Here is a 55397-nt window from a genome sequence, read left to right as displayed (position 1 = left end):
GCCTACGGCCTGGTCCAGGCGCTCCCCGGCTCCAAGATGGCCTCGGCCGGCTCCGACTGGAAGACCAACGCCGCCACCCAGATCAAGTGGGGCGTGGACTACATGAAGGACCGCTACGGCAGCCCCTGTGGCGCGTGGAACTTCTGGCAGGCCAACAACTGGTACTGATCAGTACCGACACTCATCGACACTGGTACTGATCAGAACTGGCACTGATCGGCGCTCGTGCTTGATCAGCAGCCGGCACGGCTTTCCCAGCTGAAGGCGGCGGCCCCCGATCCCCGGGCCGCCGCCTTCGCCGTACCCGCCGCCGAGCGGTGCGGCGCCGGCGGCCGTCTCCTGGGGCACTACCCGCCGGGGCAGTGCCCGAAGAGACAATTCCGCCCGGACTCGGCGCGCCCGTAGCTTCGTCGCGACAGCGAGAAAGAACCGCGTATCCACCACGCATCGCGCGACGAGGAGAGAACCACCGTGCGCAACGGCATCACCGCATCCGCCATAGCCACAGCCGCCGCCATAGCCCTGCTGGGCGGCACCGGCCAGGCCTTCGCCGACGGCCAGACCGCCGCCGAGTCCGCCAAGCCCACCGCGCCCGCGAAGCTGACGGTGGACACCTACAAGAAGTGGCTGAAGAAGGCGCCGGGCGAGGAGGCCGCGGACACACTCCACGGGTTCAACAAGCTGTCCGCGGCCCAGCAGAAGAAGTTCGTCGGCTACCTGCAGGACCCGAAGGTGCTCAAGGCGTTCGCCGTCGCGCACGACGGCAGAATCCCCAGCCTCGCCTATGGGAAGACCGTCACCTACAAGAAGGACGTCACCTTCACCATCCGGACGTCCGCCGGGGCTCCCAGCGTCAACGACCGTAAGACCATCACCCTGAACACCTGGTCGGAACAGCGCATCTTCAACGTCTCGGTCACCAGGATGCGGACCGTGTTGACCTACGAGACCAAAGGCAACCGGATCACTGGCGAGGGCCGGAAGATCAAGAACTACGGCACCAACTTCAACGCCGCCTTCGCCCTCAAGTCCTCCAAGCCGCGCACCGAGCTCAAGGCCAACGCGCTCGACGGTGTGACCAACTGGACCGCCACCCCCAAGTACAGGAGCGCCGGCACCAAGCCCATCAAGAAGCTCCAGGTCGTCACCGGCAAGGGCGCCCGCACCTACCACTCTCAGATCGGCAACGGCTCGCGCTGACACCCGCCACGGCACAGCTGAGGGCGGCGGTCCCATACCCCGGGACCGCCGCCTTCGCCATCAGCCGGCCCGGAGCGGCGAGCCACCTGAGCCCTAGCCTGCTCGCTCCGTTCCTCCCGATGCTCACGTCGGTCGGTTGCTACGTCACCGCGTGCAGGACGCCGTTCAGGCTGCTGACGTAGACCACTCCGTCGGCGACGGCCGACGTCGAGTACACGGAGCTGCCCGTGCGGTATTTCCACCGCTTCTTGCCGGTACCGGCGTCCACGGCGGACAAGTCGCCGATCCCGTCAGGCGAGCGCCCCAGGTACACCCGGCCCATTCCGCCCGCACCCAGCCGCGCCCCGATCCGGTACCGCCCGACCTGCTCCGGATCCCCCGCTTCCAGCGCCTCGAACGCCTCCACCGCAACCCCCTGACTGCCCCATGCCCCGGGCCCTGAGGAGTTCCCACACCGTCCCCGACTCTGCCCGTCCCCCGCACCACCGTCAGCCACTGCCGTCACCCCGGCACTCGAACCACACGGTCTCGCCACCGGCGGGCCGGGGGCCCCACCCCCCACTTGACCGCCACCCCGTCGAGCAGCACGAGGCCGCGCCCACCGACCGACCGGCGTCAAGCCGTGCCGTACGAGGGACAGTTGACCCGACTCGTCGCCGACCTCCACGCGCACCCCGGCCGCCGCCCTCAGCAACAGCAGCGTGCAGCGCCGGTCGGGACGTGCCGTACGACGTCGGTCAGAAGCTCGGTCACGCCCAGTTCCACGGCGTCCGTCAGCTCCGCCATCTCCTGCGCTGCCGCGAGGCAACGGGCCTCACACAGAAGCAATCGGGGGACATCCTCGGCTATACCGCGTCGCTGTTGGGCAGATCGAGACCTCCTGCGTCACCTGGACGGCCACACCTGGAGCAGATACCGCTCGGTGATGGGCTCGTCCTCGTCCTGGACGCCGTCGGGGTCGGCATCGCGCCCCCTGGCGTGCAGGCGGAGCCCGTACGTGCCGGGGCCGGCATGCGCGAGGTTGATGTCGCCGCGCTCGCCCATGAGGGCGCTGTCGCGGAAGTCGCCGCGTGGTGAGACGAGTTCGGTGGTGGCGATGTCGTCCCAGGTGCCGGGGTCGTGCCCGGGGTCCTTGTCGACGAGGAGTGCCGAGAGCAGGACGGAACCGGAGTTGATGCCGGTCAGGACGCAGGCGACGTCCTCGGCGGTGCCGAGGAGGCCGTCGCCGTCGTAGGCGCGGTCGAGGGCATATTCGGCGCGCTTCGCCGGGATGTCGGTGAAGTCGCCCTCGGGCGCCAGATAGAACTGGCCCTCGTCCACGCGGACCGGCCAGGGGCCCACAAGTCGGGGCATGGTCGTCGCCTACCTCTTTCCGTGCATCCAGGTCTGGACGAGGTAGTCCTCGCCGTGCGGCGTACGGCGGGCGTGGACACGGACGCCGTACTGGCGGGGGCCGTGGAAGGCGACGTCCTCGTCGTCCTTCGTGGGGCCGTCGGCGGTGCACAGCACGAGGCTTCCGGTGGTGGAGCGGACGGTGGCCTCGGCGATCTCGTCCCACGGCAGCGGGTCGGGCCGGGGGTCGCGGTCGGCGGGGTGCAGGGTGACCGTGACGGTGCCGGAGACGGTGCCGGTGGAGATCAGGGCCCAGTCGCGCGCGGTCGACAGGAAGCCGCCCGGCTGCGGCGGGGTCTCGGCGTCGGGGTCGCGCAGCGAGAACGTGCCGTCGGTGACCTTCACGGTGAGCGGGCCCACCCAGTCGTCCAGCGACCACTCGGCGCCGCGCTCGGCCATCGCCGCGAGCCGGACGCGCAGTTCGTGGCCGACCGTGTCCGTCGCCTTGTGCACCACCTCGGGGGCAGCCGCGGCCGGCCAGATGTGGAACTCGTACCGCTCGGCCGTCGGCTTGGACCGGCGGCGCAGGGCCGCGCCCGGCTGGGAGTCGCGGCCCTTGGCGTGCAGGCGGAGGCGGTAGGTTCCGGGGCCCTGATGGGCGATGTTGAGGTCCAGGGCGTGTTCGTAGGAGCTGATACGGGCGTAACCGGTGGTGGACACGAAGGTGGTGTCCACCACCTCGTCCCAGTCGTCCCCACCAGCTTTCCCGTCGGCGGGTTCCGCGTCGAGGAGGCGGACGTCGAGATGGACGTTGCCCCTTCTGATCCCCGTACGGATCTCACCCGCGTCGTGGGTGACCGCGACGATCCCGTTGACCGCCTCGCCGAGCGGCGGCTCGATCTCGGGACTCTCGTCGGCGCCGGGCTCCGTCGGGTCGATCTCGAATCGGCCGTCCTCGACGAAGAGCACCATGGACCGGGACGCGTCGGTCATCGCGGCCACCCTCCCACTTCGTTTCGTACAGGGCGTACGAGGCTACGTCAGCTACTTGCCCCGTAGCACTGGCTACTTGACCTTCACGAAGAACCCGTCGCCGTCGATGATCCGGTTCTGGCCGTAGAACTGGTTGAGCCGGGTCCCCGCCTTGCTGTTCTGCTTGGCGTTGATCATGCGGTGGCTGCTCAGGCCCTTGGACTCCTGCCCGCCGCCCTCGCGGGTGGACGCCATGGGGTACTCGTCGCAGGACTTGCCCTTGGGCCGCTTGTACGACTTCTTGCAGACGATCGAGCGGTTCTTGTCGATCTTCTTCTTGCCGGTCAGTCGGTGCAGGGGCTTGGACAGGCCCGGCTTGCCCTTGACCTTGCGCTGGGCGTCGTAGACGTGCTGGGCGGCCTCCTTCACCGCGCTGTCCTTGCGGGACAGGGTGAAGCTGGGTAGCCAGGAGGCGTAGACGCAACCGGGCTTGCCCAGGTACGACACGCTGTCGCAGCGGACGCCGCGCATGGTGACCGGGGAGCTGTTGTCCGGGGTCGCGCCGGTCACGCTGATCGTGGCGACGGGGACCGGCTTGTGGGTGACGGTCTTCTTGCCCGGCGAGTGGATCTTCCAGGTCGCGGTGTAGGTCCGGCCCGTCTTCAGGGTGCCCTTGACCGCGGCGGAGGGCTGACAGCGGCGGGCGCCCTTGCCGCACGAGATCTTCGTGTTGATCTTCGCGCCGTTCTTGGCCGCGCCGGTGGCGCTGGTGATCTTGATCTTGAGGGTGCGGGTCCAGTCGTGCGACTTGGAGTTCAGCTTCTCCGACTGGCTCGCGGTGCCGCCCATCGTGCCGCGCACCTTGCCCTTGGTGTCGACGACCGTGAGCACGAAGGGCTCGCTGGTGCTGCCCCGGGTGCGGGTGTAGCTGGTCCTGGCCTTCGCGGCGGTCGCCTCGACCGTGCCGGCGGAGGCGACGGTGCCGAACGCGGCGACCGTACGGAGCTGTTCACCGCTCTGGGAGGCCACCGCCGGGGTGGACTCGGCGGCGAACCCGGTGATGAAGAGGGCCGAGGCCATGGCTATCAGTGGTGCTCTGCGGACTGTTGCAGTCGTGGACACGCAGACGACCGTCCTTCCGTGCCAAGGGGCGGTCGCCGTACAAAACGCCCCTGCGGGAACTGGAGTTCGGTGTTTCGTGCAACGACGTTACGGGTGAGGCCAGTTGGGCGAAATCGACTCTTGGGGCAGTGCCCTTAGGGCCAATGTGTCCGCGAGTTCAGCACACTCGGCCCGACTCCTGATCCGGCAGATACAGGGCCCGTTCCTGCTGGGTGAGGTCGCGGTGGACGGCGCGGCAGGTGTGGTCGATCACCTCGGCGGGGAGAGGCAGGTCGACGTCCCACAGGCGGAGACGGTCGCCCTGGTCGCCGACCGCGAGGGTGCGGCCGTCGGGGCTGAAGGCCAGCCGCGCCCCGCCGCCGGGGAAGGTCGCCCGGGCGTACCGGGTGGCGGTGTCCCACAGCCGTACCGCGCCGCCCCCGGCCGTGGCGAGCGTCCGGCCGTCGGGGCTGAACGCCAGCGTGACCGGGCCCTGGGTGAGACTGACGGTGAGCGTGGCGTCGAGGTCTCCGGTGCCGGTGTCCCACAGCCGTACCGTGCCGTCGGAGTCGGCGGAGGCGAGGGTGCGGCCGTCCGGGCTGAAGGCCATCGACTCCACCTGCCGGAACATCATGGCCGGGTCGTCCCGCGCCCCCTCGGACGTGGCGCCGCCCGCCGGTTCCGTGAGCCTGCGCACGACGCGCCCGGTGGCGGGATCGCGCAGCCGGATCTCCGCCTCCTGCCCGCCGGTGGTGGCGAACACCTCGCCCGTGGGGCTGAACGCCAGCGGCGAGCCCTCCTCGGCCTTGGGGAGTTCCACGCGCGGGCGCCCGGTCCGGGCGTCCCACAGGACGAGGCCGTCGCCCACCGTGACCAGGGTGCGGCCGTCGGGGCTGAACGCCATCCCGTTGACGAACCGCGCGGGCAGAGTGGCCCGCGGCCGGCGGGTGCGGACGTCCCACAGCTCGGCCCCGGCGTCGTCGGTGAGGGCGAGCGTCCTGCCGTCGGGGCTGAAGTGGATCTCCTCGACATGCGTGAGCGCCTCGTCGAGCACGGCGCGCGTGCGGCGGGTGGCCGTGTCCCAGAGCCGCACCGAGCCGGTCTCGTCCCTGGGGTCGTCGGACATCCGGACGCTGCTGGTCGCCATGGTGTCGCCGTCGGGGCTGTAGGCCACCGACCGCAGGTCGCCGCCGGGGACCCGCAGCGTCGCCCGGGGCCGGTCCGTGCCCGCCTTCCACAGCCGGACCGCGACGTCACCGCCGCCGAAGACGTCGGCCTCGTTGCCCGCCGCCAGTTCGCGTCCATCGGGAGCGAACGCCACCGACATGACGGGGCTGGTGTGCCCGGTCAGGGTGGAACGGGCGCGGCCGGTGGCAGGGTCCCAGAGGCGTACCGTGCCGTCGTAGCTGCCGGCGGCCAGGGTTTCGCCGTCGGGGGCGAACGCCATGGACTCGACCCTGCTGCTGGCGCTGGTGAGGGTGGTGCGCCGGCTGCCGTCGGCCACGTCCCACAAATGGACGGTGCCGTCCTCGGTGCCCGTGGCGAGCGTCTTCCCGGCCGCGTCGAAGGCCAGTGAACTGACCACGCCCGTACTGCTTCTGAGGGTGGCGAGCACCTTCCCGGTCCGCAGGTCCCAGAGTTGGGCGGTGCGGTCGCGGGTGCTGGTGGCGAGGGTGCGTCCGTCGGGACTGAACGCCACCGCCATCTCCAGCCCGGTGGGCCCCTTCAGGGTGGCCTCGACCCGGCCGGTGGCCACGTCCAGGACCTGTCCGCTCTCGGCGACGGCGAGCGCGCGGCCGGAGCGGTCGAAGCCGACCGCCGCCATGTTGTCGTCGTCGGGTCTGCGCAGCGCGACCGTGTCCCGTACGCGTCCGGTGTCCAGGTCCCACAGCCGGGCGTCGTCGTTGTGACTCGTGGCGAGGGTCCTGCCGTCCGGGCCGAAGGCCACGGTGCGGACGAGATCGGGGTCGTCCGCGTCCGCGCGGCCCGCGAGCACCTGCCGGGTCCGTCCGGTCCCGGTGTCCCACAGCCGTACCGTGCCGTCGTAGCTGCCGCCGGCGAGGGTCTTCCCGTCGGGGCTGTAGACCAGCGCGGAGACGGTCCCGGCGTGTCCGGTCAGCCGGCGTTCGAGGGGGACGGCCGCGGCGGCGTACAGACTCCGGGTGGCCTCCCTGGTGGGGCTGGTGCGGTACGCCTTGATGGCCAGCAGCGACGCGAGGTCGGTGTCGCTGTCCAGCAGGGCGGCGGACTGTGCGGCCAACTGACGGGAGAGGCCCTCGCGTTGGGCGTCCAGGGCGCTCTGGCGCTGCCAGTAGGCGACGGCGGTCGCGGTCAGGGCGAGGGCGAGGAGGCAGGCCAGGGAGCCGACGAGGACACGCAGCCGGCGGGTGGTGCGGGCCTCGGCACGTTCCTCCTCCTCCAGCGCGCCGAGTCCGGCCGCGAGGAAGGCGGCCTCCTGGTCGGTCAGGTCGTCGGTGTGGCCCGGACCCGCGAAGTACTCCCGCGCCCTGACGAGCCGGCTCCCCCGGTACAGCGCGCCGGCGTCGCGGCCCAGCTCCTCCCAGGAACGGGCGGCCTCGGTCAGTTGCCGGTGGGCGCGCAGCCGGTCCCGGTCCTCCTCGATCCAGCCGCGCAGCCGGGGCCAGGCGGTGATGAGGGCCTCGTGGGCGAGGTCCACGGTGGGGCCGTCGAGGGTGAGGAGGCGGGCCCGGGTGAGCGCCTCCAGGACCCGGGCGACCTCCTCCCGTCCGGTGCCGGTGGTCTCCAGCTCGGCCCGTTCGGCGGGCCGGCGGGTGTCGGGTGTGCCGTCGCCGGGCGAGATGAGCCGCAGCAGCACCCGGCGGGCGGTGGCGGCCTCGCTCGCGGTGAACCCTGCGTGGACGTCCTCGGCGGTCTTGGCGATCGCCCCGTCCAGGCCGCCGGCCGCCTCGTACCCGGCGAGGGTCAGGGTCTTGCCCCGGCGGCGGCGCCAGGTCTCCAGCAGGACGTGCGACAGCAGCGGCAGTCCGCCGGGCGCGTCGGTGATCTCCTCGACCAGCCGGGTGGTCAGCGCCCGTTCCACGGTGAGGCCGGCGGCCGCGGCCGGCTTGACGACGACCTCCCGCAGTTCGGCCGGACTCATGGGCCCCGCCAGCAGGTTGGCGTCGCCGAGCGCCTCGGCCAGCGCCCGGTGCTCGGCGCACCGGCCGTAGAAGTCCGCGCGTACCGCCAGCAGCACCCGCAGTCCGCTCGCCGGTTCGCGAGCGGTGAGCAACAGGTCGATGAAACGGGCGCGTTCGGCGGCGTCGTGGCAGAGGGTGAAGACCTCCTCGAACTGGTCGACGACGACGAGCGTGTCACCGCCGCCGGTGCCGCCGCCGCTCACCTCGCGCAACAGCTCGTGGGTGCGGGCCAGATGGTCGCCGGGGGTCAGGACGCGGATCGCGGACGGGCGCAGGCCCGGCTCCTCGCACTGCCTGAGGACGGGGATCAGACCGGCGCGCAGGAGGGAGGACTTGCCGATGCCGGAGGGGCCGAAGACCGCCGCGAACCGTCGGCGGCGCATCAGGTCCACGAGGTCGGCGGTGAGCCGGTCCCGGCCGAAGAAGAGGCCGCTGTCACCGGTCTCGAACCGGGCGAGGCCCCGGTACGGCGGATCCGCGGCCGTCTCGTCGCCGTCCGGGTCGACGGCGGCGGCCTCCTCGACCGCCTGGTGCCAGCGGGCCTCCCACTCGGCCGGATCACCCCCGCAGGCCCGTACGAAGGCCAGGGCCACCGGCAGGGTGGGCAACTGCTCGCCGCCCGCGGCCTGGGAGAGGGTGGTGATCGAGTAGCCCGCCCGTTCGGCCATCGCCCGGTAGGTGAGGCCACCGGCCTCGGTCCGCAGTTTGCGCAACTCGAACGCGAACCGTTGTACCGGCCCGGCCCCCGGATCGACCGGCACCTCTCGACGACCCGCCACCGCGCTGTTCCCCTCCGACCACGCCCACACCGTCCGCCACCAACGTACGCATCCGGCCGCCCGGGCGGAGAGATCGCGTCCGGCCATTGTTTGGCGGCCGGAACCCCCGTGCCTGACAATGCGCGACCCGGTGAAATCAGTGGTGTGGGCGGTACGGGGGCCGCGCACACCGGGGGAACGGCGGTACGACCGACCGCCGCGGGGGAACAAGGCGGCACGGGGGACCTGCCGCCACGGGGGAACACGGCGGCACGGGGGACCTGTCGCCACGGGGGAAGGCCCTGCTGGCCGCGGGACGACCGGCAGGGCCCTTTTCTCCTCCCCGCCCGTCAGAGCCGCTGGATGATCGTCCCGGTCGCCAGCCCGCCGCCCGCGCACATCGTCACCAACGCGAACTCCTTGTCCGTACGCTCCAGCTCGTGCAGCGCGGTCGTGATGAGCCGCGCTCCGGTCGCGCCCACCGGGTGTCCGAGGGCGATGGCGCCGCCGTTGACGTTCACCTTCGCCAGGTCCTGGTCGAAGACCCGCGCCCAGCTCAACACCACCGACGCGAAGGCCTCGTTGATCTCGACCAGGTCGATGTCCCGCAGCGTCATCCCGGCCTTGCCCAGCACGGCCTTGGTGGCGTCGATCGGTCCGTCGAGGTGGAAGTGGGGATCGGAGCCGACCAGCGCCTGGGCGACGATCCGGGCCCGGGGCCGTAGTTTCAGCGCCCGTGCCATCCGTTTGGACGCCCACATGATCGCCGCCGCGCCGTCGCTGATCTGGGAGGAGTTGCCCGCGGTGTGGACGGCCGTCGGCATGATCGGCTTCAGCCGGGCCAGTGCCTCGGCCGAGGTGTCGCGCAGCCCCTCGTCGTGGTCGACGAGCCGCCACATGCCCTGCCCGGCGCCCTGTTCCGCCTCGGTCGTCGGGACCTGGACGGCGAACGTCTCCTTCTTGAACCGCTCCTCGGCCCACGCGGCGGCGGCCCGCTCCTGGGAGAGCAGGCCCAGCGCGTCGACGTCCTCCCGGGTGAGGCCCCGGTGGCGGGCGATCCGCTCGGCGGCCTCGAACTGGTTGGGCAGATCGACGTTCCACTCGTCGGGAAACGGTTTGCCCGGCCCGTGCTTGGAGCCCGACCCGAGCGGCACCCGGGACATGGCCTCGACCCCGCAGCTGATCCCGACGTCGATGACGCCGGCCGCGACCATGTTGGCCACCATGTGCGAGGCCTGCTGCGAGGAGCCGCACTGACAGTCGACGGTGGTCGCGGCCGTCTCGTACGGCAGGCCCATGGTCAGCCAGGCCGTGCGCGCGGGGTTCATGGACTGTTCGCCGGCGTGGGTCACCGTGCCGCCGACGATCTGCTCGACGCAGTCGGCGGGGATGCCGGTGCGGCCGAGGAGTTCACGGTAGGTCTCGCCCAGGAGATAGGCGGGGTGCAGATTGGCGAGCGCGCCGCCGCGCCTGCCGATGGGGGTGCGTACGGCTTCGACGATCACGGGTTCCGCGGCCATGGGAATCCTCTCGACGGTTACCCGCGCGGCGCGGGGCGTCCCGGCCCGTCCCGCCACGCAGAACTAGTACGCGTTCTAGTTCTCTTGAGCAGTCTGCGGAGAGCCGCTCCGGCACCGCAAGGGGCGTGCGGCAATTGGAAGCCGATTGAGGAGCGCGCACCCCTTGCTTGTTCTGGAACCCGTTACTACCGTCACCGCAATTCCTGCTATCTGATGCTCCGTCAGGAGTTGCCGATGCCCTGTCCAGCGCTGCCCGACGGGTTCGACTTCACCGACCCCGATCTGCTGCACCACCGTGTCCCCCTCCCGGAGTTCGCCGAACTGCGCCGCACGGAACCGGTCCGCTGGATCCCGCAGGCACCCGGCCTCGCGGGCTTCGCGGACGAGGGCTACTGGGCCGTCACCCGGCACGCGGACGTCAAGTACGTCTCCACCCACCCGGAGTTGTTCTCCTCGACGGTCAACACCGCGATCATCCGCTTCAACGAGCACATCGAACGCGACGCCATCGACGCCCAGCGCCTGATCCTGCTGAACATGGACCCGCCGGAGCACACCCGGGTCCGCCAGATCGTGCAGCGCGTGTTCACCCCGCGGGCGATCCGCGCGCTGGAGGACAACCTGCGCCACCGTGCCCTGACCATCGCCCGCCAGGCCGTCGCCCGTTCCGGCTCCTTCGACTTCGTCACCGAGGTCGCCTGCGAACTCCCCCTCCAGGCCATCGCCGAGCTGATCGGCATCCCGCAGGAGGACCGCATCCGGATCTTCGAGTGGTCGAACCGGATGATCTCCTACGACGACCCGGAGTACGCCATCACCGAGGAGGTCGGCCAGCAGTCGGCGATGGAACTCATCGCCTACGCCATGAACATGGCCGCCGACCGCAAGCAGTGCCCGGCGAAGGACATCGTCACCACCCTGGTGGCCGCCGAGGACGAGGGGAACCTCGCCTCCGACGAGTTCGGCTTCTTCGTGCTGATGCTGGCGGTCGCGGGCAACGAGACGACCCGCAACGCCATCACCCACGGCATGCACGCCTTCCTCACCCACCCCGACCAGTGGGAGCTGTACAAACGCGAGCGCCCCGCGACGGCGGCCGAGGAGATCGTCCGCTGGGCGGCCCCGGTCAACGCCTTCCAGCGCACCGCCACCCAGGACGTGGAACTCGGCGGCAAGCTCGTCAAGCAGGGCGACCGCGTCGGCATCTTCTACGCCTCCGCCAACCACGACCCGGAGGTCTTCGACCACCCCGACGCCTTCGACATCACCCGCGACCCCAACCCCCACCTCGGCTTCGGCGGCGGCGGCCCGCACTTCTGCCTCGGCAAGTCCCTCGCGGTGCTGGAGATCGACCTGATCTTCAACGCGATCGCCGACGCGATGCCGGGCCTCAGACTCGCCGGTGAACCCGACCGGCTGCGCTCGGCCTGGATCAACGGGGTCAAGCACCTCCAGGTCACCACCTGACCGCCGCCCCCCGCACTCGGGCCGACGGCCTCCCGGCGCCGTCGGCCCGTCCCCGCACCGCCCGGCCGCGACGAGACACCGGACGGCATCCCGCTGGTCCAGCCACGCGAGAACGGCCGGCGGGCACCCGGTCAGGGCGTCGGCGGGGCCGTCGGCCTGGCTCCCTGCGGATGGACCGTCTCGTGCCGAGCCGGCATCGCCACGCACTCGGCGATCTTCCGGGTGCGCGTCTCGGCGCCCCGCAGGTCGGCCGGCACCTCCCCTTCCGGCGACGGCGCGTAGGCGGCCACCCACCGCCCGTCGACCTCCGCGACGTCCACCGCGGCGCGGCCGCCTCCGCGACGTCCACCGCGGCGCGGCCGGCGGGCAGCATCAGCCCGGCCGCCTCCAACCCCTCGTCGCGCTTGCGGGCCTGCCCGTCGATCCAGCCCCGCAGGTCAGTGCCGCGCCCCGGTGTCCACCGACGTCATCCGTCCCTCCGCCGGGCGGCCGGGGCGAGTTCGTCGGTGGGCCGGGGCCGGTCGCCCGGCTCCCCGTCGCCCTTGCGGGCCGCGTCCGCGCGGGGCCCGGTCAGGAGGTAGGTGAGGCCGAAGCCGGCGCCCACGACGGCCGCCCCGCCGACCGCGTCGAGGACCCAGTGGTTGCCGGTCGCGACGATCGCCAGGACCGTGAAGAAGGGGTGCAGCAGGCCCAGGACCTTCATCCACACCCGGGGGGCGACGATCGCGATCGTGAGCCCGCACCACAGGGACCAGCCGAAGTGCAGGGACGGCATCGCCGCGTACTGGTTGGTGAGTTCGGTCAGCCGGCCGTAGTCCGGCCGGGAGAAGTCCTGGACGCCGTGGATGGTGTCGATGACGCCGAGGCCGGGCATCAGCCGCGGCGGCGCCAGGGGGTAGAAGAAGAAACCGACGAGCGCGAGGACCGTGGTGAAGCCGATGGCCGAGCGCGCCCAGCGGTAGTCGGCGGGCCGGCGCCAGTAGAGCAGGCCGAGGACGGTCAGCGGGACCACGAAGTGGAACGACGTGTAGTAGAAGTCGAAGAAGGCCCGCAGCCAGTCGATCCGGACCACGGCATGGTTGAACCAGTGCTCGACGTCGAGGAAGAGGGCCTTCTCGACGGAGAGGATCTGCCGGGCGTGCTCCTCGGCGGTGCCGCGGCTGCCGGTGGCCTCCAGGCGGGTGCGCTGATAGGCCGCGTACGTGACGCGGATCAGCAGCAGCTCCAGGAACAGGTTCGGCCGGGTGGCCACCCTGCGCAGCATCGGGGCCCAGTTGAAACGGGTCTCCGTCTTCGGGGCGTACTCCGTGGGGACGGGCGCCCGGTAGTACTCCGAGGTACGGGAGAGGAACGGCACGACGAGGGCGGCGGCGAGCGCGGCCAGCAGGACGACGTTGTCACGGACCGGGTGCAGGACGTCCGCGTTCGGGACCATCATCTTCGCCGGCAGGGTCATCACCAGGACGACCGCGACCGGCCACACGTACCGCGAGGACGCCTGGGTGCCGACCCGGCCGACGGCCGTGAGCAGCACCCACAGCAGCTGGTGCTTCCAGGACGTCGGGGAGACGGCGACGACGACACAGCCGGTGATCGCGACGGCGAGCAGCAGCTGTCCGTCGCGGGCGTAGCGCACGGCCCGCCGCATGCCCAGCGCGGCGACGGCGGCGGCCAGCGCGAAGAAGACGACGATCTCCAGTGGGCCTTCGAGTCCCAGCCGGAGCAGCGCGCCGTGCAGGGACTGGTTGGCGAGGTCGTCCGCCCGGCCGCCGAGGCCGACGCCCGCGAGGTGGTGCACCCAGTAGGTGAACGAGTCGTGCGGCATCGAGGCCCAGGCCAGCGCGGTGGCCCCGGCGAACGTGATCCCGGTGCTGACGGCGGCCCGTCCGCGGCCGGTGAACCACAGCAGCGGCACGAACAGCAGCACGGTCGGCTGGAAGGCCGCGGCGAGCCCTATGAAGGCCCCGCTGGTGCGCTCCCCCCGCACCGCGAAGCAGCCCGCGAGGACGAGCAGGACGGGGATGATGCTGGTCTGGCCCAGATAGAGGGTGTTGCGCACCGGCAGCGACAGCATCAGCAGGGTGACGGCGACGGGCGCGGCGAGCAGGGCGGTGCGGCGGGTGACGGGCTGGGGCAGGGCGCGGGCGGCGACCAGGCCGAGGGCGACGACCAAGAGGAGGGTGCCGAAGGTCCAGCCCCAGCCGAGGGCCTGTTCGGCCGTACGGGTGAGGGGCTTGAGGACGAGGCCGCCGAAGGGAGTGCCGGTGAACCGCGTCGAGTCGTACAGCGAGCCGTTCACATGGAGGACGCCGTCGGGCCCGACCCAGGTCTCCAGGTCCGTCAGCCGCTCGCCCTTGGGCGTGTGGAGCACGAGCGCGATCTGACGCACCGCCAGGATGCCGGCGACCAGCCACAGCACCGCGCGCAGGGCCCCCAGCCGCGCCGCCGTCGCACCCGTACCCACGGCACCGCCCGGTCCGCTCCGCTCCGTCGCCACGCGCCGTCGTCCTCCCGCCCCGTCGACCGTCCCCCGAGAAGGCTCGCACTGTCCCGGTGGGGAGACGCGGGCAACCCCGACTTCACCTGAGAGTCGCCCTGATTCTGTCCGGATGACGATAGTCCGCTAAGGGCCGCCGACCCGCTCAAGGGCACGAGGCGGATCACGGAGGGGGATCATGGATGCGCATCACGGGCACGCTGGTGACAGGCCACTGACAAACACCTGGAAGCATGGCTCCGAGCGGTACGGCACGACGGCGGGGCAGGGAAAGGGCACGGGGGATGAAGGGTTTCGTACGGGGGCGCGCGCGTCCGGCGCGAAAGGCGCACCGGACACACGAGGAGCGCGGGGTACGCAGACGGCTCGTGGTGGTCGTACTTGCGCTGCTGGGGCTTCAGTTGGCCTCGCTCGTGGCACCGGCGTACGCCTGCGGCTGCGGCGCCATGGTGCCGGACGACCAGCGGAGCGTGTATGTGAGCCGCGAGCGGTCCGTGGTGCGCTGGGACGGCCGCGAGGAACAGATCGTGATGAGCCTGACGGTCTCCGGCGACACCCGGACGGCCGCGTGGATCATGCCGGTGCCGAACCGGGCGACGGTCGAGCTGGGCGACGCGGCCCTCTTCGACCAGCTCGACGAGGAGACCGCGCCCGCGTACGAGAAGCGGGAGTACTTCTGGCCGCGCTCGGACGACTGGCCGTTCGACATGTTCGAGGGCGACGGCGCGGTGGGCGACGCCGCGCCCGGGGACCCGCGGTCCTCGGTGGACGTCGTCGGCCGTGAGCGGCTCGGCCCGTTCGACGTGGCCCGGCTGACCGCCACCGACTCCGGCGCGCTCGGCGACTGGCTGGACGACAACGGCTTCCGGCTCCCGGACCGCCTGGACACGGCGCTGGAGCCGTACGTCCGGCAGAAGTGGGAGTACGTGGCGATCCGGCTGGCGCCACAGGACGCGGCCGGCGCCGCCCCGCTCTCCGGCACCCTCGACCCGCTCCACCTCACCTTCGCCAGCGACGAGCCGGTCTACCCGATGCGGCTGTCGCGACTGGCCGCCACACCGCAGGCGCTCGGCCTGTACGTGCTCGCCGAGCACCGGATGGAGCCGGGCTCGGCGATCGGCGGGGACGAGCCGGAGGTGACGTTCGCCGGCCGGCTCGGCGCGCCGGCCGGCGCGCTCGGCGACCTGACCGCTGGCGGCACGGACTTCCTCACCGCCGTCGAGCAGGACTTCCCGCGGCCGGAGCGGATCTCCGGCGACCACACGCTGCGGCGGGCCGCGGCCGACGAAACCTATCGAGAGGTCATCCACGTGGACGAGATGTGGACCGTCTGGGGCATCCCCGGCTGGCTGCTGTCGTTCGGCATCGGCATCGCCGTGCTGGCGATCAAGGCGGTGGCCGTCGCGATCGTGCTCAAGCGCAACGCCAAGCGGCAACTGCCGCCCGTACCCCCGCCGGGCGCGTTCGTCCCGCCGGGCGCCTACGCGCCGGGGACCCCGGGCGCCTATCCGCCGGGAGCGCACCTGCCGCCGGGAGCGCCGCTGCCGCCCGGGGCCCAGCCGCCGGCACCCGAGGCCCCGGCCGGCCCCAAGTCCGCACCGAACGGCTGAAACACATCGGTGAACCGCTGACAGAGAGCCCACCCCGCGCCTATATTCTTTAGCGCACCTACTTAGCCGTTCTAAGTAACCAGCCTGACGAAAGGCGCGGGAGGCACTGCTTCATGAGCGAGTCACGGACCTGGGACGACGTCGACGCCTACTTCACCACCCACCTCGCACCGAACGACGAGGCCCTGGCCGCGGCGCTGCGCGACAACGAGGCGGCCGGGCTCCCGGCCATCGACGTCGCCGCGGGCCAGGGCAAGTTCCTCCACCTCCTGGCCCAGATCCAGGGCGCCCGGCGCATCCTGGAGATCGGCACCCTCGGCGGCTACAGCACCATCTGGCTGGCCCGCGCGCTGCCCGCCGACGGCCGGCTGATCTCCCTGGAGTACAGCGCCCGGCACGCGGAGGTCGCGTGCCGCAACATCGCGCGCGCCGGGCTCGACGCCCTCGTCGAGGTACGCGTCGGCCCCGCCCTGGAGTCACTGCCGAAGCTGACCGACGAGAACCCCGAGCCGTTCGACCTGGTCTTCATCGACGCGGACAAGGCCAACAACCCGCACTACGTCGAGTGGGCCCTCAAGCTCACCCGCGCCGGCAGCGTCATCGTCGTCGACAACGTGGTGCGCGGCGGCCGGGTCGCCGACGCCGACAGCACCGAGCCGGACATCCACGGCACCCGGGCCGCCATCGAACTCATCGCCACGCACCCGAGGTTGAACGGCACGGCGATCCAGACCGTGGGCAGCAAGGGGTACGACGGCTTCGCGCTGGCCCGGGTCACCGACTGACCCCGCCGCCGCACCGGCCCCGCCGCCCGGGGCGGGCCCTGTCAGGCCTCGTGGTAGAAGCCCACGTTGACGCTGCGGGGGGCCGTGCGGTCGAGGATGACGAGTTCGCCGGAGCTGCCGTGCGGGAGCTTCGCCGTGCCGCCGTACGGCAGGGGCGAGGGCTGGTGGCCGAGCAGGGTCAGCCGCACCTCGGAGGACGGGTCGGCGTGCGAGCCGCGCAGCCAGGTGACCTGCCAGCTCCCGTCGGGGGCGCACAGGAACTCCAGATGCACACGGGAGACGAAGAGCCAGTCGTCCGGTGTCGCGAGCCGGCACACCGCCCGATCGCGGCCCACCCGGAGCACGCCGCCCGGCTCGCTGGGCGCGTCGGCCATCTGCATGCCGGCCGTCGCCCCGGCGTCCGCCTCGGAGACCGAGGCCATGGTGAGTTCGAGCACGTACCGCTCCTAACGGGTCAAACTCCAATTGTCGCTGCGCACGGCGCGTTTGGCGCGCCGCCGCCGCATGATAAATCGCCGGATCGTCCTGTTGTGCGGGCTCCGGCACAATGGACGCATGACCGAGCGAAAGCCCCCCGGTGTCAGCTTCGAGTCCTTCGTCGACAAACAGATCCGCGACGCCGAGGCGCGCGGCGACTTCACGGCCCTCCCGGGCGCGGGCCGGCCCCTGGAGGGCGACGACACCACGTACGACGAACTGTGGTGGATCAAAAGGAAGATGGCCCGCGAGGGCATGTCCGTCCTGCCCCCGACCCTGGCCCTGCGCAAGGAGGCCGAGGACGCCCTCGCGACGGCCGCCGAGGCCCCTTCCGAACGCGTCGTCCGCAAGATCCTCACCGAGATCAACGCCAAGATCCGCGACATGATGTTCAGGCCCCCGCCGGGACCACCGCTCGGCCTGAAGCCGTACGACGTGGAAGAGATAGTCCGCGAGTGGCGAGAGCACCGGGAGGGACGGCAGCGCCGGGAGGGGTGAGCCGCTGGTCACCACAACGCCCACAGGATGCCGCCGAGGAGGGTCAGGGGGATCAGGACACCGAGCAGCACGCCGAGCAGTGTGCGGGCGCGGGGGTTCGGGCCCTGGTCGGGCGGGGTGTGTTCCACCGCGCAGATGCCCTCGGGGGTCCTCGACCAGGTCGTGCGCGTGGCGCGGTCCGTCGCCGAGACGCGCACCAGGGCGTCGCCGTCGACATCGAGCGCCACCTCGATGTCCGGCGCCCGGCCCTCCGGGGGCACGGTCAGGTCGGTGAGGTTCAGGACGCCGATGAGGGCGTTGTCGGCCACGTTCTCTTCCTCGCCCTCGTAGACCGGGATCCGGACGATCGCTCCGTCCGCCGCGTCCACGTCGCGGACCGGGGTGAACAGCTCCGAGCGCCGCGTCGGAAGGGTGGTGTCCCGCTCGATGAGCCTGTTCATCGCACCGCCCCGGGTGGCGACCCCCAGGGAGTGCGAGGCGGCTTCCAGTACCAGGGCTCCGCTGACGATCCCGGTGAGCACGCCCGCCTGGAGCGCGGCCCCGAACGCGACGCCCTCGCCCGGCTGCGTCACCACGGTGGGGGTGTGGTCGCCGAAGTGGTCCCGGACCAGGGAGATCAGGGCGGGCATCCGGGTCGCCCCTCCGGTCATGACGACCCGGGACACCTCCGACACCGAGATGGCCGCAGCGGCGAACACCTCCGCCAGGGCTGCCCCGCACCGGTCGAGAAGGGGCCGGGTGACGTGCTGGAACTCGTTCCGGCTCAGCCGGTCGTGCAGATGCAGCGGCCCCGCCGCGGACATCGCGACGCAGGGCACCTCGATCGTGGCCTCGGTGGCCGACGACAGTTCGATCTTGGCGTTCTCGGCGGCCTCACACAGTCGGCGCAGGGACGTCGGGTCGGCCGCCGGGTCCATTCCGTGCAGTGCGCGGAAGCGGGCGGCGAGGTGCCGGGCCGTCTCCCTGTCCCAGTCGTCACCGCCGAGCCGGGCGTCACCACGGCTCGCCTTGACCTCGGTGACGCCGTCCCCGGCCTCCACCAGGGAGAAGGCGACTGTTCCACCGCCACAGTGGACGACCAGGACGATCTCGTCGTCGCGGTCGATGCCATCGAACAGGGCGGCCGCCGTGGGCTCGTTGAGCAGGCGCGGCACCGGCAGACCCGCCCGTGCGCCCGCTTCCTTGACGGCCAGGCGGGCGGCGTGCGAGAAGTGGGCCGGCACGGTGACGACGGCACCGGTGACCTCTTCGCCGAGGTACGCCTCCGCGTCCCGCTTGAGCTTGGCGAGGAGCAGCGCGGTGATCCCGCTCGCCCCGCGGGTCCTGCCGCCGTGGACGTAGAGCCGGTCGGTGCCCATGTGCCGCTTGACGCGGGAGACGGTGCCGACGACATTGACGAGGGCCTGCCGCCGGGCCGCCTCGCCGACCAGCGTCGTACCGTCCGCCGTGAACGCCACCACGGACGGTGTGCTGCCGGACCCCTCGGCGTTGGGGACCACGCAGGGTTTCCACTGCCCTCCGGCGCCACCGTCGAGCACGGCGACGACCGCGCCCCTCGTGCCCAGGTCGATCCCCACGATTCGCGCCATGCCGCCCCCTCGAACATTTCACGCAGCTGAGGGGATGTTAGGAGCGCGGGAGCGACCGGGCCGTGGTCCACCGTGGATGCGCCCCCGGAACGCAACCATCCGCCCGGGGTTCCCCCGCGGCGCGCCGTGCCGGCACGCGTGAGACCGCGCCCCGGGGCACGACCCGGGGCGCGGTCTCGGCGTGTGCCGCCGTCGCCGTCAGAGGCGCAGCAGCCGTTCGGTCAGCTCGCGGTAGTCGCGCAGGGCCAGGCGGAGCTGTTCGGTGTCGGTGGCGGTGGCGCGGTCGTCGCCGGTGGTCTCCCACGAGGAGCGGAGGGTGCGGCGCCGCTGGGTCATCGCGTCGTTGAAGCGGGCGGTGACCTCTTCCAGGACGTGATCGGCCTCCTCCACGGCGGACCGGGGCCCGTCGACGAACTCGCCGACCGCGTGCTGCATCCGCAGCGTCAGTTTGTCGCTCTCGTCGTGGGGCAGCAGACGCGACCCGGCCCCGTTGGTGGCCCTGGCCGTGTCCTCGCCGCGGCCCCGGCCGGGCTCGTCACGGACGCCCAGCGTCCGGTGCTCGGTACGGCCGCCGGTGTGGCCCTCGGTGGCGTCGTGGCCGGCCACCAGGGGAGCCCCGGTGCCGCCCGTCGCGTCGCCGGTCGCGTCCGCCGCGCGGGTGCCCGGCGGGTTGCCGCTCGCCCGCGTGCCGTCTCGCCTCGCGTCGGCTTCCCGCGTGTTCCGCGGACCGCGTTCGCGGATGCTCTCGCCCTTCGTCACGTCGTCAGTCATCCCCCTCAACTCCCTTTCGCGTGGCGCCTGGCCGGCGCCCATGGCAGATGGGACCGGTGGCGGCCGTCGGCAGCCGCACCGTCGCGCCCGTCGTGGCGCGCCGAGCCGTCGCGGTGGGCGCGGCCCTGCTGTCCGGCCGAGGCGTCACGGTCTGCCCGCGCGTCCCGGCGGTCCGGTGTCACCAGGTCCTCGAACAGGGCACGGGCCTCGATCATGGCCTCGCGCATGTCCTCGGTGCCGGTGCCGGGGGCGACGCCGTTGCCGTCACCCGCTCGGCCCTGTGCGGTGTCGCCGGCGGTGTGCGCCGCGAGGTGCACCCGGCGGTAGCCGTGCACATGGTGGGCGTGGTGGACGGAGAGCGCCTCCAGCTGGGTCTCGTAGCGGTTCCCGTCCGGGAAGCCGCGGGCCTCGGCCACCTCCGAGAGCAGCCGGTCCGCCTCGGCGACCGCCTCACGGGGCGAGTCGACGAAGCGCTCCTGAGCGGTGGCCCAGCGCGTCTCGTACCGTTCGCGCTCGGCGCTCGGCAGCGGACGCTTCTCCAGCGAGCCGTGCCGCTTCACCCGCTCCGCGAGCTCCCGGGCCGCGGCCCGCTCGTCGCCGTCGTGGCGGGCCACGGTCCGGTCGTACTCGGGTCCGAAACGCCGCTTCAGCGAGCCGCCGCCCCCCGCGCTCCTACGGGCGCGCAGGGTCAGGACGGCGGCCACGACGACCACGACCGCCACGATCACGATCAAAGCGATGATCAATCCTGTGGACATGAATGCCTTCCAGAGTCCTCGGCCCGGGCGTCTCGCCCCGTCGGGCCGTTTCGCACCGGGTTGCCCGAACCGGGTCGTTCAAACGGCAAGCGGCGGCGCGCGAACGCAAGGCGTGGGCGCGCGGCACGACGACCCGAGGCGCGGGGTGCGGGTGTGACGTACGGGACGACGGCGGCGTAAATCGTTTGCGGGCCACCCGCCCCCGCTCCCGACAATGACCGCCATGACCCGTGCGACACCCACCCCGACCTCGACGGCCACGGCCGCCACGACCGCCGCCGCATCCACCGCGGCCCGCTGGTCCGTTGCTGCCGAGCCCCACGACTCCCCCGTGGCCGCGGCCCTCTGGCGGGCGTACTACACGGAGGTCAGCGACCGCTGGTACCAGCTGCACGAAGGGCACACCACGGACCCGGACGAGCTGGAGCGGGAGGTCGCCGCCGACACCGGGGAGTACCTGGCACCGCCGAACGGGGTGCTGCTGGTCGCACGGTACGCGGGCGAGCCGGTCGGCACGGCCGGGGTACGGCTGGCGGACGCCACGACGGCCGAGCTGAAGCGGGTCTTCCTACGGCCGGAGGCCCGGGGCCGGGGCGGCGCCGCGCTGCTGGTGGCGGCGGCCGAGGACGCGGCCCGCGCCCTGGGCGCCGAGCGGATGGTGCTCGACACCCGGGGCGACCTGGTCGAGGCCCGCGCGCTGTACGCACGGCTCGGCTACGTGGAGAGCGCCCCGCACAACGACCAGCCGTACGCGGACCACTGGTTCACGAAGGCACTGACGGGGACGTGGGCGACGTAGGAGGACCGGGCGACGCGGAAGGGCCGGGCGGCCCAGGGGGTGCGGGCGGTGTGCCGGAGCCCCGCCCGACGTTCGGCCGGCGGGTGATCGCCCCCGTGGCGTGCGGGCGTTCCTCGTCGGAGCCGCACAGCTCGGCGTTGAGTTCCTCGACGAGGCGGATCAGGTCGGTGGGGCGGTCGCGGCCCCACCAGTCGCCGAGGAGTTCGGCGAGGGAGTCCTCGCGGGCCTTGGCGAGCCGGTCGGCGGCCTGGTGGCCGGTGTCGGTGAGGACGAGGTCGATGCCGTCGCGACGGGCGAGGCGGCGCTCCTCGGCCTGCCGGGTCGCGGCCATGATCACGTCGAGCGGTACGGTGCTGCGCTCCGCGAGCACGGCGGGCTCGGCCCAGCCGTACCGCCGGATCCGCAGCAGCAGCCAGCTCGTGGCGGGCAGCAGGTCGTACCCGGCCCGTGCGGTGATCTTCCGGTAGATCTCGCGGCGGCCCTCCCGGGACCCCAGCACCGACAGCGCCCGGCACACCTCGTCGTACGACGACCGCTCGACCGGGTTGCTCGCGAGCGTCTCCGTGGCGTCCGGCGCCGTCACGGACGCCCGCAGCCGGTCCTCGCGCAGGAACCAGGCGAGGACGAACCCGAGGAGGGCGACCGGGGCGGCGTAGACGAAGACGTCGGTGATGGAGGAGGCGTACGCGTCGAGGACGGGCGGGCGCAGCGCGGCCGGGAGGTCGGCGATCTCGCGCGGGTCGGCCTTCAGCCCCTCCACCGTGACGCCGGAGGGCAGCGTGGCCCCGTCGAGCGCGTCGGTGAGCTTGTCGCCGAGATGGCCGGCGAAGACCGTACCGAAGACGGCTACGCCGAACGAGGCGCCGATGGACCGGAAGAAGGTCGCGCCGGAGGTGGCGACGCCGAGGTCCTCGTAGGAGACGGCGTTCTGCACGATGAGGACGAGGACCTGCATCACGAGGCCGAGCCCGGCACCGAAGACGAAGAGGTACGCGCTCATCTCACCGTCGCCGCTGTTCGCGTCCAGTTGGTGCAGGAGCAGCAGGCCCAGCGTGGTGACGGCCGTGCCGACGAGCGGGAACACCTTCCAGCGGCCCGTACGGCTGACGATCTGCCCGGAGACCGTCGAGGACAGCAGCAGCCCGAACACCATCGGCAGCATGTGCACGCCGGACATGGTGGGCGACACGCCGCGCACGACCTGTAGGAACGTCGGCAGATAGGTCATCGCGCCGAACATCGCGAAGCCGACGACGAAGCTGATCACGGCGGACAGGGTGAAGGTGCGGACGCCGAACAGCTTGAGCGGGAGGACCGGTTCGGCGGCCCGCCGCTCGGCGGCCACGAACCCGACGACCAGCACCACGGCCAGCACGGACAGGCCGACGATCTGCGGCGAGTTCCAGTCCCAGGTGGTGCCGCCGAGGGAGGCGACCAGGACCAGACAGGTGGCGACGGAGGCGATGAGGAAGGTGCCGAGGTAGTCGATGACATGCCGTTCGGCCCGGCGCGGGATGCGCAGCACGGCGGCGATGACGACCAACGCGACCGCGCCGACGGGCAGGTTGACGTAGAACACCCAACGCCAGCTCAGATGCTCGGTGAACAGCCCGCCCAGCAGCGGCCCGAGCACACTCGTCGCACCGAAGACCGCGCCGAACAGCCCCTGGTAGCGCCCGCGTTCGCGCGGCGGGACGAGGTCCCCGACGATCGCCATCGACAGCACCATGAGTCCGCCGCCGCCGAGGCCCTGCAGCGCGCGGAACCCGATCAACTGGGGCATGTCCTGGGCCGCCCCGCACAGCGCCGACCCGATGAGAAAAATCACGATCGCCGTCTGGAACAGCCGCTTGCGGCCGTACTGGTCGCCCAGCTTCCCCCACAGCGGGGTCGCCGCCGTCGCCGCCAGCATGTACGCCGTGACCACCCACGACAGGTGCTCCAACCCGCCGAGGTCGCTGACGATCGTCGGCAGGGCCGTCGAGACGATCGTCTGGTCCAGGGCGGCCAGCAGCATGCCCAGCAGCAGGGCCCCGATGGAGACCATCACGCCGCCGCCCACCCGCTCCGACGTGGGCACTCCGTGACCACGGGGGCGGGGTGGGGGTGTGGGTCCGGACGGGGTGCCGGCGGGGCCGCCGGGGACGTCCGCGCGGGTGACCCGGCGCGCGGGATCGCGCCCCGGGTCGCGCGCGGGCTCGTTGCCGGTGTCGTGGGTCATGCAGACCTCCTGAGGACCCGAGAGCCTCGTACAGCGCCCTCAGTCTCCTCTCCTTCTTCCTCTTCCTCCATGTCCGTTCCATGGTGGTCGGTGTGACCGGTTATGGCCTGTCGAGGCTTTCCGGAACCCGTGATTCCCGGGGCGCCGGGGAGATTCTGTGTCGACGCTTTGCATAAACTCTGGAGTCTTCGCGGGGAGGACCGACACGTGAGTGAACCGACCAGTCACATATGCCCGGAGTGCTTCACACCCCGGGCCGCGGACGGCACGCCGTCCTGCGCGTGCGGACGCCGCGCCTCCGAGGCCCTGCTCGAAACCCGTACGGCCGAGGCCGCGGCCGCGGAGGACTTCGACCCCCTCCGGATACGCCCTTACGTGGAACTGGGCGAGGACCACGACGCCGCGGGGCCGAACCCCGACCGGACCCCGACGACCGCGATGCCGATGACCACGGCGACGACGGCGACGACGGCGACGACGCCGGTGCCTACGGGGACGACGGCGCCCGGCGAACCGAACCCGCGGCGCTCGCCCATGTCCGGCCCGGCCACCTCGGCGGCGCCCACGACCCGCTTCCCCTCCCCCTCAGCTCCCTCCTCCCCCTCCTCCGTGCCGTCGGCAGGACGTCCCCGGGGGCGGCGGCGCCGCCGTACGGGGCTGATGGTCGCGCTCGCCGGCACGGCCGCCGCCGGAGTGATGGCGGCCGCCGGGTTCGCGAGCGGGCTGTTCTCGTACGAAGCCCCCGAGCGGGACCGGGCGCTGCCGGACGACCTGCGGGCGAGCGTGCCGGACACGTCGCCCGACGGGGAGGCGTCGCCGGTGGAGACACCCGGGGAGGGCGGCGGCGGGGGCGGGGCGCCCGCACCGGCGCCGTCGAGCGGCGGCGGCGCGGGGTCGCCGAGCCCCACGAAGGAGTCGTCGCCCTCTCCGTCACCCTCGGAGCCGTCGGGATCGCCGTCGCCGTCCGTGTCACCGTCCCCCGGGCGGAGCGCGCCGAGCGCGGGCGCCTCCACCGGGTCGTCGGCGGCGGACGCGAACGAGGCGGACGACAGCCGGCTCGTGGTCCCCAAGACGCTCCGGGCCGGCGACGACGACCCCGAGGTGACCGAACTCCAGCTCCGGCTGCGCCAGTTGGGCCTCTACACCGGTGACATCGACCAGAACTTCGACGAGCAGGTCGAGCAGGCCGTCATCGTCTACCAGAACACCCGCGGCATCACGAAGGACAAGGAGGAGCCGGGCGTCTACGGCGTGGTGACCCGCCAGCGCCTGGAGTCCGAGACGAAGGAGCCCTGACCGCCGGGGCCGACCGGCGCCCCCTGCTCCCGAGTGATGCAGGATGAGGCCATGAGCATCGTCAAGATCAATGTCCTCTCGGTTCCGGCCGAGCAGCGCGAGACGTTGGAGAAGCGGTTCGCCTCCCGCGCCGGGGTGGTCGAGAGCTCCGACGGTTTCGAGTGGTTCGAGCTGCTGCGCCCTGTCGACGGCACCGACAACTACCTCGTCTACACCCGCTGGCGTGACGAGGCCGCCTTCCAGGCGTGGATGGAGGGCCCCATGAAGCAGGCCCACCAGGGCGGTGGCGGCGGCGATCGCCCCCGGCCGGCCGCCTCCGACTCCTCCGTCTGGACCTTCGAGGTCCTCCAGCAGACGGGCCCGAAGACCGACTCCTGACCCGCCCCCCGCACACCCCTCCCCCGTACGGCCCCTCCGCACGCACCCCCGCGCGCCCCGGGGCGAAGGCCCCCGCCCGAGCCACGACGGCATCCGGACGGGGGCCCGGTGCTCCCGAGCCGGCGGGGAGGCGGGTCAGGGCCTCTGGTGGGGGAAAACCCACGCGGGTGCCAAGCCCATCGGCGCCCACCCCAAGTACCCACTTTTTTGTGGGTACTTGGCGGCCGGTCGACGTCGGACCATCCTTGTGGTGAGGGAGCGGCCGACGGGGCGCGCGCCACCGAGCAGGGCGGAAGACGAGACGATGACGTGACGGTGAGGCCTACGGCGACGACGTCGCCGACGGTGACGCTCCGGTGAGCGTCTCCAGACGTCGGTGCCCCCAGTCCGACAACGGCCCCAGCGCCTCGGCCAGTTCGCGGCCGAACGGGGTCAACGAGTAGACGGTCTTCAGCGGCAGCACATCGTGCACCTCCCGGTGCACGAGCCCGTCCGTCTCCATCTCGCGCAGCGCCTGCGTCAGCACCTTCTCGGTGAGCCCCGGCAGCAGCCGGCGCAGCTCACCCGGCCGGCGCGGGCCGGACTCCAACCGCCACAGCAGCGACGGCTTCCACTTCCCCTCGATCACGGCGACCGCCGCGGTCACCCCGCACACATTCGTGTCCTGGGCACGCCTGCGCCTCATTCCCGTTCCCCCTCGCCCATCAGTCGTGAATCGACGAACCGACCTATTCTGCACAGGAGTCACCGAGCGATGCCCGCACACACCGAACAGCACACCGCCGCCGCCCCCGACACCGCCGGCGAGGCCCCTTCCGTCACCGTGCTCGGCCTGGGCCCGATGGGCCGGGCCCAGGCCGGCGCCTTCCTGGACGCCGGGCTGCGGACCACGGTCTGGAACCGTACGCCGGGCCGGGACGAGGAGTTGGTGGCGCGCGGCGCGATCGGCGCCGGGTCGGCGGAGGAGGCGGTGGCCGCCAGCCCGCTGACCGTCGTCTGCGTGGTCAACTACGACGCCTCGGACGCGGTGCTGCGCGCTCCGGCGGTCACCGGGGCCCTCAAGGGGCGCACGGTGGTCAATCTGACCGCCGACACCCCGCACCGTGCCCGGGACACCGCCGCGTGGGCGGCCGAGCACGGCGTCGCCTACCTGGACGGGGCGATCATGACGCCGACGCCGGTCATCGGCACCCCGGACGGCGTGTTCCTCTACAGCGGCGACGCGGACCTGTACCGCGCCCACCGGCCCGTCCTGGACGCGCTGGACGGCACCCACACCCACCTGGGCGAGGAGATCGGCCGGGCGGCCGCGTACGACGTGGCGCTGCTCGACCTCTTCTGGACCTCGATCGCCGGTTACACCCATGCCCTGGCGCTGGCCCGGGCGGAGGGTGTCAGCGCTCAGGAGCTGACCCCGTTCGCCCAGGGGATCGCCGCGATCCTGCCGCCGCTCTTCGAGGAGGGCGCGAAGGAGGTCGACAGCGGTCGGCACTCCGGCGAGGGCAATCCGCTGACCTCGGCGTTGTCGACCATGACCCACGTCATCGAGGTCTCCGAGTCCCACGGGATCGACGCGAGCGTCATGCGGTCGGCCGAGGGGTTCGTCCGCCGCGCCATCGCCCAGGGCCACGGCACCGACGGCTTCACCAGGCTGACGGAGGTACTCGACCACCACAGCTGACACGGGGCTCGACCGACCCGCAGGGCGCACTCGGGCACGGGGCTCAGCCGACCCGCAGGGCGCACTCGGGCACGGGGCTCAGCCGACCCGCAGGGCCCACTCGGGCACGGGGCTCAGCCGACCCGCAGGGCCCACTCGGGCACGGGGCTCAGCCGACCCGCAGGGCCCACTCGGGCACGGGGCTCGACCGATCACTAAGCGCACCCCACCACGAGCCTCGACCCACCGGAAAGCTCAACCCACCGTGAGCCGGATCAGACCACCCGCGGCGATCTCGACCCGCACCGTGGTCAGGTCCGGCACCACGACGTCCGGCCCGTGGGGCCGGGCGCGCTCCCCGATGCCCACGACCCGCATCCCCGCGGCGCGCCCCGCCCGGATCCCCGCCTCGGAGTCCTCGAAGACCACGCAGTCCTCGGGCGCGACGCCCAGTTCGGCGGCCCCCTTCAGAAAGCCCTCGGGGTCCGGCTTGCTCGCGCCGACGGACTCGGCGGTGACGCGTACGTCGGGCAGCGCCAGCCCGGCCGCGCCCATCCGTGCCGTGGACAGCGCGACGTCCGCCGAGGTCACGAGGGCGTGCGGGACTTTGCCGGCGACGAGGGAGGCGAGGAACTCGGGCGCGCCGGGTATCGGGACGACGCCGTCCACGTCGGCGGTCTCCTCGGCCAGCATCCGCGCGTTGTCCGCGAGGTTCTGCTCCATGGGCCGGTCCGGCAGCAGGACGGCCATCGTGGCGTACCCCTGGCGGCCGTGGACGACCTTCATGATGTCGGCGCCGTCCAGCCCGTGCCGTTCGGCCCAGCGCCGCCAGACACGTTCGACGGCGGCGTCCGAGTTGACGAGGGTGCCGTCCATGTCCAGCAGGAGGGCGCGGGCGGTCAGAACGGTCGTGGCCGTCATCAGCAGCTCCAGGGCGCGGAGAAGGGGGCCGCGGACGGGGTCGCACCCGGCGAGGCGGCCCGGAGGGAACAAGGCGGCCCCGCCCACCGGTCAGGGAATGCGGGCGGGAGCCACTTTGTTCCCCTACGGTACAAAACAATCCGGGCCCCCGCCACCCCGTCACCCGTACGGTCCACTCATCCCGCCACGGCCTCCCACAGACTCCACACACCGAGCCCCAGCATCAGCACGGCGGCGATCCGCGTGATCAGCGCGAGCGGCACCCGCTTCATCAGCGCCCGGCCGCCGACGATGCCGAGCCCGGCGACGGCCCACAGGGCGAGGACCGCCCCGAGCCCGACGGAGAGCGGGTCGTCGTACCGGGCCGCGAGGTTCGCCGTCATGATCTGGGTGAGGTCACCGAACTCGGCGACCAGGATGAGCATGAAGCCGGCCCCCGAGACCTTCCAGAAGCTCTGGTCCTCGGGCCTGCGGATCTCCTCCTCGCCCTCGTCCTTCTTCATGAGCAGCACCGCCGCGCCGCCCAGGAACAGCACGCCGGTGAGCGCGTGCACGATCTGCTGCGGCAGCAGCGTGAGGACGCTGCCGGCCGCCACCGCGAGCGCGACGTGCACGGCGAACGCGGCGGCGACTCCGGCGAAGACGTAGGAGGCGCGGTAGCGGGTGCCGAGGACGAGACCGGCGAGTGCGGTCTTGTCGGGGAGTTCGGCGAGAAAGACGACGCCGAAGACGAGCGCCGTGACACTGAAGCTGATCAAGGTTCCTCAATCGGTCGGCTGCCCCACCGAGAGAAATCATCCGCTGACGCGACACCTCGGCACGGCAGCACACGGTCGGCCCGTGCCGGGCGGCACGGACGGTGCACTGCTTGCCGAAGGTCTCGCTGGCGCGGTCCCGGTCACGGGACCCGCCTCCGGGCGCCGGCTCAGACGAGCTGAGCAGTATGTCGACGGTCCGGCGAAGAGCTACTCCCCTTCTGCGCGGTCCATGGTACGCCGGGCGCGTCACGGCTCGGGGCGCAGCCCCTGCTCGTCAGGGGCGCGGGGAACTGCGGGGAGAGGCCCCCCGCACCCGCGCCCGCCGACGGATCACGCACCCCACCCCGGAGCGCGTCGGCCACAATCACGACCGCACCCCTTGTCGTGTCATGCCCACGTCATTAACTTCTCACCCGACGCACATCCGCCGGTAACACCGCGGCGCGACCCTTCAATCGCTCACTCCCCAACGCCCCCGGCCCCACAAGGAGTTCACATGCGCAGGTTCTACGCGCGTCGACGAGTCAGCATACTCGCGGCGCTCAGCGGATTGATAGCCTCCGCCGCGCTCTTCAACGCCCCCACCGCCTCCGCCGCGCTCCCCACCCCCATCAGCGCCTCCACCGCCCGCTCCTACCTCGCCACCCTCACCGTGGCGACCGAGGACCGCACCGGCTACGACCGGGACCTGTTCAACCACTGGATCACCATCAGCGGCACCTGCAACACCCGCGAGACGGTCCTCAAGCGCGACGGTACGAACGTCGTCACCGACTCCGCCTGCGCCTCCACCAGCGGGAGCTGGTACTCCCAGTACGACGGCGCCACCTGGACGCTCGCCTCCGACCTGGACATCGACCACCTCGTGCCGCTCGCCGAGGCCTGGGACTCCGGCGCCGACAGCTGGAGCAGCGCCACCCGTCAGGCCTTCGCCAACGACCTCACCCGCCCGCAGCTCATCGCGGTCACCGACAACGTGAACCAGGCGAAGGGCGACCAGGACCCCGCCACCTGGATGCCGTCGCGCACGGCCTACCGCTGCACGTACGTCCGCGCCTGGGTCCAGGTGAAGTACTACTACGACCTCTCGGTCGACTCCGCGGAGAAGAGCGCCCTCACCAGCTACCTGGCGAGCTGCTGACTCTCGCACGCGAAACCGCTCCGGAAGCTCGCCGTTCCCCTCCGTCGTTCCGTACCGTACGGGGCGACGGAGGAGGCGGGTCCGAAGAGGCGCGCCCCCGGAGGTGAACCGGCGGAGAAGGAGTGAGTGATCGCTCATGACGGGGCTGCGTCTGGGACCACTGCTGAGATACGTGGACGGCTCGTCCGCGACCGTCTGGGTCGAGACGGACCGACCGTGCGTCGCCGAGGTGCGCTGCGCCGGCGGCGGACACGGTGAGGCCCGCACCTTCCAGATCGCCGGCCACCACTACGCGCTGGTCCCGGTGACGGGGCTCGCGCCGGGCACGGCCTCGGCGTACGAGGTGCTCCTCGACGGCGCACCCGTGTGGCCCCTCCCCGACTCCCCCCATCCGCCCTCCGAGATCCGCACGCCCGCCGAGGGCGACACCGTCCGGATCGCCTTCGGCTCCTGCCGCTGGGCCGCGCCGCCCGGCGGGGAGCCGGACCCGGTGGGCCCGGACGCCCTCGACACGCTGGCCGCCCGGCTGTCCGCCGAACCGGGCGCGGAGCGCCCCGACGTCCTCCTGCTCCTCGGCGACCAGGTGTACGCCGACGAGACCTCCGACGCCACCCGCCGCTGGCTGGCCGCGCGACGCGACCTCGCGGACCCGCCGGGGAGCCAGGTGGCGGACTACGAGGAGTACACCCACCTCTATGACGAGTCCTGGCTCGACCCCGAGATCCGCTGGCTGCTCTCCACCGTCCCCAGCTGCATGATCTTCGACGACCACGACGTCATCGACGACTGGAACACCAGCGCGTCCTGGCTCGCCGACATGCGGGCCACCCCCTGGTGGCGCGAGCGGATCCTGAGCGGCCTGATGTCGTACTGGGTCTACCAGCACCTCGGCAACCTCTCCCCCGCCGAACTGGCCACCGACCCGGTCCACGCCGCTGTGCGCGCCACCCCGGACGGCACGGACGCGCTGCGCGCCCACGCCGCCGAGGCCGACCGGGACCCGGCCTCGGTCCGCTGGAGTTACCGGCGGGACTTCGGTCGCGTACGGGTGCTGATGCTCGACTCACGCGGGGCGCGGGTCCTCGACGAGGGCAACCGCTCGATGCTGAACCCCGGCGAGGCGCGGTGGCTGCGGGACCAGGCGCTGGACGCGCGCGGCTCCTACGACCATCTGCTGATCGGCACCTCCCTGCCCTGGCTCCTGCCCCACCTCGTGCACGACGCCGAGTCCTGGAGCGCGGCGCTCTGCGGGGGCGAGCGCGGGGACCGCTGGGCCCGGTTCGGGGAGAAGCTGCGCCGGGGCGCCGATCTGGAGCACTGGGCGGCCTTCCCCGACTCCTTCGAGGCCCTGACCCGGCTGATCGCCGAGGCGGGCGGCGGCACCGACGCGCCGGCGACCGTGCTGGTGCTCTCCGGGGACGTGCACCACGCGTACGTCGCCGAACCGTCGTGGCCGGAGGGCGAGCCGGGCGGTGCCGGGGGCCCGGACGCGCGCGTGCTCCAGCTCACCTGCTCCCCCGTGCACAACTCCATCCCGCTCTCCATAAAGCTCGGCTTCCGCTTCGGCTGGAGCGGCACGGGGCGAGCGCTCGGCCGGTGGTTCGGGCGGCACGGCCGGGGCGCGCGGCCGTCCATCGACTGGCGCAGGACGGACGGCCCCTGGTTCGGCAACCACCTCATGACGCTGACCCTGCACGGCCGTTCGGCACGGCTGCGGCTGGACCGCGCACGGGCCCGGCGGGGCGGCAGGGCCCACCTCGAAACGGCGGCGGAGTCCGTACTCACCCGCTAATCCACCCATTGCGCACGGTTGTTGCCCCCGTTGTCCGAGATGCTCGTGAGGCATCCCACACCCGGCGCGTCCGATGAGCCCCAACGCTCCGATCCCGTCGCGTACGACGGCATGATGAGGCGGACCGTCCGCTTGCCGGCGGGCGGTCCGCCGCACCGCGCCCCACGATGCGCCCCACACGCACGGGAGTTACTCCTTTGTCCGAACGGCCAGGGATCAGTGACATCGGCATCGCTCTCGTCGGAGCCGGCCCGCGCGGCACCAGCGTCCTGGAACGCCTCTGCGCCTCCGCGCCCGAACTGCTCCGCCCCGGCACCCGTCTGACCGTCCATGTCGTCGACCCCGCGCCGCCGGGCCCGGGCCGCGTCTGGCGCACCGACCAGTCCCCCCATCTGCTGATGAACACCGTGGCTTCCCAGGTCACGCTCTTCACCGACGACAGCGTGGAGTGCTCGGGCCCGATACGCCGGGGCCCGAGCCTGTACGAGTGGGCGAGCGGCCGGGCGAGCGGTGGGGCGGAGGCGCCGGGCAAGACGGGTGAGCCGGGCCGGTCCCAGGGGCCGGGCGAGTTGGGGCCCGACGACTATCCGACGAGGGCCCAGTACGGCCGCTATCTGGAGTGGGTCTTCGCCGAGGTGGTGCGGGGCGCGCCGCCCGGGATCCGGGTCGAGGTGCACGGCACCCGGGCGGTCCGTCTGGAGGACGCCCCCGACGGCGGCCAGCGGCTCACGCTCGCCACCGGCCGCGTCCTCACCGGCCTCGCCGCCGTGGTCCTCACCCAGGGCCACCTTCCCGCCCTCCCCGACCGGGCCGAGCGGGACCTCACCGAGTACGCCGCCCGCCACGGGCTGCGCCACTTCCCGCCCGCCAACCCGGCCGACCTCGACCTCTCCTCCGTCGCCCCCGGGGAACCCGTGCTGCTGCGCGGTCTCGGACTCAACTTCTTCGACCACATGGCCCTGTTGACGACCGGGCGGGGCGGCTCCTTCGTATACGACGCCGAGAAGGGGGGCCTGCGGTACGAGCCGTCCGGCCGCGAGCCGCGTCTGTACGCCGGCTCCCGGCGAGGCGTCCCGTACCAGGCACGCGGCGACAACGCGAAGGGCCCCTACGGCCGCCACGCCCCGCTCGTCCTGACCCCCGAGGTCATCGCGGCGTTCCGCAAACGCGCGGACTCCGGCGAGGCCCCGGACTTCCTGACGGAGATATGGCCCCTGGTCGCGAAGGAGGTCGAAACGGTCTACTACGAGGGCGTGTTGGCGCGACCGCCCCACCGGTCGGCACCGACTGCGACACCATCGGCCCCGGCACCCGGCCGGTCTCGGGACGGCCGGGGCGAGGCGGGTGGCGGTGCGGTGTACGGGCCGTTCCCCGGGCACTCCTGCGCTCTCTTCGGGGGAACCGCCCCCTTCCGCGACCGTTTCCTCGCCGTACCCCAGGGCTCCCCTCAAGAGGCCGCCCTGCTCGATGAGTTCGGAATCGCGGAGGCGGACCGTTGGTCGTGGGATGGGGTCGCGCGGCCGTACGCGGGGCGGCAGTTCACGGGCGCGGCGGACTGGCGGGACTGGCTGCTGGCGTATCTGCGGGAGGACGCCGCTCAGGCCGCCCTCGGGAACGTCGAGGGCCCGGTGAAGGCCGCGCTGGACGTACTGCGGGACCTGCGCAACGAGTTGCGGCTGATCGTGGACCACGGCGGACTGGCGGGCGCGTCACGCCGGGAGCATCTGGACCGCTGGTACACCCCCCTGAACGCGTTCCTGTCGATCGGCCCGCCGCGCAGCCGTATCGAGGAGATGTCCGCGCTGATCGAGGCGGGCGTACTGACCGTGCTGGGCCCCCGACTGCGGACGCGCCCGGAGGACGGTGCCTGGGTGGCCCACTCGCCCGACGTGCCGGGGTCCGCGGTCCGTGTGACGACCATCGTCGAGGCGCGCCTCCCGGAGCCGGATCTGCGCAGGACGGCCGACGAGTTGCTCGCCGATCTGCTGGCGAAGGGCGGCTGCCGTCCGCACCGGGTGGACGGATACGAGACCGGAGGACTGGACGTCACACCGCGGCCGTATTACCTGATTGACCGTCACAACACTGTGCACGCACGGAGGTTCGCGTTCGGGGTGCCGACGGAGGGTGTGCACTGGGTCACCGCGGCAGGCGCCCGGCCAGGGGTGGATTCGGTCACACTTTCGGATGCGGATGCCGTGGCGCGAGCGGCTCTACGTGCGGCGACACCTGCGAAAGCCCCCCGGGCGCAGGTGAAGAGCTGGCCAGATGTTGAACTTGCAAGCATCGATTAGGGCTGCCTACCGTGGGTGACTCACCGGTAATAACCGTCCCCACCGGTCTCACGAGGACCGGGTGACACTACCGAAGGAGCCCCCCACCATGACCGGACGCCTCAACAGCGCCCAGCCATACGCTCTCGGTCTCTTCCGCATCGTCGTCGGCCTGCTCTTCACCTGCCACGGCGCCATGACCCTCTTCGGCGTCCTGGGCGGCGCGGACGGGCAGGGCGGCACCGTCGCCGCCGGAACCTGGCCCGGCTGGTACGCGGCCGTCATCCAACTCGTCGGCGGCGGCCTGGTACTGATCGGCCTCGGCACCCGCTACGCGGCGTTCGTCGCGTCGGGCTCCATGGCCTACGCGTACTTCAAGGTCCACCAGCCGGAGGCCCTGTGGCCGGTGGAGAACGGCGGCGAGGCCGCGGCGCTCTTCTGCTGGGCCATGTTCCTGCTGATCTTCACCGGCTCCGGCGCGCTCGGCCTCGACCAGCTCTTCGCCAAGCGCCAGGCCGCGTCCGCGAACAGCACCGCCACGAACAAGGCCACCGTGGCGGCCTGACCCACCCCGGCGGCCGGCCCGAGCCCTGCCCCGCTCCCCACGCGCGTCTCCCCCACCGACCTCTGTCGGCGCACCGCGCATCACGAACACGCACCGCGAACCACGAAACGCCCGCTTGAACAACGAACACGGTGTGACGGACACATGAGCCCCTGTGAGCCGTCCGTCATACCCGGGGCGTACGCTGTTCGGCTGTCACGGGTCGCCGTGACGTCGGGGGACAACAGGAGAGTGCTCGGTGCTTGAGAGTCTGGGTTGGCTGGCCGCCGGCCCATGGATCTACGCCGTGGTGGGCGCGTCCATCGTGCTGGACGTGTTCCTCCCGGTCCTCCCGAGCGGTGTCCTGGTGGTCGCGGTGGCCACGGCCGCCGCGGCGGAGACGGCGGCGGGCGCGATGCCCCGCGAGGTCCCCGACATCCTGGTGCTGATGCTCTCGGCGGCGACCGCGTCCGTGCTCGGTGACCTCGTGGCGTACCGGCTGGCCTGGCGCGGCAGCGCCCGACTCGACCGCGCCATCGCCCGCTCCCGCCGGCTGACCACCGCGCAGGAACGTCTCGGCGCCGCGCTCGTACGCGGGGGCGGCCTGCTGGTCGTCGTCGCCCGCTTCGCCCCCGCCGGCCGCTCCGTGGTCTCCCTGGGCGCCGGCGCCGCCCGCCACCGCGCCCGCGACTTCCTCCCCTGGTCCGCCCTGGCCGGCCTCGCCTGGGCCGCGTACAGCGTGGCCCTCGGCTACTTCGGCGCCCAGTGGCTCGGCCCCACCTGGCTCGCGACAGCGGTGTCCCTGGCCGCCCTCTTCGGCGCGGGCGCGGCGGCCGCGTACTTCATGCGCCGCCCGCAGCCCAGCTGACACGGGGGCGATGCCCCGGGGTTCAGGCTCCGGTGCCGTAGCGGGCGAGCATGAGGGCGACGGCTTCGTCCACGATCGCGGCGTCCGTCGGGTTGGGCGGGACGAAGTCGGTCCGTACGAGTTGAGGCCAGAGGAACTGGCCGGAGATCATGCCGAGGAACTGCTCCGCCACCGCGGATGCCGACCGTGACTGCCCGTCGGCCGAGCGGAAGTCGAGTGTGCCGGCCCGCGCTTCGGCCTCCAGGTAGTCGCGGAGCCGGTCGAAGAAGGGCCCGCGGTCCATGGCGAAGCCGGTGCCGACGATGTCGGCGAGCTCCGGCATCTGGGGGAGTTCGGTGATGATGAGGCGGCACAGCGCCGCCGTGTGGGGCCGCGCGACCAGGCAGGCGTAGTCGCGGCCGATGTGGTCCAGGCCGTACCGGGGATCACCGGGCGGGGGCGGTGCGGCCCACTCCACGTCCAGCTGCCACTGTTCGGCGGTGACGGCCGCGAACAGCGCGGCCTTGGAGGGGTACCGCTTGAAGAGGGTGCCCGTCGAGACGCGGGCCTCCCTGGCGATCTGGGCGAGGGAGGTCTTGTCGTATCCCCGGGCGAGGAAGAGGTCACGGGCGGCGCGGATGATCCGCGCGCGGTTCTCCTCTTTGACCTGCGCGTGATACCCGGCCCGGCACGTATCGCCACCGGCTTCCGCTCGGTCCGCCACCGACATACCCACGCCCCTCGCCCGTCCACCCGCCGCGTCCTCGCTCTCAGAGAACGGTCTGGCCTCCGTCCAGGATAAGGTCCTGGCCCACCGCGAAGGCGGAGGCGTCGGAGGCCAGGTACACGACCGCTTCCGCGACCTCCTCGGGCAGACCCATGCGGCCCAGCGGGATGCCGGCGCTGATCCCCTCCAGGACCGCCGCCTGCACCGCGGGGTCCTCGATCCCGAGCTTGGAGTAGAGCGGGGTGTCCACCGGGCCGGGGCTGACCGCGTTGAACCGGATGCCGTGCGACTTGAGCAGGTCCGCGTTCCACGACCGCATCAGGGAGCCGACAGCCGCCTTCGTCGCGGCGTAGGCGTTCGAGTTCCCGTAGCCGCCGTGCGCGCTGCTGGACGCGTTGAGGACGACCGAGGACGGGTTGGCCAGCACGGGCACCAGGGCCTGGGTGAGGAAGAAGACGCTCTTGACGTTGATGTCGAAGAGCCGGTCGAAGCTGTCCTCCGTGTGGTCCTCGAACGGCCGCCAGTCCGAGACGCCGGCGTTCAGGAACACCACGTCCAGCTTTCCGAAGTGCTCACCCACCTGCTTGGCGAGGGCGCGCTGAGCGTCGAGATCGCGTGCGTCGGCCTGCACCACCGGCACCTTGTCCCCGAGGACCTGCCGTGCGTTGTCGATGCTGGCCGGGGTGACGCCCGTGACCAGCACCTCGGCGCCCTCCGCGAGGAAACGCCGCGCGGTCTCCAGACCGATTCCGCTCGTGCCGCCGGTGATGAGGGCGCGCTTGCCCGCAAGACGATCCATGTCACTGTTCCTTGCCGAGTCGTAAGGTAAGTCAATGGACTCACCATGAAGGGAAGGTAGCTCCCGCCCCACCACCATGGCAAGTCGATGCACTTACCTTCTAGCTCGCCCGGCGCGCGGCCCCCCGCACCTCCAGCCCGGCCAGCAACGCGGCCGTCGCCTCCGCGACCGCGTCCACCGCCTGCTCGAAGACCTCGCGGTTGTGAGCGGCGGGCGCACGGAAGCCGGAGACCTTCCGGACGTACTGGAGGGCGGCAGCCCTGATGTCGTCCTCGGTGGCCTCTTCGGGCAGGACAGGCGGTCGAAGCGTCTTGATGCTGCGGCACATGCCCCCAGTCTCCCGCGCACGCCCGCCCGACCCCACCCCCGGAACCCGGCAGGTCACGGCCGCACCCGGGCGCACACCTCCAGCCCCAAGCACCACCTTGGGTAAGGCCAAGTTCCCCCGAGGATTGACTGCCCCCTCCCCTCTTGTGATCATCACCGGGGCCGGGACGACCCACCCGACGGAAACGAGGCGACCATGACGAAAGAACGGCTCACGGTGGCGGTACTGGGCCCGGGCGGCGTGGGCGGACTGCTCGCCGCCCTGCTGGCCCGCGCCGGCAACCGCGTGATCTGCCTGGCCGGCGAGCGCACCGCGGAGACCCTGGAGCGGGCCGGCATCCAGGTCACCAGCGCCCGCTTCGGCGACTTCACCGCCCGCGTCGAGACCGCGACCGAGCTGCGCGAACGGGTCGACGCGGCCCTGATCACGGTCAAGCACACCACCCTGACGGCCTCCCTGGACCGCCTCCCGGCAGCGTCCCTCGGCCCCGACACCCTGGTCGTCCCGTTCCTGAACGGCATCGAGCACCCCGCGCAGCTCCGCGCCCACTACGGCGACGCCGTGCCGGTCACCCCCGCCACCATCCGCGTCGAGTCGACCCGTGTCGCCCCGGGCGTCATCGAACACGGCAGCCCCTTCGCGGAGGTCGACCTCACGGGCGACAAGGTGCCGCAGGAGCACCTCAACTCCCTTGCCGGCGCTCTGGAATGGGCAGGCGTGGGCACCCGCGTCCTGCCGGACGAGACAGCCGTGCTGTGGGCGAAGATGTCGTTCCTGGCCCCGTTCGCCCTGCTGACGACCCGTCACGGACTGCCGCTCGGCGAGATCCGCACCCGCCACCGCGAGGAACTGACCGCTCTCGTCGAGGAGACGGCGGCGGTCAGCACGGCCGCCGGTGCCCCCGTCGATCCGGCCGAGACGCTCCGCCGCTACGACGCCTTCCCGCCCGCCACCAAGTCGTCCATGCAGCGCGACGCCGAGTCCGGCCGCCCCCTCGAACTGGACGCGATCGGCGGCGCGTTGCTCCGTTCGGCCGAACGCCACGGCGTACGCGTACCGGTGGCGACGGAGGTGGTGGCGGAGCTGAGGACGGCGGCGGAGCCGAGGGGCACGGCGGAACCACGGGCGGCCGAGGAACCCCGAACAGCGGAGCACTGAGCCGACGCGGACGCCCCCGCCTCACCCCTCGACCGCCCGCACCCCACCCCCCACCCGCACCGCGTGCCGGGCCACCGTGTCGGCGAAGGCGCGGGCCGGGGGCGACAGCGCGTCCCAGCGCCGTACCGCCCAGCCGACGGTGAGCGGGGGCAGGTCGGGGACCGGGACGAAGCGCAGCCCGGGGTGGCCGGGGCCCGTCCAGCCCGGGAGCGCGGGGACCACGGCGTGGCCGACGCCGAGTTCGGCGAGGAGGATCGCGGTGTCCCAGTCGGCGACCCCGGCCCCGGAGGAGCTGACCGAGATGTCCAACTTCCGGTAGGCGGCGTCGAGATGGGCGTACGAGGTGGAGTTCTCCGGCAGCCCGATCAGCCGCATCCCGTCCAGCTCCCGGCCCTCCACGCTGTCCCGCCCGGCGAGTTCGTCGTCGGCGCGCACGGCGAGCACCCAGGGCAGCTCCGCCACGGCCCGCTGTTCGATGCCCCGGACGGCGGGCCCCAGGGTCAGCCAGGAGAGGTCGAGGTCCCGGGACGGGTCGGCCAGCGCGTCACAGCACCCCGCGCTCGACCGGACGGTCTGGAACTCCAGGCCCACGTCCGGGTACGAGCGCCGGAAGTCGACGATGCCCTGCGCCATGAAGTGCCGCACGGTCGTGCCGCCGGTGGCGACCCGTACGACGCCGCCGTCCCCGCGCACCATCTCGGCCAGCCGGCGCAGCGCGAGGTCGAGCCCGGTGATGCCCTCGGCCGCCGCCTCCTGGAGCAGCCGGCCGGCCCGGGTCGGCACGACGCCACGGGCCTGCCGCTCCACCAGCCCGACACCGACCTCCCGCTCCAGCCGCCGCACATGCTGACTCACCGCCGACTGGGTGCACCCCAGCTCCCGGGCCACCGCGCTGAGACTCCCGGCCCGGCAGACGGCGACGAAGACACGGAGATCGTCAAGGGTCATGAAGGGGACGATATCCAAGGTTCACCTTGGGTATCGATCCACACTCCAAGCAGGCCCTCTACGCCATCCCCCCGTTCGGATGAACCCGGGCCCGGAGCGGCAGAAGGAACTCGCATCCCAAAATCGAACAGGCGTACCATTGCCGTGTGGCTAAGACCTATGACTTCCCAGAGGACCTTCTCGCCGGTCAGGAGGAGCTGCATCAGGTCCGGGCCGAGCTCCTGGCACTGCTGAAGCGGCTGCCCTGGTCGGTCGAGCCCCTGGACGGTTTCAGCGACGACAACGGCTGGCGCAAGGTCGAGCGCCCCGCCTCGCCGGGCTGGACGCCCGACGAGCAGGCCGAGGTCGAGAAGCTCCGCGCGCGCGAGCGGGAACTGGCGGTCTTCGTGAGCTGCCACCGCTTCTGGTCGGAGATGGCCACCGAGGAGAGGGTCGAGGCCCGCACCCATCTGAAGCACGCGCGGGATTCCTGAGGCCCATGGGCCCCGGACACGCGAGGACCCCGGCCGTGATCGGCCGGGGTCCTCGTCTCGGTGGGCATGGACGGTTTCGAACCGCCGACATCCTGCTTGTAAGGCAGGCGCTCTACCCCTGAGCTACACGCCCGAGTACGAGTCGACAGCCTACATTGCCCGAGGGCGTGCCCAGCAAACCCGTATCGGGCCGGCATCGGGCCTGGGTCGGGGGTTAACCCCACCCCTGATCCGGGAGTCGCCCGGATCCCCCTCAACTCCCCTGCTCCGTACGGTCGAAGGACAGCGGCAGACCAGCCCCAGGGGGAGATCGTCATGACACGCACCGCTCGCACGGCTCGTACGGCTCGCAGGTCACGTGCGGGTGCGGTGGGGGTCGCCGGTCTCGCCGTCGTGCTCATGGCGTCCGTCGCCGCGTGCGGGGCGGACGCCGGGGAGGACCGGGATCCGGAACACCGGAGCTTCGCCCTGGAGGGCCGGACGCTCACGGTCGACTCGGACGACTCCGCGCTCGAACTGGTCGCGGCGGACGTGGACGAGGTCGAGGTCACCCGGTGGTTCGAGGGGCGGGTCATGGTCGGCGGGAAGCCCCGGGTGACCTGGGAGATGAAGGACGACCGGCTGGAGCTGCGGCTGAAGTGCGACGGCATCGTCGCCGACTGCGCGGCCAGGCACCGGATCGAGGTCCCGCGCGGGGTCGCGGTCGCCGTGCGGAGCGACGACGGGAGCGTGAGCGCGAAGGGCTTCGCGGAGGCGCTGGAGGTCCGGTCCGCCGACGGTGCCGTGCGGGTCGGCGACACCACCGGGCCGCTGGAGCTGCACACCGACGACGCCTCCGTGCGGGCGCTCGGGGTCGCCTCGCGGAGCGTCAAGGTGAGCACGCAGGACGGTTCGGTCAGGCTCGAACTCGGGGTCGTGCCGGACCTGGTGGAATCGCGCAGTGATGACGGATCGATCAGTATCGGGCTGCCCCGGGACACGTCGTACCGGATCGAGACCGGCAGCGACGACGGTTCCGTGGACGTCTCGGTGCCCCGTGACGCGGGCAGCGCCCATGTGGTGACCGCCCACACCAAGGACGGCTCGGTGACGGTCCGCACCGTCGACTGAAACGGCGGCGCGAACCTCGAACCGCTCGGCCCGTGTTTTCGTCCTTGACCGGTGGGAGAATGGCAGCGGTCAGGGTGGATGACAGCACGGGAGAGGGAAGTGACGGCGACACCTACAGAGCCGTACACACCGAGGGTGCCGAGCGCACCACACCCCCACAGCCGTGCACCACGACCAACCACCGACCCCGCGCCCCCGGCGGGCTCCCCCGGCGCTCGGCGGACCCGGCGGCGGGCGGCGGTGCTGGACCAGGCCGCTCTGCTCGTTCTGCCGCTCGTCGCCGGGCTCGTGCTGCCCGCGGCGTTCGCCGGAGGCGGGACGCGACGGTGGTTCGGCGGGCGGGCCGAGGGGCAGCGGGCGGAGGCGCAGGCGGCGAAGGACGCGGCGGCGGCCGCGTTCTACGAGTTGGACACCGCGCAGCGGGATCTGCGGATCTCCATAGAGACGATCACGGCGGTGGACGACTCCCCCGCCGCCCGCCGCGCGGTCGACGGCTTCGAGGCGCTGGGGCGGCGGATCGACGAGGTCAGCCACCAGTACATCAACGCCGTCGACGCCCACGACCTGGACCGCGACGACCTGGAGGCGTCCGCGGCGTCCCGGGCCCGCGCCGAGCTGACGGCCGCCAAGGACGAGCTGGACCGGGTCAAGCAGGAGCTGGACCGGTTCGCCCAGGGGCTCGGGCCGCTGCTCGGCACGGCCGAGACCCAGCTGGCGCGGCTGGCCCCCGCGGTGGAGCGCGCCCGGCAGGGGCTGCTCGCCGCCTCCGACGCGCTGGACGCCGTACGGGGTTCCGGGCTGAAGGCCGACGATCTGGCCGCCCGTCTCGCGGCCCTCGCCCCCGAGCTGACCAAGCTCAACCAGGGGGCCGGGCAGCACGGCGTACGGGAGACGCTGGAGCGGGCCGACCGCGTCGTGCGCGAGGCGGAGGCGGTGCGCGCCGAGGCCGAGCGGCTACCGGAGAGAGCCGCCGAGATCGACCACCGGCTCGTGTCGCTGCGTACCCGCGCGGAGGCGCTGGGCACCCGGGCCGAGCAGGTGCCAGGGGTGCTGAGCGAGCTGCGGCGGCGGTTCGTGGCGGCCTGCTGGCAGGACCTCCAGCAGGTGCCGGACCAGGCCGCGCGGGACGTCGAGCAGGCCCAGCTGAAGCTGCGCGAGGCGCGGGCCGCGCGGGACGCCCAGCGGTGGCCGGACGCGACCTCGCTGCTGTCGACCGTGCGGGCGCTGCTGAACCACACCGACGAGGCGGTCTCGGCCGCCGGGGACCGGTTGCGGCGGCTGAACGCCGTCCAGAAGGACCCTCAGCAGGAGATCGACCGGACCCGGTTCGCGATCCGGGACGCGCAGCGGCTGGCGATGGCCGGGCGGTCGACTCCGGATCCGCGGCACGCGCGCCCGCTGGACGAGTCCGTGGCACGGCTGGACCGGGCGATCGCCACGCTGGAGGGCCGACACCCCGACTACTGGCACTTCCTGACCGAGACCGAGGCCGTCCGGCAGACGGTGGCACAGGTGGTCGACCAGATCCGCAAGGACCGCGGCGCCGGAGCCTGACCCCTCCCCCGACCCGGTTGCCCGGTGGAGCCCCGCGGCGGATGCTGAAGGGGTACGCAGGCCTCCGCTCACACCGGATGGGAGGCGGACATGGCCACGCACGCCACGCACACGCTGCGTCCGGGCAAGGGTCGGCACGCGGGTTCCCGGCGGCGGATCAGGATCGACGAACACCTGCCCGTCGACCACCGCCTCAGCAGGGTCTACCGGATCGGCGCGGGCCTGATGGGCCTGTTCCTGCTCGTCTTCGGCATCTTCGGGCTCATCGACAAGGTGGGCTGGTTCGACACCCGCGGCGACACGGTCGCGGGGCTGAACACCAACGGCACGCTGAGCGTCCTGTCGATCGCCGTGGGGCTGCTGCTGCTGGTCGGCATGGTGATCGGCGGCAACTTCGCCTCCACGCTCAACATGACGCTGGGCGTCCTGTTCATCCTCAGCGGCTTCGCGAACATGGCCCTGCTGGACACCGACTCCAATTTCCTGGCGTTCCGGATCCAGAACGTCCTGTTCAGCTTCGTCGTCGGCATCCTGCTGATGACGTTCGGGATGTACGGCAGGGTCGGCACCGCGCTGCCGCACGACAGCCCGTACTGGCGGGCGCGCCACCCGGAGGAGTCGGAGCGTGAGACGCGGCTCAGGGCGGCCATGGGCATGGTGAAGCTGGAACGGGCCGACGCCCTCCCCGACGCCGCGGCGGGGACCGGATCGGACTCGGCCGCGGACGACGGGAAGGGCGCCGGCTGAGGCACCGTGAGAGCGGGGCTCAGGTGCGGTACGCGTAGTAGTTCGCGGTCGGGTACGAGGCGATGATGCTCGCGACCGAACGGCGGTAGGTGTCCGCGTCGTGGTACGTCAGGTACGGGACGCCGCTGGAGCTGCGGTAGGTCGTCATCATGGAGTGGTCCTTGGACCCGTCCTTGTTGAAGTCGACCTGGAGCACGTCGCCGACGTCCATCTGGTAGACGTTCGCGAGCGCGGTGGTCCGCTTGGCGGTCTGGGTGAACCAGGACCACTCGTTGACGCCGATCCAGGCGTCGGCGGTGCCGTTGGAGGCGTAGTACCAGGTGTCGTACTCCTCCGGCGTGACCGTGGAGATCTGCTTCCAGCCGCCCGCCAGGAGGCCCTGGCTGAGGTAGTTGGTGCAGTCGCCGCCGGCCGCGTTGTACTTGCGGTACGCCGGGTTGTAGTTCTTCCAGTACGTCTCGGTGTAGGTCGCCATCGCCTTGTAGTTGTAGGCGCCGCCCGTGAGCGTCTTCGGCTTGGCCACCGGGTTGGGCGTGGTGGCCGCCTTCGGCGCCTGGATGACGGCCATCGGCGTACGGCTGAGCTTGGCGTCCGCGGGCGCGGCGACGGGCTCGTTGATGCGCGGGGCACCGCCGTCGGTGGAGCGCATCGCGGTCAGCTGCCAGGTGCCGTTCGCCTGGGCGGTGAAGGTGAGCACGTGGTGCGCGTCGAAGCCCGTGGAGGCGGGCTCGTCGCCACGTATCTTCTGGTACTTCAGGGTCGTGGTCTCGGTGACCTTGACCGTGGCCTTCTTGCCCTTGACCTTGGCGCTGTCGACGGTGACCTTCGTGTCGGCCGAGGTGTACGCCTCGCCGAGCGACGCCAGACGGGACTTGGTGCCCTTCAGCGCGGACAGCTTGCCGTCCTCGGCCTTCTTCTGGCCGGCGGACAGCTTCACGCCTCCGGTGGGCTTCAGCGACTTGCGCGCGGCCTTGCTGCCGAGCAGGACGGCCGTCCGGTCGGTGAGCACGTTGTCCGCCACGCGACCGAAGGCGTCCTTGGTCGCCTTGGTGACCTTGGGCGTCGACGCGGCGGCGCCGGCCGTGGCGACGGGCAGCAGGGCGGAGGCCACGACGGCTGCCGCGAGGGTCGAGCCTGCGAGGCTCAACGTCCTTGATCTCACTGGTTTTCTCCTTGACCCCGGGTTGGTCGTACCCGGGAGCGAATCTTTACATGACCTCCTCAAGCGAAGTGAGGCCGGGGGGAGTAACAAGTGCGCAACATGGGTATCTGTGACGCTATTTCACGACGGTCGCCCAGTCGGCCGGGGCCTGGGCGGGGTCGAGTCCGCGCAGGTTGGCCAGGGTCTCCGGGGACTGGACGTCCATCCAGTCGGCGAGTTCGTCGAAGGACACGCACTTCACGTCCTTCTTCACGCACACGGTCTTGATGACCTCGTCGACGGCGTTCATGTAGATGCCGCCGTTCCACTGCTCGAAGTGGTTGCCTATGAGCAGGGGCGCGCGGCTGCCGTAGTAGACGCGGTTGAAGCCGGCCATGTAGGTGTCGATGGTCTCCTGCTGCCAGGTCGGGTACATGGCCGGATCGCCGTCGGTCTGCCCGTTGGTCTGGTTGTAGAGGAAGTTGAAGTCCATCGACAGGGCCTGGTACTCGTCGTCGTACGGCAGCATCTGCAGCGGGAAGTCCCACACGCCGTTCTTCTTGCCGGGCCACACCTGGAAGGCACCCGGGGAGCTGGCGTCGTAGCGGTAGCCGAAGTCCTTGACGGCCTTCAGGAGGTTGTTCTGGCCCTCCAGGCAGGGGGCGCGGCCGCCCTTGACGGCGTCGACGGTGAAGGGCAGCGGGTCGAGGTCGGTGTCGCCGGTGTTGGTCTTCCAGTTGGCGAGGAAGGAGTTGAACTCCTTGATCTCCTGCTTCCACTCCGCGACGCTCCAGTCGCCGCCGCCCTTCTTCCCGCAGAAGTGGCCGTTGAAGTGGGTGCCTATCTCGTTGCCCTCCTCCCACGCCTTGCCGAGCTCCGCCAGGGTGGTGCGGATGTGTTCGTCGGTGGGGTAGCTGATCGCGGCGGCGCCCCTCTCGTGCTGCGGAGGGTCGTAGAGGTCGCGCTTCTCCTTGGGCAGCAGGTAGATGCCGGTGAGGAAGAACGTCATGTGGGCGCCGTACTTCTTCGCCATCTGCCGGTAGTGCTCGAAGAGGTTGTCGTCGCCCGCCAGCGCGCCGTCCCAGGAGAAGACCACGAACTGCGGCGGCTTCTCGCCCTTCTTCAGCGGCACGGCCTTCAACCGCCCCTTCTGGGGGCCCGTGTACGAGGTGGAGCCGTCACCGATGATCTTCGTCTTGCCGTCCCAGACGGGTTCCTTCTTCGTGGCCCCCTTGTCACCGCTGCCGGCCGACGAGGCGGTCGGCGCGGTGTCGGCCGAACGGTTCAGCACCAGGTAGCCGCCGACCAGGGAGGCCACCACGAGCAGCGCCGCCACCGTCAGGAACTGCGGACGGGTGGTGCGGCGCGGCGGACGCGCCTTGCGACGGCGGCCTTTGTGCGGCTTGCTGCCAGACTTCATGTACGGCTCATTCTGCGAGGGTGGCGGGCGCGGGTGCTCATCGGTGTCAGCCGATCCTCATCGCACTGGACCAGACGTCGAAGGGGACCCCGGCATGGGGTGTTCCGGCGATCCCGTCGAGCCGCAGCGGCTCCAGGCTCTTGGTCAGGTCGATGCGGTAGACGACGACTGCGGTAGACACCTCGTCGGCCGTACCGACGTACCAGGCGGCCTTGTCGTCCTGGGTGGTCCCGCCCTTGGCGGCCACCTCGTAGGAGGCGGCGCCGGGCGAGGTGGGGTGGGCGGTGCGGTAGGCGTCGGTGAGCGCCGAGGTGACCTCGGCGGCCACCTTGCCGCTCATCGCGCGCTTCGGCCTCGGGGTGTTCAGGGCGACCCTGGACCCGTTGTGGGTCATCTTCCGCACGGAGTACGGCTCGGTGTGCTTGCCGAGGGCGGCGAAGGTGCTGTAGCCGCTGGCCATCCGGATCGCGCTGGGAGTGGCGCTGCCCACGGAGAGCGCCGGCACCTGGGCGCCGAAGCTGGAGCGGAGCAGTCCGGCCGCCTCGGCGGTGCCGCGCACCTTGGCCAGCCCGGTGTCCATGCCGAGCTGCATGAAGGGCGTGTTCACCGATCCGGCGAGCGCGTCGTGCAGGGTGATGGGCCCCCAGGACTTCTTGTCGTCGTTGTGGGCGAACACCCGGTCGCCGTCCCGGTCCCAGTAGGGCCCCTCGGGGGTGGTCACGGGCACGGCGTCGTTGCCGTCGTAGATCGTCTGCGGGGTGACAGGTGTAGCCTCGCCGCCGCGTTCCTTGACGACGCCGTGTTCCAGCCCCGCCGCGTAGACGAAGGGGAGGAAGGCCGAGCCGGCCGGGACGGTGGTCGCGTTCGACTCGTTGAAGCCCTGCCTGCGGTGGTCGGGGCCGCCGTAGACGGCGAGGACCCGCCCGTCGGCACCGACCGAGGAGGCCCCGATGTGCGCGGTCCTCGCCTTCTTCGGGCTGTCCTTGCGCACGTCCTTGCGCGCCTCGGTGACGGCCTCGGTCAGCGCGGTCTGCCGGTCCTTGTCGAAGGTCGTGTAGATCTGATAGCCACCCCGGTCGAACTCCTGATCGGTGAGGTTCGCCGCCTTCTTCGCGTACTGGGAGGCCAGCTCCACCAGGTAGTCGCTCTGCTTACCGGTGTCGTACTGGCTCGACTGTTCGATCGGCTCGGGGAACTTCGTGTACGTGGCGCGCTCGGCCTTGGACAGCTTCCCGATGTCGACCATCCGGTCCAGGATCCACTCCCAGCGCTCGACCGCCCGCTCCCGGTTGGCCTTGCTCAGGGTGGGGTCGTAGAGGCCCGCGCCCTTGAGGAGGGAGGCGAGGACGGCGGCCTCGCTGACGTTCAGCCGGCTGACGTCCTTGCCGTAGTACGCCTGGGACGCCCGCTGGATGCCGTAGGTGCCGCGGCCGAACCAGCTGGTGTTGAGGTAGCCCTCCAGGATCTCGTCCTTGCTCATCTGGTTGTCGAGCTTGAGGGCGAGCAGCGCCTCGTCGAACTTGCGACCGAGCGAGCGGTCCTGGGTCAGATAGACGTTCTTGACGTACTGCTGGGTGATCGTCGAGCCGCCCTGGGTGTCCCCCTCGCCGACGGTGCGCACCAGGGCGCGGGTGATGCCGCTCACCGAGATGCCGGGGTCGGAGTAGAAGCTCGCGTTCTCCGCCGCGAGGACCGCCCAGCGCACGTCCTCGGGGACGCCCTTCAGGGGCATCGCCTGGCGCCGCACCCAGCCGGTACGGGCCATGGGGGTGCCGTCGGACCAGAAGTACACGTTGTCCTGCTGGGTGGCGAAGGTGTTGAGGTCCTCCGGTATGTCCGTGGCGGCGTAGGCGACGGACAGGAACATGCCGCTGACGCCCACGGCCAGCCCCGCGGCCCCCAGCGACTGCCGCCAGGACGGCACCCAGCGGCGCCAGTCGGCGCGGCCCGGACGGGGGTATTGCGGACGCATACGGCGGGCGTAGGGAGCGAACGGGGCCAGTCGCGCGCCGGCGACGGCGGTGAACCTGGCCAGAACGGACGGCCTGGGCGCCTTGCGTCTGCCGCGCTTGCCCGCCGTCGACGGCTCCTGCGGGAGGTCGAACGTACCCGGCTCGAGCACCCGCAGCTGCATGGTCTCGTCCGCCGGGGCCGGCGGGAGCTTCAGCTGCATGGTGAGGTCGGACTCCTCCGGCACCCCCTCCTCCTGACCCTTCCCCCGGCTAACCACGGCAGGCCCCCTGGTACGGACGGCCCGAGCGATGCCCAGCAACGATTCGACGGTGCGCGGCAACCTTTCGCTCGCGCACGGCGACTATGCGACCGGGACACGTGGCTCCCGATCGACCAAGGACAGCGGTCACTACTGTCCCCCCTCCCCACTTGGCACCGCTGCGCGGATGGTCACAGCCGCCACACCCGCGGCAGTGAGCCCCCTGTTCCCCTGACCTTCCGGTCTCCACACAGCGACCACAAATTATCAGTCACTTTCACAACTGCTTCTGTCAGTAGCGTGAAAATTTGGCCAGTGTGACCGACCAGGCAAAACGCGGCACGCTTGCCGCCCTCCGGACGCCGGTTAGCCTGACCCCATGCCTCGCTACGAATACCGCTGCCGGACCTGCGGCGACACCTTCGAACTCAGCCGTCCCATGGCCGAGTCCTCCGCCCCCGCGGACTGCCCCGGGGGGCACTCCGACACGGTCAAACTTCTGTCGACGGTAGCGGTCGGAGGTACGGCCGCCGCGTCCGCCCCGGCGCCCAGGGCGGGCGGCGGTGGCGGCGGGTGCTGCGGAGGCGGCTGCTGCGGTTGATCTGCACACTTCGATCAACGGACCCCGCCCCCCGAACGTTCACCCACCCCTCAGGCTCCCTTCAGCTTCGTTCGCCTAGCGTGCGCCCATGACAGCCATGCAAGCGGAGTCGATGAGCGGCGCACCCCTGTGGATCATCGGTCTGATGGATCTGCTGGGGGCGCCGGGCGCGGGCCTCGCCGTCGCGCTGGAGAACCTCTTCCCGCCGATCCCCAGCGAGGTCATCCTCCCCCTCGCCGGCTTCGCCGCGAGCACCGGCCGGATGAACCTCTTCGCCGCCCTGCTGTGGACCACCGCCGGCTCGGTCGTCGGCGCCCTCGCCCTCTACGGCGTCGGCGCCCTCCTGGGCCGCGACCGCACGGTCCGCATCGCCGCGAGGCTCCCCCTGGTCAAGGTCTCGGACATCGAGCGGACGGAGGCCTGGTTCCTCCGGCACGGCACCAAGGCGATCTTCTTCGGCCGCATGATCCCCGTCTTCCGCAGCCTCATCTCGGTCCCGGCCGGCGTGGAACGCATGCCCCTGCCCGTCTTCACGCTCCTCACGACCCTGGGCAGCGCCCTGTGGAACACGGCCTTCGTCCTGGCCGGCTACTTCCTGGGCGCCAACTGGAGCGAGGTCACGACGATCGTCTCGACGTACTCGAAGATCGTCCTGGCAGGCGCGGCCCTGGCGGTCCTGGCATTCGCGCTGGTCCGCTTCCTGAAAAAGAACCGCAGCAGCCAGGGTCAAGGGGCGCGGGGCGCTGACACATGCGGCTTGGCCGCGCGGGCGCGACAAGCCACGACGGACCCGCAGCCCGAAACGCACCGCACCCCCACCCCCTGACGGACCGAGCCGTTCACCCTCGCGGAGCGCCCCGCGAGGCCCGCAAGAACTCCCGAAGAATCCGCTCCCCGGCCAGCACCCCCCGCTCGGGCAGCGCACTCACCCCCGGCCCCAGGAAACCCGCCTCCGCCAGCTCCCCGTGCCCCGGTCGCCAGGACCGATCCGCCGCGAGCAACAGATCCGCGTCGAGCAAGGAATCGCCGGCGGCCAAGGTCAGCTCCACCCCGGTCCGCCGCGCGACCTCCCGCATCGCCGCCGACTTGGTGAGCGGCTTCGGCACGGCGTAGATCTTGCGCCCCTGCAAGGAGACCGTCCACCCGCGGTTCTCGGCCCACACCGCGAGTTCCTTCACCCACTCCTCGGGCAGCAGCTCACGCTCGACGACGAGATAGACGAACAGCTCCTCCGCGACCCGGTGCTTGCGCACCCACAGAGGGTCCGCCGTGGCCTCCAGGTGCTCCCGCACCTCGGCGAGCGGCGCGCACTCCTCGGCGAGCCGGGCCGTCACCCGCTCGTGCCAGGCGAGGTCCGTGACACCGTCCACCAGCAGATGGCCGCCGTTGGCGCAGATCGCGTACGCCGGCTGCGGGCCCGGCAGATTGATCCGCTGGTACTGCTTGCGCGTCCGCGTCGTGGTGGGCACGAAGACCGCCGTGTCGCCCAGCTCGGCGAGCAGCTGCGCCGCGGTCTCCGTCATGTACGACAGGGGTCTGCTCTCGTGCACCTCGACGGTGAGCAGCCGGGGCGCCCGCGCGTCCGGCATGGTCAGCGCGAGCGCGGCGGACGAGTAGATGAGCGTACGGTCGAGATCGCTCGCGACGAGAACCCGGGGGCCCGGCATCAGAGGGCCACCGCCTTGCCGTCGGCGCCGGTGGCGCCCCGCGTGAACTTCGGGTGGATCAACCCCACGCATGTGTACGGCAGCTCGGCCACCTCTTCCACCGGTACCCCTCTCTGTTCGGCGAGCAGACGTACGTGGTCGAGATCCGCGCCCGCCCCGGCCCGCGCGAGGATCTTCCACGGTACCCGGCGCAGCAGCACCCGAGTGGTCTCGCCGACACCGGGCTTGACGAGGTTCACGTCGTGGATCCCGTACTCCTCGCTGATCCGCTCGACGGCCGCCCAGCCCTCCCAGGTGGGGGTGCGGTCGGCGGTGAGCAGCTCCTTGGTGCGGGAGTCGACCGCGTCCACGACGTCGTCGAACCGCTCGGAGACGGCGTCCAGGAAGGCCACCGACACATCGACGCCGGCCAGTTCCCGGTAGAACTTGGCGCCGTGGTAGTCGTCGGGCCCGACGAGGTCGGCGCGCAGCACGGTCCGTGAGATCAGGCCGGAGACGGTGGAGTTGAGGCAGGCGGAGGGGATCAGGAAGTCCTCGCGCGTGCCGTACGTCCGCACGCAGGAACCCGGGTCGGCGAGTACCGCGATCTCGGGGTCGAAGCCGGTGATCCCGTCGGACGCCTCGAACTCCTCGATCGCGGCGGCCAGTTCACGGGTGATCGCGCCCTTGCCGGTCCAGCCGTCGACGAACACGACGTCGGCGGGGTCGTGATGGGCGGCGAGCCAGCGCAGCGCGTTGGCGTCGATGCCGCGGCCCCGCACGATCGACACGGCGTAGTGCGGCACGTCGATCCCGTGCCGGTGCCGTGCCCACCGCCGCATCAGCACGCCGACGGGCGTCCCGGCCCGGGCCAGCGACACGAGGACGGGCCGCGCCGACCGCTCGGCCAGCACGCTCTCGGTGACCACGCCCACGGCGGCGGCGATCCGCTCGGCGGAGGCGTCGAGGGCGCTGTGGAAGAGGGCCTGGTACTGCTCGCTCGGCTGGTACTCGACCGGCAGCGACTCCGCGTAGTGCGCGCCCCCGCTCTGAATGGCCTCCTCGCGCTCCTCGGTGGGCGCCTCCAGCGTCGCGTCCGACAGGTCCTGCAGCAGCCACCCCACCTCGTCGGCCGCGTAGGAGGAGAAACCGGGTCCGCGCAGGGGCTCGGGGAGCATGGATGACCTTTCGGGGCGGTGCGGGGGCGGTGACGCCGGGACGTAGGCCGGGACCACGGCGAGGAGGACGTTCGGTGTGTGGGCGGCGAGGGTGGTCAGCAGGCCGTCCGGGGCGTGGAGCGCGGGGGTGTCCGCGGTCGAGTCGACGACCGTGATCACCGCGTCGAAGGCGTTGCCGGCCACGTTGTAGGCGTAGCGCTCCCCCGGGCCGTCCGCCGGGTCGTCGTGGGCGGGGAAGACGATGCGGCTGCGTATCGCGTAGCCGGGGTCGTCGACGGCGAGGACGGGCGACCGTGTCGTGGTGGAGAACCGTATCTCCGGCCCGTCCGGGGCGACCGACCGCTCCAGCTCCCGCGCGAGCGCCAGCGGGGCGTACATCAGCTCCTCGAAGCCGAGCACGAGCACCCGGCGGACCCCCGGCGGCAGCGCCTCGGCGAGGCGGGCCGCCATGGCGGGCAGCGCGCTCTCCAGCCGCGCGCGGTGCGCGGGGGTGAAGCCGTGCCGCCCCCCGTCGGGCACCCCGGCGGGCCACCCCAGCTCGACCCGCGTGACGCCGGCCGTCGCCGACGCCGACGCCGACGAAGCCGATACCCCGGCCGCACCGACGCCCGCACCCGCACCGGCGCTCACAGAGCCGTACGCGGAACCGGGCGCGCGCCCCGCCGCCGCCCCCTCGTGTTCCGCCACGAGCGCCTGGCCCTTCTCCAGGACCCCCTCCGGCAGCCGCACGGTCCCCTTCGCGGCGGTCACCAGCTCCACCCGCGCCCCGATCTCCCGGGCGAACGCGGCCAGCCGCCCCTGGTCGGCGGTCGAGCGCATGTCGACCAGCGCCACCACGACGTACCGCTCCCGCGGATACCGCTCGTGCAGCGCGCGAATGGTGTTGAGAACCGTGTTCCCGGTGGAGAACTCGTCGTCGACGAGCACCAGCGGGCCCGGCCCCGCGAGCAGTGCCGGGTCCTCCGGCAGCAGCAGGTGCGAGGTCGCGTGGGAGTGGGACTCCTCGAAGCCCCCGGCCTGGGCGACGCCCTCGACGGGGCGCCGGGTGGAGTGGAGGTAGGGCGCCTCGCCCACCCCGTCCGCGACCGAGTGCCCGAGCCCGGTGGCCGTCTCGGCGTACCCGAGGACGACCGCGGCCCGCGCGCCGTCCTCCCCCAGCAGCTCCCGCACCCGGCGGCCCAGCGCGAACCCGTGCCCATGCACGACGGCCGGGGACTGCGGGACGTGCTTGCCGAGGACGTTCGACACCAGCAGATGCGCCCGCTTGGGGTTGCGCCGCAGCGCGAGCCCCAGCAGCCCCGTCAGCTCCTCGTCCCCGACCAGTTCGACCCCGAGCCGCTCACGGACCCAGGCCCCGGACCAGACCTCGCCGGACGCCCCGGTCGTGTCGTTCGCTGTGTTGATCATCGATTCCTTTGTCGGTACGGCGAGTGGGTGGTCAGTCGGGCAGGCCCGCGGCCAACAGGTCCACGAACCCGATGTCCTCGTTGGCGACCCCGAACACCTCGGCGCGCTGCAGAACCCTTTCCGCCCAGGCGCGGTGCGGCTTGACCTCGTTCATCTTGTTGCGGGAGGCCGAGCGCAGGACCCCGCCCCCGTTCCGCTCGGGCCGCACGATGTCCTGGGCGTCGCCGAACTCCTCGTGGCTGACCACGGACAGCGCGTGCACCGGCAGGACGTGCGAGGGATGGATGCAGGTCTTGCCGAGCAGCCCGTTGGCCTGGTCGAGGGAGATCTCGCGCAGCAGACCGTCCAGCGCGTGCTCGATCAGCGACTCGCGCAGCTCCCCGGCCCGGTTCGCCAGGAAGGGGCTGGTGCGCAGCTGTGGCTTGAACATGCGCTCCTGGACCCGGAAGTACTCCCACACCGGCCCGGTCACCGTGAACCCGGTGCCGTCGGCGCGCCCCAGCACGTTCACCACGTCCGCGATCACGGAGGCGACGATCTGGACGTCGTAGGCGGTCATGTCCGGTGCCCGGCGCAGCGCGTAGGAGGAGCAGAAGTCGGTGACGCCGAGGCGCAGCGCGAGGACCCGGTCGCGGTACTTGTCGACGGTGTGGGCGATGCCCTGGAGCGCCTCTACACGCGTCTCCCTGTACATCAGCTCGGGCGACTCGAGGACCGGCATCCCGAAGAGCCGCCGTCCGCTCGCGGCCTCGGCGGCGGTGAGCGCCTCCAGGAAGGCCACGCCCCGTTCCTCGGTGAACTTGGGGAACACGAAACCGGACAGCAGCCGCACGGCCGGGCCGAATCGGCTGACCAGGTCGGGTATCTGCTCGGGGAAGCGGACCCGGATGAAGAGCAGCGGAAGCTCGACGTCCGTCCGGCCGGCGAGGTCGACGAACTGCCGGACGAGGTTCTCCTCGGCGCCCACGACCTCCGCGTCGTCGATGGAGTCCTCCAGGCACAGCACCATGGAGACCACCCCGCGCCCGGCCTGCTTGACGATGTCGTCGGCGAGCCGCTCCCGCGTCGCCGGGCTGTAGAGCGTGGCACCGAGCGCGGCGGCGAGCACCCGGGCCGGGGAGTCGGCGTCGAAGGCCGTCGGCTCGCGGTAGAAGAGACGCTGCCGCAGCTCAGGGGCGATGTGCCCGAAATGACGCATGTGGTTCCCCCGTGGCTGCTCGGCTTCCGGTCACGATCGTGGCCGGTAATAGTACGTACAAATGTGTGACATCAGTTCCCGCCAGGCGTGAAGTTCTGGTAACCCAGCCGTGTCCGGCGCTCAACGATTTCACCGGCGGTTCGCCGCCCCCGCGTTGTCGTGATCAGGACCGAGAGGGCAGGATGACCGCATGACGCACGCGATGCTGAAGGGGTCGAACGTCCCGATCGAAGCCACGGCGGTCCGCGCCGTGCTGCGCTGGGCGCCGGGGCAGGACGCCCCGGACGTCGACGCCTCGGCGCTGCTCCTCGGCCCCGACGGCCGCGTACGGTCCGACGAGGACTTCGTCTTCTACAACCAGCCACGCCACCCGTCGGGCAAGGTCTGGCGGCTCGGCAAAAAGCGTGTGGCCGACGGCCTCACCGACACCATCCAGACCGATCTGAGCGGTGTCGAGTCCGCCGTCGGCCAGATTCTTCTCGTGGCCTCCGCCGACGACGTCTCCGGGGAACCCGTCTCCTTCGGCCGCGTACGGTCCCTGCGCATCCTGCTGTACGACGCCACGGTCGCCGACGCCGAACCGCTGGCGTATTTCGACATCAAGCCGGAGACCGGCGACGAGACCGCCCTGATCTGCGGCGAGCTCTACCGTCGCGGCGGCGGCTGGAAGTTCCGGGCCCTGGGCGAGGGCTACACCAACGGCCTCCAGGGCCTCGCCGTGGACTTCGGCATCTCGGTCGACGAGTCGGAGGCGGCGGCCACGGCGGCCGACGAGGCCGCCACGACCCAGACCCCGGCCCCGGAGGTCTCGGCGCCCCTGCCCCCCGAGCAGCCCCCGACGGGCGTCCCGTCCCAGCCCGCGTACGGCTACCCGCCGGCGGCCCCGACCCAGCAGTCGGGCTACGGCTATCCGCAGCCGCAGCCGACCCCCGCCACCACCAACGGCCCGGCCTACGGCTACCCCCAGCCCACGGCGGCGGCGCTGGACCCGAACTTCCGCCTGCCCCCGCAGGGCCCGCAGTTCATCGGCCGCTGAGCGGCGCCCCGCACGGGGCACGGAGGCGCCGGGAGCCGCGTCAGCGCTGCTCGGTCTTGGTCTTGTACCCCCGGCCCCACTGCAGGCCCCACCCGTACAGCCGGTCGAGCTCCGCCTGGAAGCCGTAGACGAACTTCACCTCGCGGCGGACGGTGATCTCGCCCTTGACGTTCTCGATCATCACGACCGCGCACGACCGGGCCTGCGGGTGCCGCTCGTCGAGGCCTATCTCGATCCGGGGCCCGTTGCTCGGGTAGAGCGTCACGATCGCGTGCGTACGGTCGAAGGCCGGCGTCTGGTCGTAGATGTAGACGAAGACCAGCATCCGCTTGAACTGGTCGCGGTGGTCCAGGTTGATGTACATCGTCTCGCCGGACCCGGAACCGAACCGGTCGTCCCCGCTCAGCCGCATGTACGGCGCTTCGTTGATGTCGCCGAGGAAGCCCCCCAGCGGCTGGACGACCCCCTTGGTGCCGTCGGCCAGCTCGTAGAGGCAGCCGAGGTCGAGGTCGACGTTCACCATGCTCTGGCTGTGCGCCTGCACCTCCTCCGGCTTGAGGGCCTTGAAGGGGTGGCGCAGCACGCTCT

General features: G+C 72.0%; 51 protein-coding genes and 1 tRNA gene (2 of these 52 only partly in view). 23 read left to right on the top strand and 29 right to left on the bottom strand.

Going from position 1 to position 55397, the window contains the following annotated elements; all coding sequences use genetic code 11:
• Both ACZ52C_RS01490 and ACZ52C_RS01485 read left to right on the top strand, forming a co-directional pair.
• On the top strand, positions 1-168 hold the final stretch of the coding sequence (locus tag ACZ52C_RS01490) for an aggregation-promoting factor C-terminal-like domain-containing protein (RefSeq protein WP_469072862.1). 282 nt of this gene lie to the left of the window's left edge; the window shows 168 of its 450 coding nt (coding positions 283-450); its start codon lies beyond the left edge, outside the window; its stop codon occupies positions 166-168.
• A gap of 303 nt (positions 169-471) precedes the next feature.
• Positions 472-1200, top strand: a complete 729-nt coding sequence (locus ACZ52C_RS01485) for a hypothetical protein (RefSeq protein WP_469072861.1) — start codon at positions 472-474, stop codon at positions 1198-1200.
• Positions 1201-1339: 139 nt separating this feature from the next.
• On the opposite strand, the gene ACZ52C_RS01480 is transcribed toward ACZ52C_RS01485, so the two are convergent.
• The 6 genes from ACZ52C_RS01480 to ACZ52C_RS01455 form a co-directional block, all read right to left on the bottom strand.
• A complete protein-coding gene (locus ACZ52C_RS01480; protein WP_469073432.1) occupies positions 1340-1606 on the bottom strand; it encodes an outer membrane protein assembly factor BamB family protein in 267 nt (88 codons plus the stop codon).
• Between the two features lie 479 nt (positions 1607-2085).
• The gene (locus tag ACZ52C_RS01475; RefSeq protein WP_469072860.1) at positions 2086-2553 is read right to left on the bottom strand and encodes a hypothetical protein; all 468 of its coding nucleotides are present in this window, start codon (positions 2551-2553) and stop codon (positions 2086-2088) included.
• A 9-nt stretch (positions 2554-2562) separates the two neighbouring features.
• Positions 2563-3525, bottom strand: coding sequence for a hypothetical protein (locus ACZ52C_RS01470; protein WP_469072859.1), 963 nt, complete (start codon positions 3523-3525; stop codon positions 2563-2565).
• Between the two features lie 72 nt (positions 3526-3597).
• Positions 3598-4626, bottom strand: coding sequence for a NucA/NucB deoxyribonuclease domain-containing protein (locus ACZ52C_RS01465; protein WP_469072858.1), 1029 nt, complete (start codon positions 4624-4626; stop codon positions 3598-3600).
• A gap of 157 nt (positions 4627-4783) precedes the next feature.
• On the bottom strand, positions 4784-8545 hold the full coding sequence (locus tag ACZ52C_RS01460) for an nSTAND1 domain-containing NTPase (protein ID WP_469072857.1): 3762 nt from the start codon (positions 8543-8545) through the stop codon (positions 4784-4786).
• 329 nt (positions 8546-8874) lie between these two features.
• The gene (locus ACZ52C_RS01455) at positions 8875-10044 is read right to left on the bottom strand and encodes a steroid 3-ketoacyl-CoA thiolase (RefSeq protein WP_469072856.1); all 1170 of its coding nucleotides are present in this window, start codon (positions 10042-10044) and stop codon (positions 8875-8877) included.
• A 234-nt stretch (positions 10045-10278) separates the two neighbouring features.
• Between ACZ52C_RS01455 and ACZ52C_RS01450 the strand changes: the two genes are divergently transcribed.
• Positions 10279-11511, top strand: coding sequence for a cytochrome P450 (locus tag ACZ52C_RS01450; RefSeq protein WP_469072855.1), 1233 nt, complete (start codon positions 10279-10281; stop codon positions 11509-11511).
• Between the two features lie 131 nt (positions 11512-11642).
• On the opposite strand, the gene ACZ52C_RS01445 is transcribed toward ACZ52C_RS01450, so the two are convergent.
• Positions 11643-11831: a hypothetical protein gene (locus ACZ52C_RS01445; RefSeq protein WP_469072854.1), complete on the bottom strand. Its 189-nt coding sequence runs from the start codon at positions 11829-11831 to the stop codon at positions 11643-11645.
• Between the two features lie 146 nt (positions 11832-11977).
• Positions 11978-14008, bottom strand: a complete 2031-nt coding sequence (locus ACZ52C_RS01440) for a bifunctional glycosyltransferase 87/phosphatase PAP2 family protein (RefSeq protein WP_469072853.1) — start codon at positions 14006-14008, stop codon at positions 11978-11980.
• A gap of 368 nt (positions 14009-14376) precedes the next feature.
• On the opposite strand from ACZ52C_RS01440, the gene ACZ52C_RS01435 reads away from it, so the two are divergent.
• Both ACZ52C_RS01435 and ACZ52C_RS01430 read left to right on the top strand, forming a co-directional pair.
• Positions 14377-15618: a DUF2330 domain-containing protein gene (locus ACZ52C_RS01435; protein WP_469072852.1), complete on the top strand. Its 1242-nt coding sequence runs from the start codon at positions 14377-14379 to the stop codon at positions 15616-15618.
• Positions 15619-15731: 113 nt separating this feature from the next.
• Positions 15732-16403: an O-methyltransferase gene (locus ACZ52C_RS01430; RefSeq protein WP_469072851.1), complete on the top strand. Its 672-nt coding sequence runs from the start codon at positions 15732-15734 to the stop codon at positions 16401-16403.
• Between the two features lie 41 nt (positions 16404-16444).
• On the opposite strand, the gene ACZ52C_RS01425 is transcribed toward ACZ52C_RS01430, so the two are convergent.
• Positions 16445-16840, bottom strand: coding sequence for an FHA domain-containing protein (locus tag ACZ52C_RS01425; RefSeq protein WP_045557963.1), 396 nt, complete (start codon positions 16838-16840; stop codon positions 16445-16447).
• A 118-nt stretch (positions 16841-16958) separates the two neighbouring features.
• Between ACZ52C_RS01425 and ACZ52C_RS01420 the strand changes: the two genes are divergently transcribed.
• Positions 16959-17378 carry a DnaJ family domain-containing protein gene (locus ACZ52C_RS01420; protein ID WP_469072850.1) on the top strand — a complete coding sequence of 140 codons (420 nt, stop codon included), beginning with the start codon at positions 16959-16961 and terminating at the stop codon, positions 17376-17378.
• Between the two features lie 8 nt (positions 17379-17386).
• Here ACZ52C_RS01420 and ACZ52C_RS01415 read toward each other — a convergent pair whose 3' ends face one another.
• The 3 genes from ACZ52C_RS01415 to ACZ52C_RS01405 form a co-directional block, all read right to left on the bottom strand.
• Positions 17387-18967 carry an Hsp70 family protein gene (locus tag ACZ52C_RS01415; protein ID WP_469072849.1) on the bottom strand — a complete coding sequence of 527 codons (1581 nt, stop codon included), beginning with the start codon at positions 18965-18967 and terminating at the stop codon, positions 17387-17389.
• A 198-nt stretch (positions 18968-19165) separates the two neighbouring features.
• Positions 19166-19738 (bottom strand): hypothetical protein, encoded by a 573-nt coding sequence (locus ACZ52C_RS01410; RefSeq protein ID WP_469072848.1) that lies wholly within the window; start codon positions 19736-19738, stop codon positions 19166-19168.
• A gap of 5 nt (positions 19739-19743) precedes the next feature.
• Complete coding sequence (locus ACZ52C_RS01405) at positions 19744-20496, bottom strand: hypothetical protein (RefSeq protein ID WP_469072847.1); 753 nt, start codon at positions 20494-20496, stop codon at positions 19744-19746.
• A gap of 223 nt (positions 20497-20719) precedes the next feature.
• Here ACZ52C_RS01405 and ACZ52C_RS01400 point away from each other — a divergent pair, with 223 nt between their 5' ends.
• Positions 20720-21295: a GNAT family N-acetyltransferase gene (locus tag ACZ52C_RS01400; RefSeq protein ID WP_469072846.1), complete on the top strand. Its 576-nt coding sequence runs from the start codon at positions 20720-20722 to the stop codon at positions 21293-21295.
• On the opposite strand, the gene ACZ52C_RS01395 is transcribed toward ACZ52C_RS01400, so the two are convergent.
• Entirely contained in the window at positions 21261-23342 is a 2082-nt protein-coding gene (locus tag ACZ52C_RS01395; protein ID WP_469073403.1) for an MDR family MFS transporter, read from the bottom strand. The genes ACZ52C_RS01400 and ACZ52C_RS01395 overlap by 35 nt on opposite strands.
• Before the next feature lie 545 nt (positions 23343-23887).
• Entirely contained in the window at positions 23888-24586 is a 699-nt protein-coding gene (locus ACZ52C_RS01390) for a hypothetical protein (protein ID WP_469072845.1), read from the bottom strand.
• Between ACZ52C_RS01390 and ACZ52C_RS01385 the strand changes: the two genes are divergently transcribed.
• Positions 24576-24812 (top strand): peptidoglycan-binding domain-containing protein, encoded by a 237-nt coding sequence (locus ACZ52C_RS01385; RefSeq protein WP_469072844.1) that lies wholly within the window; start codon positions 24576-24578, stop codon positions 24810-24812. The two genes, ACZ52C_RS01390 and ACZ52C_RS01385, sit on opposite strands and share 11 nt — an antisense overlap.
• A gap of 51 nt (positions 24813-24863) precedes the next feature.
• A complete protein-coding gene (locus ACZ52C_RS01380) occupies positions 24864-25190 on the top strand; it encodes an antibiotic biosynthesis monooxygenase family protein (RefSeq protein WP_469072843.1) in 327 nt (108 codons plus the stop codon).
• Between the two features lie 322 nt (positions 25191-25512).
• Here the strand turns inward: ACZ52C_RS01380 and ACZ52C_RS01375 are convergent, their stop codons facing one another.
• A complete protein-coding gene (locus tag ACZ52C_RS01375) occupies positions 25513-25875 on the bottom strand; it encodes a winged helix-turn-helix transcriptional regulator (RefSeq protein WP_469072842.1) in 363 nt (120 codons plus the stop codon).
• Positions 25876-25944: 69 nt separating this feature from the next.
• Here ACZ52C_RS01375 and ACZ52C_RS01370 point away from each other — a divergent pair, with 69 nt between their 5' ends.
• Positions 25945-26871 carry an NAD(P)-dependent oxidoreductase gene (locus ACZ52C_RS01370; RefSeq protein WP_469072841.1) on the top strand — a complete coding sequence of 309 codons (927 nt, stop codon included), beginning with the start codon at positions 25945-25947 and terminating at the stop codon, positions 26869-26871.
• 234 nt (positions 26872-27105) lie between these two features.
• Here ACZ52C_RS01370 and ACZ52C_RS01365 read toward each other — a convergent pair whose 3' ends face one another.
• Both ACZ52C_RS01365 and ACZ52C_RS01360 read right to left on the bottom strand, forming a co-directional pair.
• Entirely contained in the window at positions 27106-27771 is a 666-nt protein-coding gene (locus ACZ52C_RS01365) for an HAD family hydrolase (protein WP_469072840.1), read from the bottom strand.
• Positions 27772-27947: 176 nt separating this feature from the next.
• Positions 27948-28529 carry a TMEM165/GDT1 family protein gene (locus ACZ52C_RS01360; protein WP_469072839.1) on the bottom strand — a complete coding sequence of 194 codons (582 nt, stop codon included), beginning with the start codon at positions 28527-28529 and terminating at the stop codon, positions 27948-27950.
• A 496-nt stretch (positions 28530-29025) separates the two neighbouring features.
• Between ACZ52C_RS01360 and ACZ52C_RS01355 the strand changes: the two genes are divergently transcribed.
• The 5 genes from ACZ52C_RS01355 (at position 29026) to ACZ52C_RS01335 (ending at position 35147) form a co-directional block, all read left to right on the top strand.
• Positions 29026-29670 (top strand): HNH endonuclease family protein, encoded by a 645-nt coding sequence (locus tag ACZ52C_RS01355; protein WP_469072838.1) that lies wholly within the window; start codon positions 29026-29028, stop codon positions 29668-29670.
• 136 nt (positions 29671-29806) lie between these two features.
• Positions 29807-31462, top strand: a complete 1656-nt coding sequence (locus ACZ52C_RS01350) for an alkaline phosphatase D family protein (RefSeq protein WP_469072837.1) — start codon at positions 29807-29809, stop codon at positions 31460-31462.
• Positions 31463-31629: 167 nt separating this feature from the next.
• Positions 31630-33756, top strand: a complete 2127-nt coding sequence (locus ACZ52C_RS01345) for an FAD/NAD(P)-binding protein (protein WP_469072836.1) — start codon at positions 31630-31632, stop codon at positions 33754-33756.
• 88 nt (positions 33757-33844) lie between these two features.
• Positions 33845-34300, top strand: a complete 456-nt coding sequence (locus tag ACZ52C_RS01340) for a DoxX family protein (protein WP_469072835.1) — start codon at positions 33845-33847, stop codon at positions 34298-34300.
• 238 nt (positions 34301-34538) lie between these two features.
• Positions 34539-35147 (top strand): DedA family protein, encoded by a 609-nt coding sequence (locus ACZ52C_RS01335; protein ID WP_469072834.1) that lies wholly within the window; start codon positions 34539-34541, stop codon positions 35145-35147.
• A 22-nt stretch (positions 35148-35169) separates the two neighbouring features.
• On the opposite strand, the gene ACZ52C_RS01330 is transcribed toward ACZ52C_RS01335, so the two are convergent.
• The 3 genes from ACZ52C_RS01330 to ACZ52C_RS01320 all read right to left on the bottom strand — a co-directional run bounded on the left by ACZ52C_RS01330 (position 35170) and on the right by ACZ52C_RS01320 (position 36980).
• On the bottom strand, positions 35170-35856 hold the full coding sequence (locus ACZ52C_RS01330) for a TetR/AcrR family transcriptional regulator (RefSeq protein ID WP_469072833.1): 687 nt from the start codon (positions 35854-35856) through the stop codon (positions 35170-35172).
• A 40-nt stretch (positions 35857-35896) separates the two neighbouring features.
• Positions 35897-36652 carry an SDR family oxidoreductase gene (locus ACZ52C_RS01325; protein WP_469072832.1) on the bottom strand — a complete coding sequence of 252 codons (756 nt, stop codon included), beginning with the start codon at positions 36650-36652 and terminating at the stop codon, positions 35897-35899.
• 100 nt (positions 36653-36752) lie between these two features.
• Complete coding sequence (locus ACZ52C_RS01320) at positions 36753-36980, bottom strand: DUF2277 domain-containing protein (protein ID WP_319099875.1); 228 nt, start codon at positions 36978-36980, stop codon at positions 36753-36755.
• Between the two features lie 195 nt (positions 36981-37175).
• Between ACZ52C_RS01320 and ACZ52C_RS01315 the strand changes: the two genes are divergently transcribed.
• Positions 37176-38138: a ketopantoate reductase family protein gene (locus ACZ52C_RS01315; RefSeq protein WP_469072831.1), complete on the top strand. Its 963-nt coding sequence runs from the start codon at positions 37176-37178 to the stop codon at positions 38136-38138.
• A gap of 21 nt (positions 38139-38159) precedes the next feature.
• Here the strand turns inward: ACZ52C_RS01315 and ACZ52C_RS01310 are convergent, their stop codons facing one another.
• Entirely contained in the window at positions 38160-39086 is a 927-nt protein-coding gene (locus ACZ52C_RS01310; protein WP_469072830.1) for a LysR family transcriptional regulator, read from the bottom strand.
• Positions 39087-39232: 146 nt separating this feature from the next.
• Between ACZ52C_RS01310 and ACZ52C_RS01305 the strand changes: the two genes are divergently transcribed.
• On the top strand, positions 39233-39559 hold the full coding sequence (locus ACZ52C_RS01305) for a hypothetical protein (protein ID WP_469072829.1): 327 nt from the start codon (positions 39233-39235) through the stop codon (positions 39557-39559).
• Positions 39560-39620: 61 nt separating this feature from the next.
• Here ACZ52C_RS01305 and ACZ52C_RS01300 read toward each other — a convergent pair.
• Positions 39621-39692 (bottom strand) — tRNA-Val (locus tag ACZ52C_RS01300).
• Between the two features lie 182 nt (positions 39693-39874).
• Between ACZ52C_RS01300 and ACZ52C_RS01295 the strand changes: the two genes are divergently transcribed.
• From ACZ52C_RS01295 to ACZ52C_RS01285, 3 genes are all read left to right on the top strand, one after another.
• Entirely contained in the window at positions 39875-40669 is a 795-nt protein-coding gene (locus ACZ52C_RS01295) for a DUF4097 family beta strand repeat-containing protein (protein ID WP_469072828.1), read from the top strand.
• Positions 40670-40768: 99 nt separating this feature from the next.
• On the top strand, positions 40769-42223 hold the full coding sequence (locus ACZ52C_RS01290) for a hypothetical protein (RefSeq protein ID WP_469072827.1): 1455 nt from the start codon (positions 40769-40771) through the stop codon (positions 42221-42223).
• Between the two features lie 90 nt (positions 42224-42313).
• The gene (locus ACZ52C_RS01285) at positions 42314-42970 is read left to right on the top strand and encodes a DUF4383 domain-containing protein (protein ID WP_319099866.1); all 657 of its coding nucleotides are present in this window, start codon (positions 42314-42316) and stop codon (positions 42968-42970) included.
• Positions 42971-42989: 19 nt separating this feature from the next.
• On the opposite strand, the gene ACZ52C_RS01280 is transcribed toward ACZ52C_RS01285, so the two are convergent.
• From ACZ52C_RS01280 to ACZ52C_RS01270, 3 genes are all read right to left on the bottom strand, one after another.
• Complete coding sequence (locus tag ACZ52C_RS01280; RefSeq protein WP_469072826.1) at positions 42990-44132, bottom strand: amidase domain-containing protein; 1143 nt, start codon at positions 44130-44132, stop codon at positions 42990-42992.
• Positions 44133-44247: 115 nt separating this feature from the next.
• The gene (locus tag ACZ52C_RS01275; protein ID WP_469072825.1) at positions 44248-45531 is read right to left on the bottom strand and encodes a polysaccharide deacetylase family protein; all 1284 of its coding nucleotides are present in this window, start codon (positions 45529-45531) and stop codon (positions 44248-44250) included.
• Between the two features lie 46 nt (positions 45532-45577).
• A complete protein-coding gene (locus ACZ52C_RS01270; RefSeq protein WP_469073402.1) occupies positions 45578-47704 on the bottom strand; it encodes a transglycosylase domain-containing protein in 2127 nt (708 codons plus the stop codon).
• 418 nt (positions 47705-48122) lie between these two features.
• Between ACZ52C_RS01270 and ACZ52C_RS01265 the strand changes: the two genes are divergently transcribed.
• Both ACZ52C_RS01265 and ACZ52C_RS01260 read left to right on the top strand, forming a co-directional pair.
• Complete coding sequence (locus ACZ52C_RS01265; protein ID WP_045557940.1) at positions 48123-48344, top strand: FmdB family zinc ribbon protein; 222 nt, start codon at positions 48123-48125, stop codon at positions 48342-48344.
• Between the two features lie 97 nt (positions 48345-48441).
• Positions 48442-49170 carry a DedA family protein gene (locus ACZ52C_RS01260; RefSeq protein WP_469073401.1) on the top strand — a complete coding sequence of 243 codons (729 nt, stop codon included), beginning with the start codon at positions 48442-48444 and terminating at the stop codon, positions 49168-49170.
• A 13-nt stretch (positions 49171-49183) separates the two neighbouring features.
• Here ACZ52C_RS01260 and ACZ52C_RS01255 read toward each other — a convergent pair whose 3' ends face one another.
• Genes ACZ52C_RS01255 through ACZ52C_RS01245 form a run of 3 tightly spaced genes read right to left on the bottom strand, consistent with a single transcriptional unit; the run spans position 49184 to position 53773 of the window.
• Positions 49184-50011: an HAD family hydrolase gene (locus ACZ52C_RS01255; RefSeq protein WP_469072824.1), complete on the bottom strand. Its 828-nt coding sequence runs from the start codon at positions 50009-50011 to the stop codon at positions 49184-49186.
• Entirely contained in the window at positions 50011-52575 is a 2565-nt protein-coding gene (locus ACZ52C_RS01250; protein WP_469072823.1) for a phosphoribosyltransferase, read from the bottom strand. The genes ACZ52C_RS01255 and ACZ52C_RS01250 overlap by 1 nt, the downstream gene beginning before the upstream one ends.
• Before the next feature lie 31 nt (positions 52576-52606).
• Entirely contained in the window at positions 52607-53773 is a 1167-nt protein-coding gene (locus ACZ52C_RS01245; RefSeq protein ID WP_469072822.1) for an HpcH/HpaI aldolase/citrate lyase family protein, read from the bottom strand.
• Positions 53774-53963: 190 nt separating this feature from the next.
• On the opposite strand from ACZ52C_RS01245, the gene ACZ52C_RS01240 reads away from it, so the two are divergent.
• Positions 53964-54809 carry a TerD family protein gene (locus ACZ52C_RS01240; protein WP_469072821.1) on the top strand — a complete coding sequence of 282 codons (846 nt, stop codon included), beginning with the start codon at positions 53964-53966 and terminating at the stop codon, positions 54807-54809.
• A gap of 40 nt (positions 54810-54849) precedes the next feature.
• Here ACZ52C_RS01240 and ACZ52C_RS01235 read toward each other — a convergent pair whose 3' ends face one another.
• Positions 54850-55397 carry the 3' portion of a TerD family protein gene (locus ACZ52C_RS01235; RefSeq protein ID WP_469072820.1) on the bottom strand. 193 nt of this gene lie beyond the right edge of the window, so 548 of the gene's 741 nt are visible here — the last part of the coding sequence; its start codon lies beyond the right edge, outside the window; its stop codon occupies positions 54850-54852.

It is taken from the genome of Streptomyces sp. NPDC034049, assembly GCF_055575575.1.
The sequence above is the reverse complement of the archived record's forward strand: the minus strand, read 5'-3'. Positions and strand labels throughout refer to the sequence as shown.

What these genes read in the sequence shown, in the direction of transcription:
- ACZ52C_RS01475 (WP_469072860.1), bottom strand. Translation starts at nt 2,553, where the DNA reads ATGCCCCGACTTGTGGGCCCCTGGCCGGTCCGCGTGGACGAGGGCCAG.
- ACZ52C_RS01470 (WP_469072859.1), bottom strand. Translation starts at nt 3,525, where the DNA reads ATGACCGACGCGTCCCGGTCCATGGTGCTCTTCGTCGAGGACGGCCGA.
- ACZ52C_RS01455 (WP_469072856.1), bottom strand. Translation starts at nt 10,044, where the DNA reads ATGGCCGCGGAACCCGTGATCGTCGAAGCCGTACGCACCCCCATCGGC.
- ACZ52C_RS01450 (WP_469072855.1), top strand. Translation starts at nt 10,279, where the DNA reads ATGCCCTGTCCAGCGCTGCCCGACGGGTTCGACTTCACCGACCCCGAT.
- ACZ52C_RS01430 (WP_469072851.1), top strand. Translation starts at nt 15,732, where the DNA reads ATGAGCGAGTCACGGACCTGGGACGACGTCGACGCCTACTTCACCACC.
- ACZ52C_RS01420 (WP_469072850.1), top strand. Translation starts at nt 16,959, where the DNA reads ATGACCGAGCGAAAGCCCCCCGGTGTCAGCTTCGAGTCCTTCGTCGAC.
- ACZ52C_RS01415 (WP_469072849.1), bottom strand. Translation starts at nt 18,967, where the DNA reads ATGGCGCGAATCGTGGGGATCGACCTGGGCACGAGGGGCGCGGTCGTC.
- ACZ52C_RS01410 (WP_469072848.1), bottom strand. Translation starts at nt 19,738, where the DNA reads ATGACTGACGACGTGACGAAGGGCGAGAGCATCCGCGAACGCGGTCCG.
- ACZ52C_RS01405 (WP_469072847.1), bottom strand. Translation starts at nt 20,496, where the DNA reads ATGTCCACAGGATTGATCATCGCTTTGATCGTGATCGTGGCGGTCGTG.
- ACZ52C_RS01400 (WP_469072846.1), top strand. Translation starts at nt 20,720, where the DNA reads ATGACCCGTGCGACACCCACCCCGACCTCGACGGCCACGGCCGCCACG.
- ACZ52C_RS01395 (WP_469073403.1), bottom strand. Translation starts at nt 23,342, where the DNA reads ATGGTCTCCATCGGGGCCCTGCTGCTGGGCATGCTGCTGGCCGCCCTG.
- ACZ52C_RS01380 (WP_469072843.1), top strand. Translation starts at nt 24,864, where the DNA reads ATGAGCATCGTCAAGATCAATGTCCTCTCGGTTCCGGCCGAGCAGCGC.
- ACZ52C_RS01375 (WP_469072842.1), bottom strand. Translation starts at nt 25,875, where the DNA reads ATGAGGCGCAGGCGTGCCCAGGACACGAATGTGTGCGGGGTGACCGCG.
- ACZ52C_RS01370 (WP_469072841.1), top strand. Translation starts at nt 25,945, where the DNA reads ATGCCCGCACACACCGAACAGCACACCGCCGCCGCCCCCGACACCGCC.
- ACZ52C_RS01365 (WP_469072840.1), bottom strand. Translation starts at nt 27,771, where the DNA reads ATGACGGCCACGACCGTTCTGACCGCCCGCGCCCTCCTGCTGGACATG.
- ACZ52C_RS01355 (WP_469072838.1), top strand. Translation starts at nt 29,026, where the DNA reads ATGCGCAGGTTCTACGCGCGTCGACGAGTCAGCATACTCGCGGCGCTC.
- ACZ52C_RS01350 (WP_469072837.1), top strand. Translation starts at nt 29,807, where the DNA reads ATGACGGGGCTGCGTCTGGGACCACTGCTGAGATACGTGGACGGCTCG.
- ACZ52C_RS01345 (WP_469072836.1), top strand. Translation starts at nt 31,630, where the DNA reads ATGCGCCCCACACGCACGGGAGTTACTCCTTTGTCCGAACGGCCAGGG.
- ACZ52C_RS01340 (WP_469072835.1), top strand. Translation starts at nt 33,845, where the DNA reads ATGACCGGACGCCTCAACAGCGCCCAGCCATACGCTCTCGGTCTCTTC.
- ACZ52C_RS01330 (WP_469072833.1), bottom strand. Translation starts at nt 35,856, where the DNA reads ATGTCGGTGGCGGACCGAGCGGAAGCCGGTGGCGATACGTGCCGGGCC.
- ACZ52C_RS01325 (WP_469072832.1), bottom strand. Translation starts at nt 36,652, where the DNA reads ATGGATCGTCTTGCGGGCAAGCGCGCCCTCATCACCGGCGGCACGAGC.
- ACZ52C_RS01320 (WP_319099875.1), bottom strand. Translation starts at nt 36,980, where the DNA reads ATGTGCCGCAGCATCAAGACGCTTCGACCGCCTGTCCTGCCCGAAGAG.
- ACZ52C_RS01315 (WP_469072831.1), top strand. Translation starts at nt 37,176, where the DNA reads ATGACGAAAGAACGGCTCACGGTGGCGGTACTGGGCCCGGGCGGCGTG.
- ACZ52C_RS01310 (WP_469072830.1), bottom strand. Translation starts at nt 39,086, where the DNA reads ATGACCCTTGACGATCTCCGTGTCTTCGTCGCCGTCTGCCGGGCCGGG.
- ACZ52C_RS01295 (WP_469072828.1), top strand. Translation starts at nt 39,875, where the DNA reads ATGACACGCACCGCTCGCACGGCTCGTACGGCTCGCAGGTCACGTGCG.
- ACZ52C_RS01285 (WP_319099866.1), top strand. Translation starts at nt 42,314, where the DNA reads ATGGCCACGCACGCCACGCACACGCTGCGTCCGGGCAAGGGTCGGCAC.
- ACZ52C_RS01275 (WP_469072825.1), bottom strand. Translation starts at nt 45,531, where the DNA reads ATGAAGTCTGGCAGCAAGCCGCACAAAGGCCGCCGTCGCAAGGCGCGT.
- ACZ52C_RS01270 (WP_469073402.1), bottom strand. Translation starts at nt 47,704, where the DNA reads ATGCAGCTGAAGCTCCCGCCGGCCCCGGCGGACGAGACCATGCAGCTG.
- ACZ52C_RS01265 (WP_045557940.1), top strand. Translation starts at nt 48,123, where the DNA reads ATGCCTCGCTACGAATACCGCTGCCGGACCTGCGGCGACACCTTCGAA.
- ACZ52C_RS01260 (WP_469073401.1), top strand. Translation starts at nt 48,442, where the DNA reads ATGCAAGCGGAGTCGATGAGCGGCGCACCCCTGTGGATCATCGGTCTG.
- ACZ52C_RS01255 (WP_469072824.1), bottom strand. Translation starts at nt 50,011, where the DNA reads ATGCCGGGCCCCCGGGTTCTCGTCGCGAGCGATCTCGACCGTACGCTC.
- ACZ52C_RS01250 (WP_469072823.1), bottom strand. Translation starts at nt 52,575, where the DNA reads ATGATCAACACAGCGAACGACACGACCGGGGCGTCCGGCGAGGTCTGG.
- ACZ52C_RS01245 (WP_469072822.1), bottom strand. Translation starts at nt 53,773, where the DNA reads ATGCGTCATTTCGGGCACATCGCCCCTGAGCTGCGGCAGCGTCTCTTC.
- ACZ52C_RS01240 (WP_469072821.1), top strand. Translation starts at nt 53,964, where the DNA reads ATGACGCACGCGATGCTGAAGGGGTCGAACGTCCCGATCGAAGCCACG.